The organism is Paenibacillus sp. FSL R7-0272 (assembly GCF_037969905.1).
Classification (GTDB): domain Bacteria; phylum Bacillota; class Bacilli; order Paenibacillales; family Paenibacillaceae; genus Paenibacillus; species Paenibacillus polysaccharolyticus.
The window spans coordinates 3,919,417-3,977,087 of the sequence record NZ_CP150221.1; the positions used below are offsets into that span (position 1 = coordinate 3,919,417).

At 46.3% G+C, this 57,671-nt stretch carries 59 protein-coding genes and 1 other annotated feature (2 of these 60 only partly in view); of the genes, 9 read left to right on the forward strand and 50 right to left on the reverse strand.

Annotated elements, in window-relative coordinates; genetic code table 11:
• A protein-coding gene (gene leuC / locus MKY23_RS17290; protein WP_339839516.1) for a 3-isopropylmalate dehydratase large subunit crosses the window boundary here: on the reverse strand, window positions 1-621 show its 5' end (the start). 801 nt of this gene lie to the left of the window's left edge; 621 of the gene's 1,422 nt are visible here — the first part of the coding sequence; it begins with the start codon at window positions 619-621; its stop codon lies off the left edge, out of view.
• Window positions 622-990: 369 nt separating this feature from the next.
• Here leuC and MKY23_RS17295 point away from each other — a divergent pair, with 369 nt between their 5' ends.
• The gene (locus MKY23_RS17295) at window positions 991-1,911 is read left to right on the forward strand and encodes a LysR family transcriptional regulator (RefSeq protein WP_339831098.1); all 921 of its coding nucleotides are present in this window, start codon (window positions 991-993) and stop codon (window positions 1,909-1,911) included.
• Between the two features lie 371 nt (window positions 1,912-2,282).
• Here MKY23_RS17295 and MKY23_RS17300 read toward each other — a convergent pair whose 3' ends face one another.
• From MKY23_RS17300 to MKY23_RS17315, 4 genes are all read right to left on the reverse strand, one after another.
• Window positions 2,283-2,465: a hypothetical protein gene (locus MKY23_RS17300; protein ID WP_090917106.1), complete on the reverse strand. Its 183-nt coding sequence runs from the start codon at window positions 2,463-2,465 to the stop codon at window positions 2,283-2,285.
• An 89-nt stretch (window positions 2,466-2,554) separates the two neighbouring features.
• A complete protein-coding gene (locus tag MKY23_RS17305; RefSeq protein WP_154890583.1) occupies window positions 2,555-3,370 on the reverse strand; it encodes a carbon-nitrogen family hydrolase in 816 nt (271 codons plus the stop codon).
• Window positions 3,371-3,438: 68 nt separating this feature from the next.
• The gene (locus MKY23_RS17310) at window positions 3,439-5,064 is read right to left on the reverse strand and encodes an ABC transporter substrate-binding protein (protein ID WP_339831101.1); all 1,626 of its coding nucleotides are present in this window, start codon (window positions 5,062-5,064) and stop codon (window positions 3,439-3,441) included.
• Window positions 5,065-5,316: 252 nt separating this feature from the next.
• Window positions 5,317-6,345 (reverse strand): ABC transporter substrate-binding protein, encoded by a 1,029-nt coding sequence (locus tag MKY23_RS17315; RefSeq protein ID WP_154983648.1) that lies wholly within the window; start codon window positions 6,343-6,345, stop codon window positions 5,317-5,319.
• Between the two features lie 241 nt (window positions 6,346-6,586).
• On the opposite strand from MKY23_RS17315, the gene MKY23_RS17320 reads away from it, so the two are divergent.
• The 7 genes from MKY23_RS17320 to MKY23_RS17350 all read left to right on the forward strand — a co-directional run bounded on the left by MKY23_RS17320 (window position 6,587) and on the right by MKY23_RS17350 (window position 13,999).
• Complete coding sequence (locus tag MKY23_RS17320) at window positions 6,587-7,795, forward strand: pyridoxal phosphate-dependent aminotransferase (RefSeq protein WP_154890586.1); 1,209 nt, start codon at window positions 6,587-6,589, stop codon at window positions 7,793-7,795.
• Between the two features lie 74 nt (window positions 7,796-7,869).
• Window positions 7,870-8,089, forward strand: a binding site (T-box leader).
• 82 nt (window positions 8,090-8,171) lie between these two features.
• Window positions 8,172-9,275, forward strand: a complete 1,104-nt coding sequence (gene proB, locus MKY23_RS17325) for a glutamate 5-kinase (protein ID WP_339831106.1) — start codon at window positions 8,172-8,174, stop codon at window positions 9,273-9,275.
• 26 nt (window positions 9,276-9,301) lie between these two features.
• Window positions 9,302-10,549 (forward strand): glutamate-5-semialdehyde dehydrogenase, encoded by a 1,248-nt coding sequence (locus MKY23_RS17330; protein ID WP_154957555.1) that lies wholly within the window; start codon window positions 9,302-9,304, stop codon window positions 10,547-10,549.
• Between the two features lie 37 nt (window positions 10,550-10,586).
• Window positions 10,587-11,453, forward strand: a complete 867-nt coding sequence (gene proC, locus MKY23_RS17335) for a pyrroline-5-carboxylate reductase (protein WP_186811616.1) — start codon at window positions 10,587-10,589, stop codon at window positions 11,451-11,453.
• The gene (locus tag MKY23_RS17340; protein ID WP_186811617.1) at window positions 11,446-12,669 is read left to right on the forward strand and encodes a 2,3-diketo-5-methylthiopentyl-1-phosphate enolase; all 1,224 of its coding nucleotides are present in this window, start codon (window positions 11,446-11,448) and stop codon (window positions 12,667-12,669) included. Before proC ends, MKY23_RS17340 begins: the two co-directional genes overlap by 8 nt.
• Complete coding sequence (locus MKY23_RS17345; RefSeq protein ID WP_154957556.1) at window positions 12,666-13,343, forward strand: 2-hydroxy-3-keto-5-methylthiopentenyl-1-phosphate phosphatase; 678 nt, start codon at window positions 12,666-12,668, stop codon at window positions 13,341-13,343. The genes MKY23_RS17340 and MKY23_RS17345 overlap by 4 nt, the downstream gene beginning before the upstream one ends.
• A 2-nt stretch (window positions 13,344-13,345) precedes the next feature.
• Window positions 13,346-13,999, forward strand: a complete 654-nt coding sequence (locus MKY23_RS17350) for a methylthioribulose 1-phosphate dehydratase (RefSeq protein ID WP_090917127.1) — start codon at window positions 13,346-13,348, stop codon at window positions 13,997-13,999.
• Window positions 14,000-14,077: 78 nt separating this feature from the next.
• Here the strand turns inward: MKY23_RS17350 and MKY23_RS17355 are convergent, their stop codons facing one another.
• The 25 genes from MKY23_RS17355 to MKY23_RS17475 form a co-directional block, all read right to left on the reverse strand.
• Window positions 14,078-15,412 (reverse strand): multi-tm2 domain protein, encoded by a 1,335-nt coding sequence (locus MKY23_RS17355; RefSeq protein ID WP_154957557.1) that lies wholly within the window; start codon window positions 15,410-15,412, stop codon window positions 14,078-14,080.
• A 28-nt stretch (window positions 15,413-15,440) separates the two neighbouring features.
• Window positions 15,441-15,893, reverse strand: coding sequence for a hypothetical protein (locus MKY23_RS17360; protein WP_090917131.1), 453 nt, complete (start codon window positions 15,891-15,893; stop codon window positions 15,441-15,443).
• Window positions 15,886-16,386, reverse strand: a complete 501-nt coding sequence (locus MKY23_RS17365) for a sigma-70 family RNA polymerase sigma factor (RefSeq protein ID WP_090917132.1) — start codon at window positions 16,384-16,386, stop codon at window positions 15,886-15,888. Before MKY23_RS17365 ends, MKY23_RS17360 begins: the two co-directional genes overlap by 8 nt.
• A 307-nt stretch (window positions 16,387-16,693) precedes the next feature.
• Window positions 16,694-17,419 (reverse strand): DnaD domain-containing protein, encoded by a 726-nt coding sequence (locus MKY23_RS17370; protein WP_260510800.1) that lies wholly within the window; start codon window positions 17,417-17,419, stop codon window positions 16,694-16,696.
• Window positions 17,419-18,714: an asparagine--tRNA ligase gene (asnS, locus tag MKY23_RS17375; RefSeq protein ID WP_339839520.1), complete on the reverse strand. Its 1,296-nt coding sequence runs from the start codon at window positions 18,712-18,714 to the stop codon at window positions 17,419-17,421. Before asnS ends, MKY23_RS17370 begins: the two co-directional genes overlap by 1 nt.
• A 102-nt stretch (window positions 18,715-18,816) precedes the next feature.
• Complete coding sequence (locus tag MKY23_RS17380; RefSeq protein WP_090917138.1) at window positions 18,817-20,022, reverse strand: acetate kinase; 1,206 nt, start codon at window positions 20,020-20,022, stop codon at window positions 18,817-18,819.
• Window positions 20,019-20,891 carry a 3-hydroxyacyl-CoA dehydrogenase NAD-binding domain-containing protein gene (locus MKY23_RS17385; RefSeq protein WP_090917140.1) on the reverse strand — a complete coding sequence of 291 codons (873 nt, stop codon included), beginning with the start codon at window positions 20,889-20,891 and terminating at the stop codon, window positions 20,019-20,021. Before MKY23_RS17385 ends, MKY23_RS17380 begins: the two co-directional genes overlap by 4 nt.
• Before the next feature lie 133 nt (window positions 20,892-21,024).
• Window positions 21,025-22,527, reverse strand: a complete 1,503-nt coding sequence (locus MKY23_RS17390) for an AAA family ATPase (RefSeq protein ID WP_221788206.1) — start codon at window positions 22,525-22,527, stop codon at window positions 21,025-21,027.
• Window positions 22,520-23,047: a hypothetical protein gene (locus MKY23_RS17395; RefSeq protein WP_090917144.1), complete on the reverse strand. Its 528-nt coding sequence runs from the start codon at window positions 23,045-23,047 to the stop codon at window positions 22,520-22,522. The genes MKY23_RS17390 and MKY23_RS17395 overlap by 8 nt, the downstream gene beginning before the upstream one ends.
• Window positions 23,048-23,380: 333 nt before the next feature.
• Entirely contained in the window at window positions 23,381-23,911 is a 531-nt protein-coding gene (locus MKY23_RS17400) for a hypothetical protein (protein ID WP_221788205.1), read from the reverse strand.
• A gap of 44 nt (window positions 23,912-23,955) precedes the next feature.
• Window positions 23,956-25,263, reverse strand: a complete 1,308-nt coding sequence (locus tag MKY23_RS17405; RefSeq protein ID WP_221788204.1) for an amidohydrolase — start codon at window positions 25,261-25,263, stop codon at window positions 23,956-23,958.
• A complete protein-coding gene (locus tag MKY23_RS17410; protein WP_221788203.1) occupies window positions 25,247-25,903 on the reverse strand; it encodes a redox-sensing transcriptional repressor Rex in 657 nt (218 codons plus the stop codon). The genes MKY23_RS17405 and MKY23_RS17410 overlap by 17 nt, the downstream gene beginning before the upstream one ends.
• Before the next feature lie 218 nt (window positions 25,904-26,121).
• Window positions 26,122-28,983 carry an ATP-dependent DNA helicase DinG gene (gene dinG / locus MKY23_RS17415; protein ID WP_221788202.1) on the reverse strand — a complete coding sequence of 954 codons (2,862 nt, stop codon included), beginning with the start codon at window positions 28,981-28,983 and terminating at the stop codon, window positions 26,122-26,124.
• Between the two features lie 200 nt (window positions 28,984-29,183).
• A complete protein-coding gene (locus MKY23_RS17420; RefSeq protein ID WP_312027597.1) occupies window positions 29,184-29,879 on the reverse strand; it encodes a tetratricopeptide repeat protein in 696 nt (231 codons plus the stop codon).
• A gap of 41 nt (window positions 29,880-29,920) precedes the next feature.
• Window positions 29,921-30,304: an aspartate 1-decarboxylase gene (gene panD / locus MKY23_RS17425; protein WP_090917154.1), complete on the reverse strand. Its 384-nt coding sequence runs from the start codon at window positions 30,302-30,304 to the stop codon at window positions 29,921-29,923.
• A complete protein-coding gene (panC, locus tag MKY23_RS17430) occupies window positions 30,297-31,199 on the reverse strand; it encodes a pantoate--beta-alanine ligase (protein WP_221788201.1) in 903 nt (300 codons plus the stop codon). The genes panD and panC overlap by 8 nt, the downstream gene beginning before the upstream one ends.
• Complete coding sequence (gene panB, locus MKY23_RS17435; protein ID WP_090917158.1) at window positions 31,199-32,071, reverse strand: 3-methyl-2-oxobutanoate hydroxymethyltransferase; 873 nt, start codon at window positions 32,069-32,071, stop codon at window positions 31,199-31,201. Before panB ends, panC begins: the two co-directional genes overlap by 1 nt.
• Window positions 32,072-32,424: 353 nt before the next feature.
• Complete coding sequence (locus MKY23_RS17440) at window positions 32,425-33,402, reverse strand: biotin--[acetyl-CoA-carboxylase] ligase (RefSeq protein WP_339831123.1); 978 nt, start codon at window positions 33,400-33,402, stop codon at window positions 32,425-32,427.
• Window positions 33,389-34,657, reverse strand: a complete 1,269-nt coding sequence (locus tag MKY23_RS17445) for a CCA tRNA nucleotidyltransferase (protein ID WP_339831125.1) — start codon at window positions 34,655-34,657, stop codon at window positions 33,389-33,391. Before MKY23_RS17445 ends, MKY23_RS17440 begins: the two co-directional genes overlap by 14 nt.
• Window positions 34,658-34,728: 71 nt before the next feature.
• Window positions 34,729-35,889: an N-acetyl-alpha-D-glucosaminyl L-malate synthase BshA gene (gene bshA / locus MKY23_RS17450; RefSeq protein ID WP_339831127.1), complete on the reverse strand. Its 1,161-nt coding sequence runs from the start codon at window positions 35,887-35,889 to the stop codon at window positions 34,729-34,731.
• Between the two features lie 125 nt (window positions 35,890-36,014).
• The gene (gene bshB1 / locus MKY23_RS17455) at window positions 36,015-36,704 is read right to left on the reverse strand and encodes a bacillithiol biosynthesis deacetylase BshB1 (protein ID WP_339831130.1); all 690 of its coding nucleotides are present in this window, start codon (window positions 36,702-36,704) and stop codon (window positions 36,015-36,017) included.
• Window positions 36,701-37,141: a methylglyoxal synthase gene (gene mgsA, locus MKY23_RS17460; RefSeq protein ID WP_090917168.1), complete on the reverse strand. Its 441-nt coding sequence runs from the start codon at window positions 37,139-37,141 to the stop codon at window positions 36,701-36,703. Before mgsA ends, bshB1 begins: the two co-directional genes overlap by 4 nt.
• Window positions 37,142-37,159: 18 nt before the next feature.
• On the reverse strand, window positions 37,160-37,963 hold the full coding sequence (gene dapB / locus MKY23_RS17465) for a 4-hydroxy-tetrahydrodipicolinate reductase (RefSeq protein ID WP_090917170.1): 804 nt from the start codon (window positions 37,961-37,963) through the stop codon (window positions 37,160-37,162).
• A gap of 100 nt (window positions 37,964-38,063) precedes the next feature.
• Complete coding sequence (locus MKY23_RS17470; protein WP_339831134.1) at window positions 38,064-38,588, reverse strand: tetratricopeptide repeat protein; 525 nt, start codon at window positions 38,586-38,588, stop codon at window positions 38,064-38,066.
• 50 nt (window positions 38,589-38,638) lie between these two features.
• Window positions 38,639-38,968, reverse strand: a complete 330-nt coding sequence (locus tag MKY23_RS17475) for a nucleotide pyrophosphohydrolase (RefSeq protein WP_090917174.1) — start codon at window positions 38,966-38,968, stop codon at window positions 38,639-38,641.
• A 195-nt stretch (window positions 38,969-39,163) separates the two neighbouring features.
• Between MKY23_RS17475 and MKY23_RS17480 the strand changes: the two genes are divergently transcribed.
• Window positions 39,164-40,033, forward strand: coding sequence for a YitT family protein (locus MKY23_RS17480; RefSeq protein WP_090917176.1), 870 nt, complete (start codon window positions 39,164-39,166; stop codon window positions 40,031-40,033).
• 141 nt (window positions 40,034-40,174) lie between these two features.
• Here the strand turns inward: MKY23_RS17480 and MKY23_RS17485 are convergent, their stop codons facing one another.
• The 20 genes from MKY23_RS17485 to trpE form a co-directional block, all read right to left on the reverse strand.
• A complete protein-coding gene (locus MKY23_RS17485; protein WP_186812258.1) occupies window positions 40,175-41,044 on the reverse strand; it encodes a sporulation protein YpjB in 870 nt (289 codons plus the stop codon).
• Window positions 41,045-41,110: 66 nt separating this feature from the next.
• Window positions 41,111-41,737 (reverse strand): DUF1405 domain-containing protein, encoded by a 627-nt coding sequence (locus MKY23_RS17490; protein WP_154890609.1) that lies wholly within the window; start codon window positions 41,735-41,737, stop codon window positions 41,111-41,113.
• A 128-nt stretch (window positions 41,738-41,865) separates the two neighbouring features.
• Window positions 41,866-42,753 (reverse strand): menaquinol-cytochrome c reductase cytochrome b/c subunit, encoded by an 888-nt coding sequence (locus tag MKY23_RS17495; RefSeq protein WP_154983664.1) that lies wholly within the window; start codon window positions 42,751-42,753, stop codon window positions 41,866-41,868.
• 22 nt (window positions 42,754-42,775) lie between these two features.
• Window positions 42,776-43,447, reverse strand: coding sequence for a cytochrome b6 (locus MKY23_RS17500; protein ID WP_017687726.1), 672 nt, complete (start codon window positions 43,445-43,447; stop codon window positions 42,776-42,778).
• A gap of 15 nt (window positions 43,448-43,462) precedes the next feature.
• The gene (locus MKY23_RS17505; protein ID WP_090917182.1) at window positions 43,463-44,005 is read right to left on the reverse strand and encodes a ubiquinol-cytochrome c reductase iron-sulfur subunit; all 543 of its coding nucleotides are present in this window, start codon (window positions 44,003-44,005) and stop codon (window positions 43,463-43,465) included.
• Between the two features lie 193 nt (window positions 44,006-44,198).
• Entirely contained in the window at window positions 44,199-44,606 is a 408-nt protein-coding gene (locus MKY23_RS17510) for a DUF2487 family protein (protein ID WP_253493393.1), read from the reverse strand.
• Window positions 44,607-44,795: 189 nt separating this feature from the next.
• Window positions 44,796-44,975, reverse strand: coding sequence for an IDEAL domain-containing protein (locus tag MKY23_RS17515; protein WP_090917186.1), 180 nt, complete (start codon window positions 44,973-44,975; stop codon window positions 44,796-44,798).
• A 23-nt stretch (window positions 44,976-44,998) separates the two neighbouring features.
• Window positions 44,999-45,505 (reverse strand): gamma carbonic anhydrase family protein, encoded by a 507-nt coding sequence (locus tag MKY23_RS17520; protein ID WP_090917188.1) that lies wholly within the window; start codon window positions 45,503-45,505, stop codon window positions 44,999-45,001.
• 44 nt (window positions 45,506-45,549) lie between these two features.
• Complete coding sequence (locus MKY23_RS17525; protein WP_154890612.1) at window positions 45,550-46,668, reverse strand: hypothetical protein; 1,119 nt, start codon at window positions 46,666-46,668, stop codon at window positions 45,550-45,552.
• A 234-nt stretch (window positions 46,669-46,902) separates the two neighbouring features.
• Window positions 46,903-47,505 carry a histidine phosphatase family protein gene (locus MKY23_RS17530; protein ID WP_090917335.1) on the reverse strand — a complete coding sequence of 201 codons (603 nt, stop codon included), beginning with the start codon at window positions 47,503-47,505 and terminating at the stop codon, window positions 46,903-46,905.
• 44 nt (window positions 47,506-47,549) lie between these two features.
• A complete protein-coding gene (locus MKY23_RS17535; RefSeq protein ID WP_090917192.1) occupies window positions 47,550-48,185 on the reverse strand; it encodes a zf-HC2 domain-containing protein in 636 nt (211 codons plus the stop codon).
• On the reverse strand, window positions 48,182-48,775 hold the full coding sequence (locus MKY23_RS17540) for a sigma-70 family RNA polymerase sigma factor (RefSeq protein ID WP_090917194.1): 594 nt from the start codon (window positions 48,773-48,775) through the stop codon (window positions 48,182-48,184). Before MKY23_RS17540 ends, MKY23_RS17535 begins: the two co-directional genes overlap by 4 nt.
• A 677-nt stretch (window positions 48,776-49,452) precedes the next feature.
• Entirely contained in the window at window positions 49,453-50,547 is a 1,095-nt protein-coding gene (locus MKY23_RS17545; protein WP_339831146.1) for a prephenate dehydrogenase, read from the reverse strand.
• Between the two features lie 26 nt (window positions 50,548-50,573).
• Window positions 50,574-51,674 (reverse strand): histidinol-phosphate transaminase, encoded by a 1,101-nt coding sequence (hisC, locus tag MKY23_RS17550; RefSeq protein WP_339831148.1) that lies wholly within the window; start codon window positions 51,672-51,674, stop codon window positions 50,574-50,576.
• Between the two features lie 63 nt (window positions 51,675-51,737).
• On the reverse strand, window positions 51,738-52,544 hold the full coding sequence (gene trpA / locus MKY23_RS17555) for a tryptophan synthase subunit alpha (RefSeq protein ID WP_154957576.1): 807 nt from the start codon (window positions 52,542-52,544) through the stop codon (window positions 51,738-51,740).
• Window positions 52,544-53,740, reverse strand: a complete 1,197-nt coding sequence (gene trpB, locus MKY23_RS17560; protein ID WP_145331732.1) for a tryptophan synthase subunit beta — start codon at window positions 53,738-53,740, stop codon at window positions 52,544-52,546. The genes trpA and trpB overlap by 1 nt, the downstream gene beginning before the upstream one ends.
• Complete coding sequence (locus MKY23_RS17565) at window positions 53,737-54,474, reverse strand: phosphoribosylanthranilate isomerase (RefSeq protein WP_339831154.1); 738 nt, start codon at window positions 54,472-54,474, stop codon at window positions 53,737-53,739. The genes trpB and MKY23_RS17565 overlap by 4 nt, the downstream gene beginning before the upstream one ends.
• The gene (gene trpC, locus MKY23_RS17570) at window positions 54,474-55,262 is read right to left on the reverse strand and encodes an indole-3-glycerol phosphate synthase TrpC (protein ID WP_154890616.1); all 789 of its coding nucleotides are present in this window, start codon (window positions 55,260-55,262) and stop codon (window positions 54,474-54,476) included. The genes MKY23_RS17565 and trpC overlap by 1 nt, the downstream gene beginning before the upstream one ends.
• Window positions 55,252-56,292 (reverse strand): anthranilate phosphoribosyltransferase, encoded by a 1,041-nt coding sequence (trpD, locus tag MKY23_RS17575; protein WP_154958041.1) that lies wholly within the window; start codon window positions 56,290-56,292, stop codon window positions 55,252-55,254. Before trpD ends, trpC begins: the two co-directional genes overlap by 11 nt.
• Window positions 56,293-56,360: 68 nt before the next feature.
• A protein-coding gene (trpE, locus tag MKY23_RS17580; RefSeq protein WP_090917209.1) for an anthranilate synthase component I crosses the window boundary here: on the reverse strand, window positions 56,361-57,671 show its 3' portion. Its footprint extends 258 nt past the window's final position; the window shows 1,311 of its 1,569 coding nt (coding positions 259-1,569); the start codon falls outside the window, past its right edge; its stop codon occupies window positions 56,361-56,363.

A 57,671-nucleotide genomic window follows, 5' to 3' on the forward strand; every position in this document is an offset into this window, starting at 1 on the left:
GGATTCCCCTGTATACTCGATAACATAACCTGTTGCAAAGTCTGTGCCGTACTTGGCAATGACCGCAAGGATCATGTCTTTCGCCGTAACACCCGGGTTACGTTTGCCGACAAAACGAACTTCCATCGTTTTTGCTTTTGCTTGCTGCAAACATTGTGTTGCCATAACGTGTTCCACTTCACTTGTTCCGATACCAAATGCAAGTGCACCAAATGCCCCGTGAGTAGATGTGTGGCTGTCGCCGCATACAATCGTTTTACCTGGATGAGTCAGGCCCAGCTCAGGTCCCATAACGTGTACTACACCTTGGTCAATCGTGTCCAGATCGTACAACTTCACGCCGAAATCACGGCAGTTCTGAGACAGTGTGTCAATTTGCTGTTTGGAGATCGGATCTGTAATGTTGAAACGATCCTTCGTTGGCACGTTGTGATCCATCGTTGCAAATGTCAGTTCTGGACGGCGAACTTTTCGACCGCTCAGGCGAAGTCCTTCAAATGCTTGCGGAGATGTTACTTCGTGTACCAGGTGCAGGTCAATATACAGAATGCTTGGTTTTCCTTCTTCCTGATGAATTACGTGGTTTTCCCAAATTTTCTCAAACATCGTTTTTTTACTCATCATTTTCACCTCATCATAAGTTCGGTCCTTGGAAGAGCTTCGTGCATCTTTGTCTAAAAGTGAAGCTCTTGAATGACCTAAATATATCACCCCGTCCTTCATTGTTCCAAGATATAATATCTATAGATGTGATAGGTTTAACCTATAATAAGACAAACAGTAATAAACCACTGTAGAATACAGAGGTTTTAATTGATAACAATTATCATTATCATGTATAACTTATACTACGTGCATGTCTCGGCCCTGTCAATGCTTTAATTTCTCTTTTTGAATTCTTGTTCGGGCCATGCTTCCCTGATAAGAATAACGAACCCGTGCTCATTAATGTTATAATAACGACATCGATGAAAGGAATGACGTATCATTATGGAATTCAGACAACTTCAATATACACTACAGATTGCTGCTGAACGGAACTTCTCACGAGCCGCAGAAAAATTACATATTGCCCAGCCTTCACTCAGTCAGCAACTGTCCAAACTTGAGAAGGAACTTGGCGTATTGCTTTTTCAACGGAATACCAGCACTGTTGAGCTGACACACGCGGGAGTTACTTTTGTTGAACAGGCCCAAAAGATTGTGGATGCCATGGAGCTGTTGCGTCAGGAAATGTCGGATATCTCGCAGCTTCGCAAAGGAAAGGTTGTTGTAGGCAGTATGCCGATTACCGGTTCTCATCTGCTTCCGCATGTGCTCCCAGCCTTTCAACAAGCGTACCCCGACATCGAAGTAACTTTGTTAGAAGATTCCGGGATTACACTCGAAAAGTTAACAGCCAGCGGCAAAGCTGACCTCAGCCTGCTCTCTCTACCTTTGCAGGAGTCCAGTTTGTCTTATGTCAAGATTGGCGAGGAACGTATAGATTTGGCTGTACCGCCGAACCACCCTTTGGCTCATCGAGGAACCCCGGGCCATCTGCAGCCTGTGCGGATTGATGAGCTTCGGGATGAACCCTTTGTTGTATTAAAAAAAGGACAGGGCTTCCGCAAGCTGACGTTTGATCTCTGCGAACAGGCCGGTTTTGACCCTCAGGTGGTTTTTGAGAGCACCAACATTGAAACATTGCAATCTCTGGTGGCAACAGGCATGGGCATCACTCTGGTTCCCCGTTTTATCGCCCGTGCACCCCGCAGTGAGTTCGTGCCTGTATATGTCCCACTTGTCGATCCAACGCCAAGTCGTACGCTTGTCGTCGCTTATCGTCAAGGGCGCGTCCTATCCAAGGCAGCCGAAGCTTTTATACAGACTTTTCGACAAACCGTTGCCGATCTTTCCAAAACAGATTAAACCGATGCTGTAACAAGTTCGTGGATTTATGATTTGCATTGTGTGATCACAAGTTGACGAGAACAATTATAAGCTCTTACCAAAAAAGCCGTCCACAAAGTCTAATGACTACGGGACAGCTTTTTTCGTTTACAGACCAGCTGAACAACTGATCCACAAAAAATGTAGCATGTTTTGTTACAGCACAATGTTGCTTGTTAATACATAAAATTAAGGCAATTCACGCATCAACCTTCATTTCACTGTCACTGTCATACCACTTAACTTGTCTTGTCTCAAATAATTGCATATATATCATAGCTTATCTAGCATGTCTCACATCATCTTGATACGTAACCTTCAGTCATTCTGCGCAAGCATGATTCTATCCTTTACCTTCGCAGATTACGATCACTTGTCAGCCTGTTCTGTTGATCCATGGCACGGCCTTCTTCCTGCGAATTCTCAGGGGGTGACAAGCCTCCTGTCCCATTCTCTAAGAATGCTCTTAAGTGATCTACCCTTCTGTTGCCTTGTTCCAGTCTCCTGAGCGTATCTTTCACATGGTTGTCCATTGATTGATCATCCTCCTTGGTGACGGGATAGTTATTATTACCCGCCTCCTGGAGCGATAAACAGCATATGCCATTTTTTTAGAGAAAAACTATTTCCCGCTAAAATAAATGCTTGGTCTGCGATCCTCAAACACCGGGATACGTCCGCGAACTTCGTCAACCAAACCAGGACGGATGACTCCAGATACAATCTCTTCGCCTTCACCGCCTTCAGCTACGATCTCTCCCCAAGGGTCGATGATCAAGGAGTGTCCAAAAAATTCAGTGTCTCCCCCTTTGCCGACGCGGTTACACGCAATAACATACATCTGGTTCTCGATAGCCCGAGCAGTCAATAATGTGCGCCAGTGATGCAGACGAGGATTAGGCCATTCAGCAGGCACAATTAATGCACGTGCACCATTCAGAGCGAGGGTTCGAGCTAATTCTGGAAACCGAATATCATAACAGATCGATGCCCCCGCCGTCAGACCGTTGCCGAGTTCAAACATTTCAGGCCGTGCACCCGGCTCCAAGTATTTTTCTTCATCCATCAGACGAAACAAATGAAGTTTATCATAACGTGATACTTCTGTTCCTTCCTCACTATAGGCATACATCGTATTGTAGATCTGTCCGTCACGCTTCTCGGCTATAGAACCGCCCACGATGGAGATTTGATGTTTTTTCGCAAAAGCAGAAAGCCATTCTCTTGACGTCTTCCCTTCCGGGTCAGCAAGCTCATGAATTTGCGGCAAAGCATATCCGGTGTTCCACATTTCGGGAAGCACGGCCAGCTTTGCATCTGGATATTGCTCCACTGCGCGTTCAAGCAACCTCTGCATATGTTGATGGTTAGCTTCCGGATCTCCCAGTTTAATATCCCCTTGAATCAAAACAACCCGCATTTCCCCTTGTTCAGTCATGACCCAACACTCCTCCGAACTGTAATACTTGATATCATAGCTTGATCCCTAGAAAATTCGCAACCGTATTAACTCAGATGACTACCTAACAGTTCAGGTAACCTCTCCAGCAACTGGTCACATATCTGTGCATCACCTGAATTCCAGGCCAATTCCTCCAAAGGATACACACGCCCTTGTCTTACAGCCGTAAGAGCTCTCCACTCTGGACTCTGTATCAGTTTCTCTGTCGCCTGCCGTGCATCTGGCTCCTGAGGTAGCATGAGGAACAGATAATCTCCAGCATATTCTTGAACCGCATCAGCCGAAATCTCTTTGTATGCTCTGCCTGCTGCAAGAGCTTCCTGAACCTTATGAACAGGCCTGAAACCAAATGGGTGATATAATAATGGCGCAAGTCCGATATTTCCCATCACAAACAAGCGAGCTCCCCGGTGGTATGTGAGTACTGAGGCTGTTTCTCCCAGATGAATTATTTTGCTAATCTTCTCCCACATCTGCAATGTACGTTCTTCATACGAACTTAGCCATCGCTTGGCTTGTTTCTGCCTGCCAAACCAGTCCCCTACTCTCGTCAAACGTTCATGAAGAGGCGCATGCGAATTGTAAGCCAGCGTAGGCGCAATACGCGTTAATTGCTCATACTGATGCTCATCTTCACTATCTATAATGATCAGATCCGGCTTCAAACGAATCGTCTTTTCAACATTGATCGGAGTGCCTGCATTATACTCCTCATCCTCAATTAAATGGATACCTAATACTCGCAAATCCCCCGCAGTATCTCCATAATAGATCACTCGCTCTGGATTAGCGGGAATTCGTACATCGTGTCCTAACCAATCCTGAACCAAGGTCTGTTGTTGAATAGATCTGTCATACTGACGAGGAGATAGTCCGGTAATCTGGCGAAAACGTCTGTTAAAATAATATTCATCTTTGAATCCGACACGGCTCGCGATATCACGTAAAGGCTCATCTGTCTTGCGTAACCAATCTTTGGCATGCTGAATTCGAACATGATTGATGTAATCAAGCGGTTTCTGACCAGTACGTTGCTTGAACATTGTCGTGTATAGTTTAGGACGAACACCAGCCATATTCGCAAGCTTATGGACCGTGATCTCATCTCTGTAACACTCATCAATATACTGAATAGTCCGGGTTAACCTGGACTCCGAATTTGTATCAGTACCTTTTGTGGTATAACGAGTTATGATCCGTTCCATCCATCGCTGAAACCCCACATTTAGATTGCAATACTCCGCATCATTTTTATAATTTCGGGATGCAAACAATTCGACTAACACTCTACTCACAGACTCATATGTAGCATCGTTGAACTGAGCGCGTTGCTTAAATAAAGGCGGTGAATACAACTTGAGAAGGCCGGACAAAACCTGAAAAGCATCATATGCCATAACCGTATAAGTCAAATGGTTTGAATTCCTGTGTTCCAGCTGGTATGCCTCGCCCGGAGAAATCGGATAGATACAACCCGCAGTAAAAGGCCAGTATTCCTGGCCGATGTACAAGTGCCCTTCTCCTTCTTCACAGATTAAAAATGTATGTTTATCACACTGCACCTCCAGCATGATTTGATTAGATCGTTCAATTCGTCGCTCCAGATTCTCCAGCCGAAACATGAATGTCGAAAAAAATAACTTATCTTGATTCACATCCAACGTTTTCATGTTCATTTATCTCCTAGCATTACTGAGAATTATTATCATTAAAAACTCTATGGAGTCATTATAGTCTAGTACTATTCTTATATCTAGATCATTTTGTAATGAGCTCCTTACAGATAATTCGTATCAAAAAAGCGCTCAACCAAAGTTGATCGCTTTTGGGAATTTTATTTTATTTGAAATCTACAATGGAGTTCCTGAAATTTTAAGATTTCATTTGGTGGTGATTCGATTGTCGGATTCCCTTGAACTTTATCATTGAATCATCTGCTCGGGCAGCTCCTTCAATAACCATTCTCTGGACATCGCATCACCCGAAGCTTTGACAATATCAAAATGATACACCTTGCCAGCTTTAACGGCGGGCAGGTTTTTCCATACTGCGCTGTCCATCAATTCCTTGGTGGACTGCTTGGCATCTTCCGTTACTGGTTCGAGGATAAATATCCGATCACCAGCAATTTCTGTCATTTTTTCCGTAGAAATCTCCGCAAATCCCATTCCCTCATTCAATAACTTCTGGATTTCAGGTGTTGGTTCCATCCCATTCTTGCCATATAACAACTGAGGTAACCCGGCTCCAGCCATCACAAAAAGACGATTCCCCGGATACATCGTAAACACCGATGCTGTCTCTCCTTCTTTTAGGCCATGATCATGAAGCTTTTTCCACATTTGCTCTGTTGCGGTTTGATGCGCTGTAATCCAGTCCTCTGCCTCCTTTTTTTTGTTTAACAGGTCGCCTAACGTTCGCATGCGCTCCTCCAATGTTGCGAATGAATCAAAGGTTACTGTAGGTGCGACTTTTGAAATCTGATCATACTGTGCCTCATCACTATTCGAAAAAATAATCAGATCCGGGTTCAGTCCAACGGCCCTCTCTACACTAAACGGAAATCCTACATCTTCCGAATCCGCGACCTGCTCGTCAAACACCATGCCTTCCTGCCGAAGTATGCCCACCGGGATAACGCCCAGTGCGACCAGATCCCCTGTAACTTCGCCATGATAGATTACACGTTGAGGAGTAACAGGCACAGTCACGGTATGACCTGTCCAATCCTTGAACTGTCTTGTCTGTCCGACGTTATCCTCATCTGCAGAAGTTTGTTTTTCGGTTTCCGTGTCTTTACTTGCCTGATTAACCGATATATTACCTGGATTCTCTGAAGCTGGTGCAGATGTCGATGCCTCGTTTGAACATGCGAATAAAAGTACAGACAACGCCGTGACTGTCAATAAAAGGGCCGTATTTCGGAACTTGTTATGGAACTTGCTTTGCATCTCTATTTTCCCCCTGTTAGATGTGCTCTCAAATTTTTTCAAATGATATTGATTATCATTATCGTAAAATATCTTAACTCATGGATTTTCTGATCTCAATGGATAAACTTGAATTTTGCATTTCCCTTTTGTACAAAAATGTTCTTCCTCACTTCTATCTCCCTCTATACAGCTCGGGATTGACGTGATAAATTAATGAGAACGTTTTGCCATAAATGAACATCATGGAGTGATATATACGATGACGAATTCAGAACATAGATCTTCTCTTTCAGCCTTTCCAATCCCATCTGCAAATGTCATGTCACAGTTGCCAACGCAATTTTTTGCAACCCTTGTTCACAATGTGAACCGCGAGATTGCGAGCGGTCATGATGTCATTAATCTGGGGCAAGGTAATCCTGACACCCCTACTCCACCACATATTGTTCAATCTTTACAGCAATCGGCTGAAAATCCGCTTTATCATAAATATTCTCCGTTCCGCGGGTATGCCTTCCTGAAGGAGGCCGTTGCCAAACGTTACAAAGAAGATTACAACGTTGATCTTGATCCCGAGACCGAGGTCGCTATTCTATTTGGTGGCAAAACCGGACTGGTTCAATTACCTCAAGTCTTATTGAATCCCGGGGATGTATGTCTCGTTCCCGATCCAGGGTATCCTGACTATTGGTCAGGCGTTGCTCTCGCGCAGGCGCGTATGAGCTTCATGCCTCTATTGAAATCCAATGCATTTCTACCCGATTATGAAGCAATCTCCGCTGATGATCGGCAGAAGGCCAAGCTTATGTTCCTGAACTATCCCAACAACCCAACCTCGGCCACCGCTCCGCTATCCTTTTACGAGGACACTGTTGAATTTGCGATTCAGAATCAGATTGTCGTTGCCAGTGATTTTGCTTATGGTGCAATTGGATATGACGGGCGTCGTCCTGTCAGTTTCTTGCAAGCTCCAGGAGCCAAAGAGGTAGGCATCGAGTTCTACACCCTCTCCAAAACATATAATATGGCGGGATGGCGCGTCGGATTCGCGCTGGGCAATGCGGAGATCATCTCTAAAATCAATCTGCTACAGGATCATATCTATGTCAGCCTGTTTGGCGGTATCCAAGCTGCCGCTGCGGAAGCTCTGACAGGCCCGCAGGACTGTGTCACTTCACTGGTCGCACGATATGAATCTCGTCGTGATGCATTTTACGAGGCGCTTTCCGCGATCGGTTGGCAAGCGTCCAAGCCGGAAGGTTCATTCTTTGGATGGTTGCCTGTGCCGGAAGGATATACCTCCTCTGGTTTGGCTGAAATTCTGCTACGAGAAGCAAAGGTTGCTGTCGCGCCTGGTATCGGTTTTGGCTCCCACGGAGAAGGTTATGTACGCATAGGTCTTCTGAGTGATGAGCAACGACTGCGTGAAGCGGCGGAGCGAATTGGGAAGCTTCATCTTTTCAAATAAGTGAAAGCTGAACACATGGCTACAATCTCTTTGCATATGCCAACTTTCCATGGTATGTTATAAGAAATAGTAAACGAAACGTGATGACGGGACCAGTAAGAGAGAATCAGTTGCGCACAGAGAGTAAATTCCATCTGGCTGCAAGAATTTACCGCGGCTTCTCTCCGAAACCTACCCCTGAGCGGCCTGTTGTGTACAGGACAGTGCCTTCTGTTACAGGGCATGAGCCGGATGATCTGATTATGATCATCAATAAAGGTGGTACCGCGGAAGTAACGAACTTTCGTCCTTTTTTAACCAAAGGACGGGAGTTTTTTTTGTACCTAAGCAGACTGCTTCGCAATCACTGATTAATTATGTTTAAGGAAGTGAAATCATGACTTCACGTATTGTCGTTAAAATCGGAAGCAGCTCATTAACCACCGAAGAAGGCGGCTTGGATCGCCAGGCGATATCCTTTTTCGCAGATGAAATGGCCTCGCTTGTTACTCAAGGCCACGAAGTTCTGCTCGTTACTTCTGGTGCCGTTGCTGCCGGATTCCGGGAGATCGGGTACCCTCAGCGTCCCAAACAACTACATGAGAAACAAGCGGCTGCGGCGGTTGGGCAGGCTTTGCTGATGCAGGCATATCAACAGGCTTTTGCGGCGCACCGCGTTACTACAGCGCAAATATTACTGACCCGTACCGACTTCCACAGCCGTAAACGCATGGGAAATGCGGGTATGACCGTAGAGGAACTGCTCAAGCAAGGGGTCATTCCGATTTTTAACGAAAATGATACCGTATCTGTCGACGAATTGAAATTCGGTGATAACGATCTGTTATCTGCGCTGGTTGCCAATCTGGTCAAGGCACAGCATCTGATCATCGTCACAGATACGAATGGGTTGTACACCGCTGATCCACGTAAAGATCCTACTGCGAAGCGATACGACCGTATACCTGAAATTACAGCCGAGATATATGCATATGCCGGCGGTTCGGGATCAGCTGTAGGCACAGGCGGTATGCGCTCCAAGGTGGATGCGGCCAAAGTCGCCACACGCGGAGGTGTTCCTGTTTTTGTAGGCAGTGTGAAAGAACCTGGGGACATGCAACTCGCTTTGGATGGAATCGGAAAAGGAACTTATTTTGAGACCAAGCTGGCCTCACTCTCTCGCAAAAAACAATGGCTTGGCTTCATGTCCACTCCCCTTGGGACAGTTGTTGTTGATCATGGTGCTGAGGAAGCGCTCGTTCACGGTGGGCACAGTCTGCTTCCCGTAGGCGTAAAGCGAGTTCTGGGCACATTCCATGCGGGCGATGTGGTCGAAGTACTTGGCCCCGATGAGTCGCTACTCGGACGTGGCATCGTCAATTACGATGATGATCAGCTTCGTCAGATCGCGGGACTGCCAAGCGGCGAGGTCATGAAACAGCTGAACAGTATCCATAGACTTGAAGTGATTCATCGCGATGAATGGATTACCTTGAAATAATAGCTGAACTAGAGGAGGAATTTAAGATGAGTGAAGTTAGAGAAAAAGCAAGTAAAGCCAAAGCTGTCGTCACCGAATTAAATCGGCTGAGTACGGAACAGAAGAACGCCGCACTGCGCACTATGGCTGACGCCTTGATTGCTTCGGCGGATGCCATCATTACTGCAAATGTGGAAGATCTGGATCGCGGCAGAGAACAAGGCACTCCTGAATCCATGCTGGATCGTCTGGCACTGAATAAAGAGCGCATCACAGGCATCGCTGAAGGTTTACGTCAGATCGCGGAATTACCCGATCCTGTGGGCGAAGTGCTGGAAACTTTTACACGTCCGAATGGCCTGCATATCGAAAAATCAAGAGTTCCGATTGGCCTGATTGGCATTATTTATGAAGCTCGTCCTAACGTGACGGTTGACGCTGCAGGCCTTTGTCTCAAAACAGGCAATGCTGTACTTCTGCGCGGTGGCTCTTCTGCTCTCTCCTCCAATCGAAAAATTGTTGAGGTGCTACATCAAGCGCTGGCGACTACGGCAATGCCTGCAGATGCACTTCAGTTGGTAGAAGACGCAGACCGTGCTTCCGTTGACGAAATGCTCAAGCTGAACGGACTGCTGGACGTTATCATCCCACGTGGTGGTGCTTCACTAATTCGCACTGTCGTAGCGAACGCAACCGTACCGGTCATTGAGACGGGTGCTGGCATCTGTCATACCTATGTGGATGAATCAGCGGACGAAGCCATGGCGACCGATATTGCTATCAATGCCAAAGCACAGCGCCCTTCGGTATGTAACTCTATGGAAACCTTGCTACTACATGCGAACTATGCAGAAAAGCATCTGCCAACTCTGGCTGAGCGCTTCCGTGAAGCAAGTGTCGTTCTAAAAGGTTGTGAAACGGTGCGTCGCCTTGTTCCGACAGCGGCCCAGGCCACAGAGGAAGATTACGCAACAGAGTATAACGATTATATTTTGAACATCCGAGTTGTTGAAAATCTGGATGAAGCTTTGCAGCATATTGCACACTATGGAACGAAGCATTCCGAATGCATTGTGACCCGTGATGCCGCGCATGCAGAACGGTTTATGCAAGAAGTCGATGCGGCGGCTGTCTATCATAATGCTTCCACTCGTTTCACCGACGGATTCGAATTCGGATACGGTGCCGAGATTGGAATCAGTACACAGAAGTTGCATGCACGGGGCCCAATGGGGCTACCTGCACTGACGTCAAGTAAATACCGGATTACAGGCAATGGTCAGATTCGTCAATAATTTTTGAGCAACCAGTTATATAGGAGGAACGATATACATGAGCCAAGAGCAACAGACACTACTACAACAAAAGATTACTTTCCACGGAGCAGGTGCGATGGCTGAAGCCATCGTGCGTGGGCTCATTTCCCGCCTTGTCGTTCGTCCTCAGGATATTACGATGCTGAATCGCAGCAACTTGAAACGTCAGGAGGAACTGAGCACCCGTTATGCCGTGCATACCGGAACAGCCTCAAAATCAATGGATATCCTTTCCTCTTCCCCTGTGATTGTGCTGTGTATGAAGCCCAAAGATGCCGCTGCGGCGCTTCGTGAACTGGGACCCCTGTTGTCCCCAAACCAGCTAATCGTATCCGTTATAGCTGGACTATCGATCCGTACGATGCAGAGCCTGCTTGGCCGCAAACAGCCGATTGCAAGAACGATGCCTAACACCTCCAGCACCATTGGACTTGGTGCCACTGGACTTGCTTTCTCTGCGGAGATTACCGATGAACAGCGTAGTACAGTCATGTCCCTTTTCGAAGCTGTAGGCATCGTAACGATTGTGCCAGAAGACAAACTCGAAGTGCTTACGGGTATTTCCGGCAGCGGACCTGCTTATGTATACTACCTAATGGAAGCCATGATTGCAGCCGGAATCCGCGGCGGATTGTCTGGTCAACAGTCTCGTGATCTAACCGTTCAGACGGTGCTTGGTGCAGCGCGCATGGTGCAACAGACGGGCATGGAACCGATGAAACTGCGCAGTGATGTAACCTCGCCTGGAGGTGCAACACAGGCAGCTCTGAAAACGTTGGATGAAGGGGACTTCTTTGAAAATGTCATTGCGGCCGTGAGCCGCTGTGCAGAACGTTCTCGCGAGATGGGAGCTGCGTTGGAAGGAGATTTAAAACATGAATAACATGTGCACTGCCACATATCGTCTGCATGATGATCATGCCGATTTTCACAAAAAAGCTCAATCGATTGCCATAGGTATGACCGTGGGCAGTTGGACGGAGCTACCTCAGGCGCAGCGGGAAGCCATGCAAAAACATCTTGGTGAAGTGATCAAGGTCGAGGTACACGAAGCGGAAGGATTAGCACCTGGAGAACGTTATGCAGATATCACCATTGGATACCCGGATATTAACTTTAGTCAAGATATCCCGGCTTTGCTTGTCACCGTTTTTGGCAAAATCTCGATGGACGGACGCATCAAGCTGAATCATCTCGGATTTTCAGATAACTTCTTGCGCGCTTTCCCGGGACCGAAGTTTGGGCTGAGCGGTGTGCGGGATCTGCTTGGAGTTCATGATCGTCCTTTGCTGATGAGTATTTTCAAATCGGTTATTGGACTGAATGCAGAAGAACTGCGGGAGCAGTTTATCCGTCAGGCTCTTGGGGGCGTTGATCTGATCAAAGACGATGAAATCCTGTTTGAGAACAAGCTTACACCGATTGAAAAAAGAGTTGAGGTCTGCATGAAGGCTGCCGAACAGGCTCGCCAAGAAACAGGCAAAAAACTTCTGTACGCCACCAATTTGACGGGACCTACCTCCCGTTTGAAACAACAAGCTGAACGTGCGATCAGTGCAGGTGCGAATGCGTTACTCTTCAACGTGCTCTCCTATGGTTATGATGTGTTGCATGAACTAAGCAGTGATCCTGACATTAACGTGCCAATCATGGCTCACCCGGCACTTGCCGGTGCTTTGTATCCATCACCGCATTACGGTATTTCTGCGTCTGTTGTATTGGGACAGTTGATGCGTCTCGCCGGTGCTGATCTCGTGCTCTTCCCTTCACCTTACGGTTCGGTTACGATGCCGAAGGAAGAAAATATGGCGATCACTGAGCAATTGCTCACATCTGATCTACCTGTAAGAACAAGTATGCCCGTGCCTTCAGCAGGAATTCATCCAGGACTTGTTCCGATGATTCTGAGAGACTTCGGCAAGGATGTGATCGTCAATGCCGGGGGCGGAATTCATGGACATCCGATGGGAACCGAAGCTGGTGGACGTGCGTTCCTGCAAGCCATTGAAGCCGCTGGGCGCTCCATTCCACTAGCCGAATATGCTACCGATCACCCAGAGCTGAAAAGCGCACTTGATCTGTGGGGTGGAGAACGATGAGATCAGATAAGAAAACAGCAATTTTCTGTGATTTTGATGGAACCATTACGCTCTCAGACAACATTGTCGCCATTATGAAACACTTCAAACCAGCAGGCATCGATGCCATCATGAAAGACACGATTGAACAAAAAATATCTCTTCGCGAAGGGGTGGGAGCCATGTTTGCTCTCTTGCCTTCCTCGCAAAAAGATGAAATTGTTGAATTTGTTCTTGGACAAGCAGGCATTCGTGAAGGATTCCAAGCATTTCTGGAGTATGTTCGCAGTGAGGACATCGAATTTAATGTGACCAGCGGTGGCATGGACTTCTTCATTGAGCCCTTACTCGCCCCCTTCGACATTCCGCAGGATCATGTATACTGTAACGGTGCAGATTTCTCCGGTGAACACATTCGCATTGAATGGCCGCATCCCTGTCAGCCCCCTTGCAACAACGGCTGCGGGATGTGTAAAACGACCGTAATTCGTACGTTTCCGGAAGAACAGTATAACCGGATTCTGATCGGAGACAGTCTAACAGACTTCGAAGGAGCTAAAATCGCTGATCTGGTCTACTCCCGCTCCATTCTGACGGACAAATGTGTAGAACTTGGTGTAGATCATGTGCCATTTACGACCTTTTATGACATCATCGAAGATATGAAGCAGAAGCAATTACAAGGAGTGCTGTAAAGATGGGTTTTGAAAAGATTACACTGGAACATAAACGTCAGGTTCTGGAAGAACTGGCGGATGTCAAAGCATTGTTCGCAAGCCGAAACTGGTTTCCAGGCACAAGTGGCAACCTTTCAATGCGGGTAGGTGAATTCGACCCGGAACAATTTTATTTTGCGGTGACCGCCTCAGGCAAAGACAAGTCCCTGCGTACGCCGGAAGATTTCCTTTTTGTTGATAAGGAAGGCAAAGCGATCGAAGCGACTACGTTGAAGCCGAGCGCCGAAACGTTGATTCACTGTGAAATCTATCGTTTAACCGGTTGTGGCGCGGTATTCCATGTGCATACGGTGTTTAACAACCTTATCAGCGAATTTTTCGGTGAAGATGGTCATGTGCCGATTCAAGGTATTGAATTGATCAAAGCCTTTAACATTTGGGAAGAAAATGCAGCCATTCGTGTTCCTGTTCTGCCCAACTTCGCACATATTCCTTCCATCGCTGAATTGGTACCGGGTGCACTAGACGCTAATGTTCCTGGAATTCTGCTGCGTAACCACGGGATTTATGCGTGGGGTAAGGATGCTTTTGAGGCGAAACGTCATCTGGAAGCTTTTGAATTTTTGTTCGAAGTGATGTACCGTCAGCTTTTGCTGAAAGGCGCACAAAAATAGATTATTAAAAAAAACACACCAGCGGCTTGAGATCAGCCCTGGTGTGTTTTGCTTTTTATACTGTTTCTTGTAAACGAATCATCGTTTATCTCGATCCTTGAATAAAAAGAGACTTTCCAATTCATCATCCTTCGTATGGTTTGCATTGGCCATCGATGCCTCAGCAGTAGACTCACGCTGTTTTCCAAATAACAACTTTAACCCACCAAAGATGAGCAAAAAGGAAACGATAACTGTGTTCAAATACGAACGAATCTCATACGTCAGGAACACATTCGGAAACATCTCGTTTAATTGCGGAATAATCAGACGGATCGTTAAATAGTACAAACCGAGAGCCGCGATTCCCATTCCGATAAAACGCTGATGTCGAACCCAGTCTTTGAAGACCGGCTGATCATTAAGCGGTTCTCGTCCATACCGACTTGAGCATTGAAGTCCGTCAAAGAAGCTATAGAACCAGATCAGTGGAATCATAAACAGGAACACAGATAAACGAAGCAGGTCCAGAATGTAGATGCTACCAAGGAACAAAAACATAAGTTGCAGACCTCTTTTTTGCAATCCGAGATACATATGCCCCGCACCCGGAAAAGCGGAGAGCAGTGTGGCCAGCACTTTGCTGCGCTTGCCCATAATTCTGCCTGTCTCGAGCTCTTCAAATAACGTTCGATCCTGTAACACTTCACCAGCCTGCTTGCGATGTACATGCTGGACCGCATCAAACATGCAGTACACCCAGATTACAGGCAGAATGAGCAAAAACATCAAAAATATAGATTCGTTTGTAATGGCGGATACGAACACCATCATGGCGAATGAACCAAAAAACGCGATCAAAAAGGATAAGCCCCGGTGAAGCAATCCAAGATGTAAATGTCCAAGACCAGGCACAAATGAAAGCAAAATGGTGAAAAAACGCTCCCCTTCACTTCCCTTACGATACATGGGGTGAGGTCCCGTAAAGGTTGCCTCATCAGGAAATCCACCATATTCATGCTCACCCTCAGCACCCTGGCGATGCATGTCATTCTGATTTATAGCCCCCATTGGTCCTTGTTCTCTAACATAACCCTCTGGATAGGTTGAACCTTGATGATTTTCAGGATGACCATAATGCATACCTTGTCCGTTGTAATACATTTCTCGGACGGAAGGTGCAGAGAGCAACACAATAATCATGTCTAGCATACTGAGACACCAGATAAAGATCACACCTAATAATCCAAAGACTAGTAGATCCTTATCACCGACCAAATAGGTCAGCATGACAAAACCAATGCCCGTTCCAAAAAATAATAACGGGTAAACTACAGCTCGGGCCGTTCGCCGCCAATAGAGGAACCCAAGCCCAGGGAACAGATTTAATAAAAATGCAAGTAATTTATTACGATCTGAATGCACAGTCGTCATCCTTTCTATTCAGGCCATGTGAAACCAATCAAGGTTTGGGTTTGAAATTATCCAGCCATGAGGTAGCTGCCTCAGTCCATTTCTCGGTAAATGAGCCTGAAGTGTCACCTTCTTGGAATTTATGATAAGGGGCCACCTTGTCAAACAGTCCGGAAGAGAGAAAAATCAATGTTAAACAGGCTGCTACAGCGTAGTGAAATACTCTATGTTCAAACCATCGGCGGTTTCGTTCACCTCTAGAATGTCGTGTCTTGCCATCGGGCGCCATACTCTCAATTCGCTTCATGACGGAGTCGGTAAAATCCACTGAATTCGGTAATGCAGGGTAGTTTCGCTCCATATCTAAAGCTTCAAGATAATCTTGCATTGCGTCTGGTTCATTCAGAAGAAACTGCTCCATCAGAATCGCCTGTTTGCCGCTGATTCGGCCTTCGATATAATCCGTCCATTGCTGGATGGTATACATTTCTTTTTTACTCACGCCACTCTTCCTCCTTCCAATGATTTCGAATCCACTGTCTAGCTCGGTATAACCTTGATTCAACCGTTTTTACAGCAACCTGAGCCTCATGGGCAATTTGCTCATAATTTTTCTCGCTCAGATAATAAGCGGTAATAATATCCCGGTGCTGGGCAGGCAGCTGATTAATCCGCTCACGAAGTTTCTCCTGCCGTTCTTCACGAATGACACGGGCTAGAACGTCTTCATCCCGTCCAGGCAGATTAACTACCATTTCATCTCCGCCCAGATCTTCAGCACTCCGTCTGCCCAGCTTGCGTTTGGCATCAATAGCCTTGTGAAAAGCAATCCGTGTGATCCACGTCTTGAACCCTTCGGATCGGTAGTCGGGGAGAGATTTATAAATCTGAATGAACGCCTCCTGAGCGGCATCCTGTGCATCCTGATCGTTACGTAAGACAGAATACGCCACATGATAGACATGCTGACTGTATTTGTCGATCAGAACACGCATTTGGGATGCATCCCCTTGACGGATTTGTTCAATTACGAGCGCTTCGTCAATAACTCTCCCCTCCTCTCCAATTCTATAGACGACGACTGGTCAACTGACCCCTGCAATTTTTATTAACTTTTTATAATTAGTATTCCTTGGGGTATTGAAGTTATATTTCTTGCTCCGACTGAAAGACCAGTTAAACTATTAAAATCCCCTCGAAAAAACGTGATATAGATTTAGATATAGCTAATAAGAAGTATATTATGGAGCAAAATAATATAAAAAAACAGGCACAGAATGAATTCTGGCCTGTTTATTTAATTTAACGTCCGCCATTGCGGAAACGTTGCGTATACGCTTTGGCATCCTGTACATTTTTAACACGATTCCTGCTCCACTCCAGCAAAATTCGGTCGATGTACCTGAAATGCACTTTTCCTGCAAATACCGCTTCCTTCAAAGCCATCAGAATAAGCTCTTCCTGATAGCGATCCTGATCCAGCCAGCTGGATATCGTTTCACACTCCATTGGCGAGAGAGGACGACCAAATTCTTTTTCAAAAATAGAGAACATATTTCGCTCTTCCTCTTCTTTTTGAACACTGTTCGAATCTGGACGTGAAGTATTGGCTTTTTGTTGTTCTGACCGGGCATGAGCTGCATCTTCCGCTGTACACATCGCAAGCTTGGCATACAAGCCGTGCAGGTCATAACGTTCATACTGAATATCCCGTTCTTCGTCCCGATGCTCATCTATCGTAATGTATCCATCCCTCATCAGACGCTGCAACATTCTGGCAATGCCTTCAGGAGCAAGTCCCATTCGTGTAGCAAGCTCTTCAAGGGTTGGAAATTCATTGAATTCCGCCTGACGGAAGCCCAGTAATTGAATGAGAAGCAGAACCTCAGTATCGGACAATCCAAGCTGATGATAAAAACGTAGTAAGGCATACGGTAGTTGAGCAGTACCTGAAGCCATACCGTAAGCTGCACCGCTTAACCAGGCTTTGGAGGACGCGTCTTCCATATACTCTTTTCCGTTAAGCATTAAGGGTACAGACGATAGAGCATACGAGGGAATGCAATAGTCTCACGAACATGGTCAAGTCCACAGATCCAAGCTACCGTGCGCTCCAATCCCAGACCGAAACCGGAGTGAGGAACCGATCCGTATTTACGCAGATCCAGGTACCATTGGTACGCTTCATCCGAAAGGTTGTGCTCTTCAAAACGCTGTTGCATCAGTTCTGGATCATCGATACGCTGTGATCCACCAATGATCTCACCATAACCTTCCGGCGCAATCATGTCCGCACAGAGAACTACTTCAGGGCGATTTGGATCTGGTTTCATGTAAAATGCTTTGATTCCAGCTGGGTAATGCGTAATAAATACAGGAGTATTGTATTTTTCCGCAATCGCTGTTTCATGTGGTGCACCGAAATCTTCGCCCCAAGGAATGTCAAAGCCTTGTCCATTCAGGAACTCAATCGCTTCGTCATACGTAATACGGGGAAACGGAGCTGTAATGCCTTCCAGTTTGGAGACGTCACGTCCGATAGACTCGAGCTCAGCTCGGCAATTTTTCACCACGGATTGAACAACATGTGCGATGAATTTCTCTTGTACGCGCAGGCTTTCCTCGTGATCGACAAATGCCATCTCCGGCTCAATCATCCAGAACTCAATCAGGTGACGGCGAGTTTTGGATTTCTCTGCACGGAAGGTCGGACCGAAGGAATATACTTTACCAAGAGCCATCGCTGCGGCTTCCATGTACAATTGTCCACTTTGTGTCAGATACGCATCTTCATCAAAATATTTAATATGGAACAGGTTGGTTGTTCCTTCAGCAGATGAAGGTGTCAAGATCGGCGGGTCCACCTGTGTGAATCCGTTACCATCAAAAAACTGCTGAACAGCACGAATAATCTCCGCACGGATCACCATTACCGCACGTTGTTTAGTGGAACGAAGCCACAGATGGCGATGATCCATCAAGAAATCCACACCGTGCTCTTTCGGTGTGATCGGATAGTTTTCCGTGAGGTGAATGATTTGCACGTCAGTAACGGTCATCTCATACCCGGACGTACTGCGTGGCTCTTCACGGATAATACCTGTCACGTAGACAGAGCTTTCCTGGGTCAGGCTTTTGGCATCATTCCAGATGTCTTCACTAACTTCACTCTTAACCACTACACCTTGAATATATCCAGTTCCATCACGAAGTTGCAAAAACTGAATTTTACCGCTGGAGCGTTTGTTATTAATCCAAGCGCCGATGGTAACTGTCTCACCCACGTGCTCTTTCACATTACGAATTACACAATTCGTATCCATGCCCATATCTCCCCTTGGTTCCATAAATTTGAAAATGCAGCGGACAGGTTCGCACCTGCCCTCTGCACTTCATTGTCATCCTGTATTTACTTTACAGTTAGATTACTTAGAATTCAATACGATTCGGTGTGTATCTCGTGCGATGACCAATTCTTCGTTCGTAGGTACGACAAGAACGTCCACTTTTGAATTTTCAGTTGTAATACGGCGTGGCTCGCCGGAACGGATCGCATTTAATGCTTCATCCAGTTCAACGCCGAGGTATGTCAATTGCTCACATACTTTCTGACGAAGAACAACGGAGTTTTCACCCACACCAGCTGTAAATACGATCACGTCTACACCGTTCATCGCCGCAGCATAAGAACCGATATATTTACGCAAACGATATTCATACATTTCAAATGCCAGCGTCGAATTAGGCTCGCCTTTTTCCATGCCTTCTGTAATTTCACGCATATCACTGCTGATTCCGGAAATCGCCAGAAGTCCACTGTGTTTGTTCAACATGGAGCTAACTTCGCTTACGCTAAGTTCTTCCTTGTTCATAACATAAGGCACAATCGCTGGATCAAGGTCACCACTACGCGTTCCCATCATCAGACCTTCAAGTGGAGTCATACCCATCGATGTATCCACTGATACGCCGCCTTTAACAGCAGTTACACTACCACCGTTACCTACGTGACAAGTGATGATTTTCAAGTCTTCCACCGGACGACCGAGATACTCGGCTGCCGCTTTGCTTACGTAATCATGGGAGGTACCATGGGCGCCGTAACGACGTACTTTGTATTTTTTGTAAAGTACACGTGGAATAGCATATAGATAAGCATGTTCAGGCATCGTTTGGTGGAACGCTGTATCAAACACCATTACCTGAGGCACACCTGGCATATTCAATTCCGCCGCACGAATACCCATCATTGCAGCCGGGTTATGCAGTGGAGCTAAGTCAAACAAACGACGGATTTCCGCTTTTGCAGCGTCGTCTACCAGTGAAGATTCTTTAAACGCTTCACCGCCGTGTACTACACGGTGACCTACAGCCTGAATTTCACTAACAGAAGCAACCACGCCGTGTTCCTTGTGTGTCAACAAATCAATGACTTTACGAATCGCAGTCGTATGTTCCAGAATCTCACTAACTTCCGTAACTTCCTCACGGCCAGTCGGTTTATGTGTCAGAATGGAAGAATCCATCCCGATCCGCTCTACCAGACCTTTTGCAAGTACCGATTCATCTTCCATGTTGTACAATTGATATTTGAGCGAGGAACTCCCCGCGTTAATTACGAGTATATTCACAGACGGTCACCATCCTTGTCGTACTTGAAGAATCCTTCTCCTGATTTTACGCCCAGATGACCTGCGCGTACCATTTTTTTCAGGACAATCGAAGGACGATATTTCAGTTCTCCGAATTCACGGAACATTCTTTCGAGGGCTGCTTCAACGGAATCCAGTCCGAAGCGGTCAGCCATTTCAAGCGGTCCATGTTGGAAATTATAACCGATACGCATTGCATCATCGATGTCCTCAGCAGAAGCTACACCTTCTTGCAGGACATGAAGCGCTTCGTTGATCAGCAAGCAGATCAGACGGGAGGTTACAAATCCAGGGGATTCATAGATCATAACGCCTTTTTTGTCTACGACTTCTTCAACAAAGCGGCGAGTTTCTTCAAATGTAGTATCGGATGTTTTCAGACCACGAATAATCTCAACAAGATCAACCCGGGATACCGGGTGAATAAAGTGCATACCAATAACACGCTCCGGGTACTTGGTCGAGCTTGCAAGCTCGGTCAAACTCAGCGTGGACGTGTTACTTGCCAAAATCACATTGCTTGGACATACCTGATCCAATTGATTAAAGACTGCTTTTTTAGCTTCCAGATCTTCCGAGATCGTTTCAATAACCATATCGCAAGAGCCCAGTTCAGCCAAGTGCGCTACTTTCGTAATACGGGAGAGAATCAATTTCTTCTCCGCTTTGGTAATCGCCCATTTCTCGAGCTGTTTATCCAAATTGGTTTCAATCATGTCATATGCATGATCAAGCTTCTTAGTCGTATGCTCCACTAGAAGCACATCAAGTCCTTTGGCTGCGAGCATCTGGGAAATTCCTTGCCCCATCGTACCGCCGCCGACAACTCCTATTTTTTTGAAAAACATGGTTCTGCTCCATCCTTTCGGTTCTCTATTTCTCTATTGTACCCTGTTCGCCGAAAATTACAAATTTCGACCCAACAACTAATAATATCTTAGCACGACTGAAATGTAAAAAAAAATAACCAGCATAAAGAAATTATGCTGGTAAACGTGCACTGTCACGAAATTGACAACGAAATTGTTCTCCTGACAAAACTTCCTCACGCATCAGAATGTCGAGTGAATTGTCGAAAATTGACCGTTGCTCTTCAAGCCGGCGTTTCGTCTGCTCCATCAGTTCCTGAAGAATAACTTTATTTTCTCTCATCAGTTCTTCGGTAGTGACCATATCCATATTTACAATCCCGAGTGACGTCAAACCGGAAGCCATCATCGTCTGTACAACATTCGTCGCTTGTTCAAAGTCATTGCGTGAACCTGTAGAACGACCACCATAGTACATTTCTTCGGCGGCTGCACCACCCAGTGCAATCATGATCTGCTCCTCCAGAAAACGTTTCGTATACAGAAACTGCTCCTGTTGCGGGTTATGACGCACGTACCCAAGTGCCTGTCCACGCGGACTAAGGGCTACCTGGCTTACGCTCCCTGGACGCACAAGCTCAGCCATAATGGCATGTCCGAGTTCATGAATGGCCACTCTCTTCTTTTCCTCAACGCTCGACTCACGATCGGTTTTCTCACCCATCATCACTTTGTCAATCGCAAGAGATAAATGACGCTGTTCGATGGTCATTAAGCCCTCACGCATCGCGTAGATCGCTGCTTCATTCATGACACTTTCGAGCTGTGCGCCTGAGAAACCGTAAGACTCTTCCGCTGTTTTTTCCAGGCTCACGCCTTGTGTAAGTGGTTTGTTCACTGCATGTAGCTCCAAGATGTGTTTTCTACCTTTTTTATCTGGTAAATCCACCTGAATATGACGGTCAAAGCGCCCTGGACGTGTCAGTGCACTATCGAGCATCTCTTTACGGTTGGTAGCTGCAATCAGCAATATTCTAGGCGTATCGGATGTGTAGATACCATCCATCTCCGTCAGCAATTGATTTAAGGTCTGATCATACTCACGTTGCTGTCCGCCTTCACGTTTACCACCGATCACATCAATCTCATCAATAAAAATGATCGCATTTTCCTTGTTTTCCTTCGCTGCCCGTGTTCTGGCATCCTTAAACAAATCCCGAATTCTGCTGGCACCTACACCGACATACATTTCAACAAACTCACTGCCTGATGCCGCTACGAATACCGAATCCGTGTAGTGAGCCGCGGCTTTAGCCATCAACGTTTTCCCTGTTCCCGGAGGACCAGTCAGCAAAATACCTTTCATTGGCCTTATCCCAAACTTCTGTATTTCTTCATGACGGATCAGAAAGTCAAGCGCCTCTCTTAATTCCTGCTTGGCACTGTCCTGACCTCCAATTTCTTCGAACGTCAGTTTTGAAGGTCCTTTTTTCTTCCGTTTACGCTCTTGTCCAGCACCTACCGTAATCCCGCCGCGCATCTGCATCATGAATAACAACCCACCAACCAACAATGCTGCGATCAGAATCGGAACAATATTTACACCGATAAAAGCAAGAAAAATGATAACAACGGGGACAATTCCTATGGCTGCTTCTTTTGTCCATTTAGGCATTAGGCCACACTCCTATCTGACCGGGTACACGCGGCAGTATAATAAACTTGCTGGCTTCTCCGTCTCGCAGACTTACATAAACATTGTTGTCATCCATCGCCGTATTGACTTGAATTCCTCCTGTAGCCATCTTGGACAACGTCGGAGTAATCTCGGCGTATTGTTTGTTCTCCATCGCTTGGGCTACGGTAAACATGGCATCTCCCCACCAGTTTTCAAGCGCCTCATTGGAGTGGTCTACGACATCCAGTTTGAGCGCTCGGGAGCCGATCAGGTTCTGTCCTTCTCTATGAATATATTGCACCAGTCTACCTAAATCTACATTTGGCTTTAAATCAAGTTTCATTTGTACATCATTGCGGTTAATAGTTAACTGAACGCTATTAACACCTTCGTACTGAGTAACCATCTTTTCAATCGGACTCTGTACGGCTACTTGACGGTATATGAACCAACCTCCAAACAACAGGACGGCAGAAACTACGGCGGTCAGAACAATAGGCAATACTTTCAGCTTCAAATGAATTACCCCTCCCAAAATGAGCCCGTCCTTAATCTACAGGCTTGTATATTTAGCTGTACATCATGTCTGCAACGTTTATTGCAGATTTATTTGCGTTGTTCGTTAACTCCAGTACATATCTGAGTATATCACATCGTATATACAATTTCGAAGGCGAAAATATGAATAAATTAATAATTTTAACTATTTCATTTGATGTTCAATGGTTGGAATGCCAAAAAACCGGTTCAGTCGGTATCCCGTCTGCCGGTTTTTTGGCTTATTGTTATGTGCAACTATCTATGAATTGACCGTTCTATTCATCATCATAGTAGAAGAAGAAGTATGAAGTTAGCTGTTCGGTAAAGTATATACCAGATCGACTTGTTCTCCGTTGCTAAATCGGTAAAAGCGATAATAGTTATGCGTATCATCGTTATAGTACACTTGCCACACATAGATATTGTTCACAACACCTGGCATGATCCGTTTGATCTCACCGCCTGGAACATCTGAGCTGAAACGGTTGCGAATCTGCGTTTCGGACATCCCGTTCTGCAATAACTCACTGTGCACACCTGCCGCGCCTTGTACAGGCTGATTATTATTATCAAACTTGACCCAGACCATAATGTCCTGATTATCTTTGTTTTTAGCTGTCATCGTCCAGTATATGTTGTCAGCGCCACTCTTTTCGCCCCACACGTACTTCCGCAGTTCATCAGGTGCTGTAATGCCCAGCTGGTTCTGTGCCGATTCAATCGCCAATGCTTCTTCCTGCCGCTGATCCTGCGTGACATAGACGTAATATCGCTGAAGCCCAATCAAGATCAGAACGAGAATGAGCAGCGATATCCATATCCACTTCTTTTTTTTCTTCAAGAGTTGAACTTCCTTTCCCTAAAAGTGCGCATTGAAGTTGCCTCTTAACGCGCAAGCAATTGATCAAAGGCCAACTGGGATTCCCGCAAAATGCGCTCTTCATCCAGTGTTAAACATTCACCATGTTTTACGACTTGTTTGCCATCTACCCATACATGTTCCACATCTTTCGCCGAAGCCGAGTAAATTGCATGTGAAATCAAATCCGTGTGTGGATAGAAGTGAGCCTGTTCAATGTTGAGTGCAATAAAATCAGCCTTTTTACCAACTTTCAAAACTCCAGTATCGTTCAGGAAGATGGACTTCGCACCGTAAGCTGTTCCAAGAAGCAACGCTTCCCCGGCAGGTACGGCGGTAGGATCACCGGATACTCCTTTATGAATTAAAGCTGCAAGTCTCATTTCCTCAAACATATCGAGATTGTTGTTGCTTGCCGGTCCGTCTGTTCCTAAAGATACAGTAACTCCTGCTTTCAACAAAGCGGGAACACGAGCTACACCCGATGCAAGCTTCAAATTACTACCCGGATTATGGGATACAGCGACATCATGACGTGCCAAGATCTCGATCTCTTCATCGTTGAGATGCACAGCATGCGCTACGAGTGAAGGACGTGAGAAAAAGCCATGCTTCTCCAAATGTGCCACTGGACGCATGCCATAATCTGATACATTCTGCTCCACTTCACGAAGCGTCTCTGACATGTGCGTATGGAGAGGCAGGTTTAGATCATGCGCAACTTGAACAAGCTTCTCTATGTAATCTGGAGGGCATGTGTAAGGCGCGTGCGGAGAGATTACGGTTGTGATGCGTCCATCCGCCTGTCCATTCCATTCACGCGCAAACGCAGCGGACTCTTCGAGCTTTCGCATCTGCTCTTCTTCGGAGCACAGTCCAATGACACCGCGAGCCAGCGCAGCTCTTGCTCCTGACTGTTCAACCACTTTTGCTACCTGATCCATGTGGTCATACATGTCCAGGAAAGCTGTTGTTCCGCCTTTTAACATCTCAAGCACCGAAAGGGATGCTCCCCAATACACGTCCTCAGAAGTCATTTTGGCTTCCATTGGCCACATTTTTTCTTGTAACCACACTTGCAATGCCAGGTCATCACCATGACCTCGAAGCAGAGACATTGCCGCATGACCATGCGTATTGATCAGACCCGGCAGGAAGAGCAGTCCTTTTCCATCCACTTTAGGCAGGTTCTCGTCACCATCCGGAAGCGTCTCACCAATATGCACAATCTTGTCATTTTCAACGACCATATACCCTTGAATCACAGTCCAATTGGCACCTTCATTTACAGCAAATTTACCATTTTGGATTACCCATTTATTCGTTGTTGTCATCAAGCTCATCTTCCTTCCCGTTCTCCAAATAATAAGCCAAACTGAGCAAATCCGTTGTAAAGTCCGCATGATGAATCCGCACATGTGAAGGCGTCTTTAGAATCGTCGGCGCAAAATTCAGAATCGCCTCAATACCCGATTCAATCAGTTGATCGGCAACATTCTGAGCTTCCGTGTCCGGCACCGTGATGATCCCGATACGGATGTTATCTTTCTGAACCGCTTCTGTAAGTTCTTCCATAGGTTTGACCGTCAGGCTATTAATATTACTGCCAATCTTAGGCCCAAACGCATCAAAAATAGCGACAATTTTCATATTGTCCTTCAAATAAGCATTATAATTCGATAAGGCATGTCCGAGATTACCGGCCCCTACCAGAGCCACATTAATTTGCTGATCAATTTTCAAAATGTGACGAATCTTCTCGATCAGGTAAGACACATCATACCCGATTCCTTTACGACCAAAATCACCGAAATAAGCTAAATCTTTACGGATTTGAGCTGGATTCAAATCCAGTCGCTGTCCTAGCTCCTGCGAGGAAACCGTTGTCACCTCACGCTGAACCAACTCGTTTAAATAACGCAAATATACAGGCAGACGCCGTACTACCGCTTCTGATATTTTATCCGATTTCATCCTTGCTCCCCCTTACCATCGCCACGATTAAATAAATATTGAAAAGATGAGCATTCTGTATACATGCAATATCCATGCATGATGTCCTCATACAGAATGCCCGAATTATTAGGAATATAAGTTCATTAAAGCGCTGCCCTGTTCGAACTTTGTGAAGTCTTCTTCAAAGTTTAACGCCATGGTGAAGTCCAATGCAATGTTATAGCTTTACATCGTAATTATTTTTGAGTTTCTGCAGGTCGATCTAACCATTCAGCAATACGGGGAACCATCTGTTCTGTCAGCATATGCTCCATCTTTGGTCCAGGTAGCGAATACAGGAAGTACTTGCCGTAATAAGCTTCAATTACACGCGTATCATACACAATGACGATTCCGCGATCTTTGCCTGTCCGAACAAGCCTGCCGAACCCCTGCTTGAAGCGAATGACTGCCTGTGGCACAGAAAGCTTCATAAATGGATTTTTCTTCTGCTCTTGTAACAGTTCACTCTTCGCTTCCAGAAGCGGATGGTTAGGCGGCTGGAAAGGCAGTCTCACAATCGCAAGACAGGTCAGCGCTTCACCCGGAATATCGACGCCCTCCCAGAAGCTACTCGTACCCAGCAGGACTGCTGCTTTGGCATCCTGGAAGCGTCGGGTCAACTTCGAACGATTCCCGCTGTCAACACCTTGCCCCAGTAGCGAGATGTCATTCCCGGACAAAGCCTCTTTCAGTGGTTCATAGACTTGTCGAAGCATTTTATAAGAGGTAAACAGCACCATCATACGTCCTTGAGTTGCAATCGCCGTCTCAGCAAGAGAGTGCACCAGCATCTGTACAAAGTGCGCGTCCCCTACGCTCCCCTTCAAACTCGGGAAATCCCGCGGGATTACTAACAAAGCTTGTTCCCGATAATTGAATGGGGAAGGTAGCATCGAGGTCAGAAGCCGATTATTGTCGGCAGCTTCCTGCAAACCCAGTTGCTCAATCATGAACTGGAATGACTTATCCACCGACAGCGTAGCCGATGTAAGCACAACGCTTTTCTTTTTATCGAAAAACATCTCTTTCAATTGCGCGCTAACATCCACCGGAACAGCGTATAGCTGGAGTGACTTGCTACGGAACTGTCCGCTGGCCTCCATCCAGTACACGGTCTTGGCATCATCCATACGCATGAAGAATCTTAAATTCTCCTTCATCGTCGTCAGATCTTTCAAGAGCCCGGTGATATCAGTGATCAGACTGTCGGACTGATAATCATCCTGATCTTCTTTTACTTCGAGCAACAGTTTGTCACCCTTACGAACCAAATCACCCAATGTCACATAGATCTGGTTCTCCAAATCCTGCAACTCCTGCCACTTGGCAGGCTTCTGAGACGCTTTAAGCCGCAGCGAGAACTGTCCGGTCTCCCCTGGAGAAGCATCACTCCGTTCAGGCAGAAGACCAAACAGAGCATCGCTCAGACGATCCCACATTTCCTTCACTTCAACGGCAAGGGGAAACATCTGATCCACCATTGAACCCCATTGTACACCGTTCTCGTGCCCTGACAACTGGGAGCGGAGCATTGGGAGCTGACCGTTACGACTATCTTTAAACAAACGGGTCAGTGTGTGTACGAGCGTAAAATACTTCATGTGAAGCCCAAGGTGTTTACCCGCTACATCTTCAAGATGGTGCGCTTCATCAATGACCAGACTTTCATAAGCTGGCAACAGCTGATGAGCAGCCTTCACGTCTGTAAACAGTTTGGAGTGATTGGTAATCACAATATCAGAAAGTCCTGCCTCATGTTTCGCACGATGATAGAAGCACTTGCGGAACCACGGACAGGATCTACCGAGACAAGACTCGGACTCGCTCTGCACCGTTTCCCAGAAATCTCCTCCGCGTGCACTAAGGTTCAATTCTTCATCGTCACCCGTTTCGGTTTGTGTGAGCCACACAATCATCTGTGCTGCCGTGAAGTAGTCCTCTTTCGGCGTAGCAAATTCACGTTTGTTGATTTTGTGTTCGAATTTGCGTAGACAGAGATAATGGCCTCTCCCCTTGAACACGGAAGCTTTGAACGGAAAAGGAACTACCTGCGTCAGCATCGGAATATCTCGTTCGCGCAGTTGTTCTTGCAAGTTAATGGTGTGAGTGCTTACCATCACCTTCTGTTCTTGTTTTACACTTTCATAAATAGCAGGTAACAAATATCCCAAGGATTTCCCTGTTCCCGTTCCGGCTTCCAGCAAAAGATGTTTCTCTTCATCCAGTGCCTGCCGTACACTGCCAAACATCTGTGTCTGTGCTTCACGCTCTTCATAATGATCCAGTGTCTCTTTGAGGTTGGCGCGCACCTGATCCATAAACTGATCAAAGGTCACACCGTCCAGCGGATTCGCTTCTCTTTCATCCCGAGGAGCTCCAATTTCCGTCCAGTCACTAACGTTAAGCGCCAGCTGACGATAATAGGTATGCCCATCCAGGTCCTGAATCGGTTCTGCTTCCTTTTCTGCACGTAGTCCGTCGAAAAACCATCCCAGATCACTGTCTTCTGGTGCAAACAGGTCGCTTAGCCGCTGAATTGTAATTAACGGCAGCTCTCTTAGTTCATCGAGACATTTGAGCAAAACATGAGCTGTTGCCAGTGCATCACTGTCAGCCTGATGGGGCCGGTCATGTTCAAATCCAAATTCGGCTGATACATAACCAAGCTGGTATGAACCCAACGAAGGAAAAGTTATTTTCAAGAAATCAATCGTATCCAGAATACGACCTGTAAACGGTAAATATCCACATCGATCAAGTGCATTCTGTAAAAAATGAAAATCGAATGCTACGTTATGGCCCACCAGAACCACATCGTCAAGAAGCGGTACCATCTCCATCATCATCTCTTCAAGAGATGGAGCATCCGCGACATCTTCTTCTGTAATTCCGGTCAACCCAGTGATGAATGGCGGAATTGGAACACCCGGATTTACATAAGAACTATATATTTGAGTTATGCTGAAGTCATGGTCTATGATGGCAAGTCCGGCTTGTATGATCTCACCGTCGGACTGCGTGCCGGTTGTTTCGAAATCCAAAACGGCAAATTTCATTGCAATATACGATCCCTTCCATTCCAGTCTATGTTACAGCATAGCAAAAAAAAGGACATTTGAAAATTAACTGACAAAAAAGCGGTGTTTCCGCCGCTATGTCAAAGGAGGAAACACCGTTCTTTTGTTGCCAAATGTCTTTTTCAATTCAGGGCAATTTGGGCATGTCTTGAAACAGACTGAAGTGCAAGTGCAGATTTTCAGACACACCCTAGCTGGTTTGCGTATTGCAGTTTACCTCTGTTCAGCCTGCAAACTTCCATGTTGTACAGAGGTTCGGTCAACGTCGGGTCATACTGAAGGGCCTGTGCGAACAGGGAGCATGCTGCTTCTGGATTGGAGAGCTTCGCTTGGATACAGCCCAGAGCATTACATACAAGGCCTTTGAGTCTTGCTGATCCCTTAAGTAGCATAATCTGCTGTAAATGGGTTTCAGACTCATAAATCTGCTCCAGACTTAAGTGTGCGAGTGCCAGATAAAAACGGGCTAAGGCACTATCCGGGTAATCGTTCACAACCCGTAAGAATTGATCAATAGCCTGCGGATACATTTGTAGCTTGAAATATCCTTGGCCGCGGCTGAAGCATTCAAGATGAAGTTCAGGCAAAGCTGTCACTGCTTCCTGCTCCGGCTCAAGTGAAGCCGGTTTGTCCAGCTCCCTTTCCCGAATCTGACTCATCTTTTCTTCAAACATTAGCCATTCATCCAGCATCCCGTCACTCATTCGTTTGAGCAAATTCCATTTTTGTTGCAGCTCCTGTTTGTTCAGACCTTCAGCGGAAGGATAGCTCTTGATAATTTCATCTAACATGTCGTTCATTTCGGCGAAAACATGCTGGAACATCGATGCATCCCCACCCTTGGAAAATGAATTAGTGCAGTGACCTGTACTCATTTTTTGCTGGATAGGCCGATTTCATTCCCCTTCCCAGTCGATTACAAGATCGTGGCGTGAACTTCTTTCTTCATCGTCTGAACCGGTTTGTTCTGACTGTCCACAAACACCACGGTAGGTTTATGCGTATTCGCTTCTTCCTGTGACATCATGGCATAAGAAATGATAATGACTGTATCTCCAGGCTGTACAAGACGAGCGGCAGCACCGTTCAGACAGATGACGCCACTGCCGCGAGGTCCTGGAATGACATAAGTCTCCAGCCTTGCTCCGTTGTTATTGTTCACAATTTGCACTTTTTCATTTTCCATTAAATCCGAAGTTTCCATAAGGTCTTCATCAATGGTAATGCTACCCACATAGTTCAAGTTGGCTTCCGTTACCGTAGCACGGTGAATCTTGGATTTCATTAGAGTTCTAAACATGGGACAGCACCTCCATTTTTTGAATACGTATATTATCAATCAATCTTGTTTTCCCAAATTTCACGGCTAGTGCAATCAGCAGATCATCATATGCATTCAATTCCTCTTGGTCTGCAAGAGGCTCCAGACTTGGAAAAGCCTGAATCTCGGCATAATCAATGACAGCATGCGCAGATTTGCCAATATGTTCATGAAGCAGACGACGAATGTCTTTCGCTGTAACGGCTGTTCTAATCTCCACCGACTCCTGTGCGGCGCGCAGTGCCTGAGACAAGACCAAAGCTTCCTGACGTAGCTCTGCGCTCAAATAGACATTACGAGAGCTGAGCGCCAAACCGTCCTGCTCACGAACGATAGGACAAGGGATAATGTCCACTGGCATATTCAGATCATGTACCATTTGCTCAATAACGGCCACTTGCTGCGCATCCTTCATCCCAAAAAAGGCTTTCTGCGGTTGCACGATGTTAAACAGCTTCGATACTACGGTAGTCACCCCGTTAAAATGCCCTGGCCGGGATGCGCCACATAAGTGCTCTGTAATCCCGGATACTGCAATCGTCGTTTGCGTCGACTGGGGATACATCTCTTCCACCGAGGGAATAAATACGATATCTACCCCTTCAGCACGAGCCGTTTCAAGATCGCGCTGTTCATCCCGCGGATAACTTTCAAAGTCTTCATTCGGGCCAAACTGTATCGGATTAACAAAGATGCTTAGAACAACGATGTGGCTCTGTTCTCTCGCTGCTTTCATCAGACTGGCATGGCCTTGATGAAGATATCCCATGGTGGGCACCAGTCCAACGATCGTTTCTTCGGAATGGATCGCTTGCTTTTTTCGCATCAAGCTTAGTTCCTGTCTTAACTCTGTGATCGTGCGTATGACTTTCATCAGCGAATTTCCACCTTTTCTTTACGTTGTCCATACAATCCATCCAGCACGCCATCCGCTGCACTGAAAACATGCTCTTCGGCCGGGAAGGAGCGATCCTTCACTTCTTTTACATACGTTTCAATACTGCTGCGAATCACGCTTCCTACATCACCATAAGTTTTGACAAATCGTTTAGGCGTGTATGGTGAAGCATATTGAACCACATCATGAAAAACGAGCACTTGACCGTCACATCCCCGCCCTGCACCAATGCCAATGGTCGGGATCGACAATTCCTTCGAGATTGCCTCGGCCACTTCTTCCGTCACGAGCTCGAGCACGATGCCGAAAGCCCCTGCGGCTTCAAGCGCTTTGGCTTCATCCATCAGACGTTTGGCATCTGCTGCATCCTTGCCCTGAATCCGGTAACCACCGATCTGATTCACCGATTGTGGTGTTAATCCAATATGTCCGAGCACAGGCACACCTGCTTGCACAACAGCCTTGACTGTCTCTGCAATCTCAACGCCGCCTTCCATTTTGACCGCATGAGCATGACCTTCCTGCATCAACCGGCGAACACCTTTCAATGTTTCATCAACGCTACCGTGATACGTCATAAAAGGCATATCTGCAACGATAAACGTGTGTTCCGCTCCACGCACAACCGACCGAGTGTGGTAGACCATATCATCAATCGTGACTGGCAAAGTTGAGTTATAACCAAGGACAACATTACCTAAAGAGTCGCCCACCAAAATCATGTCAATGCCGGCTTCTTCGGCGAGCAGAGCAGTTGGATAGTCATAAGCTGTAATCATGCTAAGCGGGATGCCATCTTGCTTGTATTTTTTCATCTTCACAATGTTTAATGCTTGTTTGTTTGCCATTTGTCTTGTACCCCTCTCACCTTTTCAATTAAACGCAACAAAAAAACCTTTTAGTTTTCCACTAAAAAGTCCCGAAAAGTCAAAAAAGAGTCACTTGCGATCGTCCCTTCTGTCTCGGTCCTCTTCGGCTCAGAGCAGAATCCAACAACACATTTGTTCTTATTCCATTTTTTCCTTGCTATTGCTGTCCTACTTGTCTACGTAAAACGCATCAAGCAGAACTAAGGTTACTGCTCATCGGAGTGCAGCTCGGTCATTACAGCCCGATACCGCCTCACGAAAACAGTATACCAAAGTTCTGCTCAAAGTTCACGTCTTATGTTCGAGATCATACAAGAGTTTTCGACAAAATATCAGCTTTTCCAAGTCACTTCGCCAGATATGATCAGTTCGCGTACCCCATCCTGCTTCTCAACTACCAGTGCTCCCGAAGAGTCCAGCCCTACAGCTGTTCCCTCAATCACACCGTGAGGATTGGTAACAGTCACCTTTCGATTTAACGAAACGGACAACGCTTCCCATAGTGAAGATATAACTCCAAATCCCTCTTTTTGATATAAAAAATAAAGATGTTCCATTTCCGTTAAAATAGCGGCTGCCAGCCCCGTCCGATCAATCGCTTGCCCTGTTTCAATCTGAATCGATGTGGCAATCTGTTGCAATTCTTCCGGATAATCCTGAGAATCGAAATTTACATCTACGCCAATGCCCGCAATGCAATATCGAACCTGATGATCTTCCACCGCAGATTCAAGTAAAATGCCACATATCTTACGGTCATTAATCAACAAGTCATTCGGCCATTTGATGCCAGCCTCTGCACCAGTATAAGCTCGAATCGCTCGACATACAGCTACACCAGTCATAAGGGTAAGCTGGGGCGTATGTTGCAACGGTAATTCGGGGCGTAGCAGCACGCTCATCCAGATCCCTTTTCCAGGAGGGGAGAACCACTTGCGGCCGAAACGCCCCCTGCCGCCAGTCTGTTCTTCAGCGAAAACCACCGCGCCCTCACTCTCGCCCTCTTCTGCCAGCTTAAGAACATCAGCCTGTGTAGATGACGTTGAGGACAGCATGATCGCTTTACGGCCAAATGTCGTCGTCTTCAGAGCAAGTTGGAGAGCTGTCTCATCAATGCTTTCGGGTCTCGTGACCAGACGGTACCCTTTACGGGAAACGGCTTCAAACTCATAACCCATCTCCCGTAATTTATTGACATGTTTCCATACGGCGGTTCGGCTGATGGACAGATGCCGGCTAATCTCCTCGCCCGACACAAACTGTCCGTCAGCATGAAGTAACATATGTAATAAGTCCTCATGCTTGGTCATTCGCAGCCACCCGTTTCACTTCAGCACTTAGTGTTTCATACTGATTCTTTATATTTCCAATCGCCGTTTCCCTGAGCAGATGTTTCATGAGTTGTCCGAGCCAAGGTCCACCTTTGCGCTCCACTAATTGCAACACCTGTTCACCGGTGATTTCGAGTTCTTTTATTGCGTGGACTGGCATGGATCGGCTCCAGTCTGCCGCGAGAGTTTGAACTTTAACAAGTCGATCATGTGTCTGTTCAGAACCTTCACGCCACTGTTTCGGCAATTGCTCTTGCAAGAGCAGCCAGTCGTTAGCCGCCTGAGCACCACAATGGAGTACGGACACAATCCAGTTTTCCCGCAGCCCTTGATCATCTTCGCACTGCTCCACAAAATCAGTCACCAGTTGCTCCATCTGAAGGACACCCGTAATTCGAACACGTTGTTCATTGGAAAATGTCCACAGCCGCAATAACTTGTCTGCTTCTTCCCGGTTGTATCCACCAGCCAGCAACACACATGACCATCGAAGCAACACATGTTCTCCTGCCAAATGTTGCAAGCCAGTTAACAAATCTTTATTGAACCTGGAAGAATCCACTGGTGCTTTGACATACTCTAGCGCTCTGCTGCGAAATAACAATTCCAATCCCTTGAGCGGATGAGGACCTGCCATCATTTTTACCATCTCGGTACGAACCCGTTCCATCGCTATATGCCGGAGCAGTTCGCGTTGATCAACGAGTCCCTTCCATGTATTGTACGCAATCCTGAAATTAAAGACGGAAGCGAACCGAACGCAGCGCAACATACGCAGAGCATCCTCACCAAAACGCTCAACCGCCAGGCCTACACAACGCACAATCTCTTGTTTAATATCAACTTGTCCGCCAAAAGGGTCAACTATAGCTCCCTTCACGTCCATTGCAAGAGCATTCATGGTGAAATCACGCCGCTCTAAATCTTCCTTGATGTCTTGAACAAACTGCACTGCTGCAGGCCTACGATTATCCTGATATTCCGACTCTGTCCGAAAGGTCGTCACTTCAAAGTAATAGCCGCCAGAGCGGACCGTCACAGTCCCATGCTGTAATCCCGTAGGAATACAATCATCAAAGAGAGCCATAACCTGCTCGGGAGAAGCAGAGGTCGTAATGTCCATGTCGTCCACGGCACGCCCCAGTATTTCATCCCGAACACAGCCGCCAACCCAATAAGCCTCGAAGCCATGTTCATTTAATCGAGTAAGGACATTCTCACTTTGTTTTGCCATTTCATCATCTGCTTGTGTCCATTGAACCACCACATATCACCTCTTCTCTTGCCAGTTGTGGTTCCCCACACTTAACCGCAAACGGGATTGAGACTGGGGATTTCTCTTCCAAGCACACGATAATATATCTTTTCATATTCCTGCCGAATGGAGTCATTGCAGAAATCATGATGTGCACGATGAAGGCAAGCCTCCCGGATATCGGCAGCCAAACGCTCATTCGTCAGAAGACGAATCGCATTCTCAGCCATAGATTGGGTATCCCCGATCGGAGAGAGGAATCCTGTCTTCCCATGCAATACTAGTTCCGGAATACCGCCAGCCTGCGAACCAATCGTAGGTACACCACATGCCATCGCTTCAAGTGCTACTAGACCAAAGCTCTCTTTCTCGGATGGAAGCATTAAAATGTCGGCCATTGATATCACCTGAGCCACATCATCCTGTCTACCCAGGAAATGAACCTTTTCACTCAAGCCCAGTTCTTTAATTTTACACTGAATTTTGGGCAAGTCGGGGCCTTCACCCACAAACAACAACTTCGCGGGAACCTGCTCCTGAACTTGACGGAATACTTCCACTACGTCTTGTGTTCGCTTGACTGGACGAAAGTTCGAGATGTGCATCAGTATTTTTTCATGAGGGGCAGCATAATCACGTCGCAGACTCGCTGCATCTCTTGGATAATAAACACGTTTATCAATAAAATTATAGGTCAGGTCAATCGAACGCTGAATATCCAGTAGTTCAACCGTCTCCCGAATCAAATCCTGAGAAACAGCTGTTACCGCATCACTTTCATTGATCGCAAGACGGATCAGATCTTTCAACGATTCATCCTGAGCAAGTACCGTAATATCCGTCCCATGCAGGGTTGTAACCACTTTCAGATTGTCTCCGACCATCTGTTTGGCTAGAAATGCACATACCGCATGCGGTACAGCATAATGCACATGTAGCAAGTCTAGCTGTTGAGCCTTTGCCACCTGAGCCATCTTGGTTGCTAAAGACAGGTCATACGGAGGATACCGAAACACGTAATAATCGTTAACCTCTACTTCATGATAAAAGATATTCTTCTGAAACTTTCCTAATCTGAACGGAATGCTGTTCGCAATAAAATGAACCTGATGTCCCTGTTCGGCCAGCAATTTGCCGAGTTCCGTTGCGACAACCCCGGATCCTCCGAGGGACGGATAACAGGTGATTCCGATTTTTAGCTTTTGATCCATCCGGTTGGACGCTCCTTTGATCTCCCGCATATTGCAGGTTGATATCATGCAACGGAAATTGATTGATGTCATGATTTGTTCAAGTGTGAATATATGGTTCTATCTATATACAGAGGTAGCGCCGTTTAGACGCCAAACTGTTTCACTAAATAAGGCGTTATCGTTGCAAATCCTTCTGCAAACGGGATTAAACTACGTTGTCCAAGTAAGGAATCACGTGCCCTCACTCGTTCGATATAACCTTGATTCAGCGGTGTAGATACGATGCCTGCACCCTGCTCGAACTGAGATCGATAACAGCGAAGCGAGGCTTCCTTTTGTTCATAGTGTTCCGTAATATCCACAATCAAATCCGTAGGACCGATATCGTTGATAAAGTAAAAATAAGTTTCCTTCACTTGTACAGCTGGCATGTCCGGCATATAATTTCGAAGCTTCGCGTTAAATACCGCTTCTTGCACGAGTTTGCTACACATAATATGATCGGGATGCCGATCCTCCCAGTAAGGTGCAAAAACAATTCGAGGTGCATGTCTGCGAATCTCAGCGGTAACCGCTTCTACATGTTCTGGTGTAACATACAGCCCCCGGTCAGGTAATTCGAGATTTGTTCGACACGAAAGACCGAGGACGCGTGAGGCTTGCTCCGCTTCCTCGGTTCTACGCTCCACGGTGCCATTGGAGGACATCTCGGCACGAGTCAGGTCACATACGCCTACCTTTAACCCGGCAGCCGTATGTTTCGCAATCGTTCCAGCCATGCCAATCTCGGCATCGTCCGCATGCGCACCGAAGATAAGAATATCTAGACTCATTGAGAGTCACCTGTATTCAATCCAGCGTCCGGCTTATACTTATGTACGAGTTCCCTCCAGGCAAAATCGCCGCGGTCAAGAGCTTTAACAAGGATCTCGGCTGTTGCAATATTGGTAGCCAGTGGAATGCCCTGAACATCGCACAGGCGAAGCAGTGCATTAATGTCCGGCTCATGGGGTTGTGCCATTAACGGATCACGAAGGAAAATGATCAGATCCATCTCGTTTTGTGCAACCAACGCTCCAATCTGTTGGTCTCCCCCAAGTGGCCCTGATTCAAAACGATGAATCTGCAGGGATGTACCTTCCATAATACGAAGACCTGTCGTACCTGTTGAATATAATTGATGGTCTGTAAACACAGGCTCATAGGCCGTAACGAAGTTTACCATTTCTTCTTTTTTACGATCGTGGGCAATAAATGCGATTTTCAACATGACAATCTTCAATCTCCTTTAGTCGATAAAGTGGTCAAAGCCGTAAACGAGTCCTGTATATTCCATCACCTTTTGTACGCCGATCTTGACTCCTGGCATATAACCAGCACGCTCATATGAATCATGACGAATTTTCAGCGACTGTCCGTAATCGCCAAATACAACTTCCTGCTGTGCGAATACACCTGGCAAACGCACGCTGTGAATGCGGAATCCGTTATAATATCCACCACGTGCACCCTCAATCGTTTCTTCTTCGTTCGGATTGCCTTGACGAATTTCTTCACGATTGGCTGCAATCAATTCAGCTGTTTTGATCGCTGTTCCTGAAGGTGCATCCAGCTTCTGATCGCCATGGTATTCAATGATCTCTACGTTAGGCATATGTTTGGCTGCCTGTGCTGCAAAACGCATCATAAGGATGGCTCCAATCGAGAAGTTAGGCGCGATCAGTCCGCCAATACCTTTCTCCTGGCATTGCTTGTCCAACTGTTCAATCTGCTCCGGCGTAAAGCCGGTAACACCCATGACGGGTCTTACGCCATGGCGGATAGCAATCTCTGTATGAGCAAAAGCAAATTGAGGCACTGTAAAGTCAACCATGACCTGTGGTTTGGTTTCAGCAAAAGCCATCTCGATATCATCGGTTACCAATACGCCACACTCTGGCAGTCCTACCAGCGTTCCTGCATCCGTGCCTGCTCCGGAGCGGTTGACAGCGGCAGCAAGCTCCAAATCCGGGTCTTGCAGTACCAGTTTCACAACTTCACGGCCCATTCGTCCAGCCGCTCCGATCACGGCAACTCTTATCACTTCACTCATCTTAGCTGCATCTCCTTCACTATGTTAGTTCATCTAGTCGTGTTAACCCATGCATCTCATCCAGTCTGTATTTATTATAACACTCGACTGTGAATATCAATTACTGCATCGATTTCAACCGTTGCTTCGTTTGTTGTAACATCTGATACAACTGCCCGTTCTGCGGATCAAGCACAATTGCATCATGTAACACCTGAAGGGCACTTTCGTATTCGTTCAGATCGCTGTGAGCAAGAGCCAGCATCACATGTGCCTCCACAGATAGTGGATCCAGCCTAATGGCTTCTTTAAGAAGCTGGGAAGCCTCGACATATGGCTTGCTTGATTCTGTTCCAGCCTGCTCAAGCAGTAATTTGGCTCTAACTGTAAGTTGCTTCGCTTCAAGTGTCTGCAGATGAAGCACATATTCTTCGGCACCTTCGGATAGTTCCACCGCCTTGCGGGCATATTCGAGTGCAGGAAGCAAATGTTTGCTTCGGGCGTGCGTTATGGAACAGCGATAATATAACTCGGCATGTTCCGGGTGAGCATGAATAGCCGCTTCGAACCAGCGAATGGCTTGCTCAAAATCATTTTGCAATATACAGCGGTAAGCCTGCTGCATATAATCTTCCGGTTTCATCATCAAGCTGACCCTCCCCGTGCGGGTGATGGTACAGCATATGTAATCTACGCCTAATCGGTGTTTTTTGGAGTCCACCGATTTGCGTCGCGGGTATTAAATTTATGCATAACTTTGTCATGCGCTTCAGCCAGATCAATACCGAGCGAGTTTGCAAAGCAGATAGTGATAAATAAAATATCACCAAGCTCAAGTTCAATTGAATTGGCAGCTTCGGAAGCTTTCTTCGGTTTCTCTCCGAACTCGTGATTCACTTCACGGGCAAGCTCTCCAACCTCTTCAGACATCCGGGCCAGCATGGCCAGAGGACTGAAATATCCCTCTTTAAATTGAGAAATATAGAGGTCAACCTCACGCTGCATTTCCGCCATACTTTTCTCCATGAGAGCAGGTTCTCCTTCTATTCTGATGTCGTGTTTGTTCCTAATAATATCAGTTATTGATGTTTACTTCCACCATCATACGGTACAAATCATGATTAATGTCCGGCATAATCATTTTTAAAGACTATAGAAACAGGTATACTAAGATGGGAATGATGACTTCCTCATTCTAATTCAAGTACAGAGAGGGATCTTATGAGCACTACCAAAACGTGGATTCAACTAAAACTTGTACTCCCAATACTGTTGGGTACAGCTTTATACGCCTTTGGGCTTCTTTATTTTATTATCCCCAATCAGTTGATGGAGGGCGGACTTACCGGGGTTACCGTGCTGATTAACTATGCCTTCGGGGTTTCCCCATCCCTTACCACTCTTATTTTAAATGTTCCGTTATTTCTGATTGGGCTTAAAGTGCTCGGTAGCAGACAGATGATTTATACCGGAGTTGGGATTGGGGCGTTGACCTTATTTCTGTGGCTGTTTGAGAAAATGATTCATCAAGGCTGGATTGAACCGTTACATACCGAGAATGATCTTCTCTTGGCCGCATTATATGCAGGGGTTACCTTGGGAGCCGGGCTTGGCATCGTGTTCCGCTGGGGCGGTACGACAGGTGGTTCCGACATTATCGCGCGTATCCTGAATCGAAAATATGGGTGGAGTATGGGACGAGTGCTGTTAGGTATCGACTTTGTGATCATTGGCCTTTCCCTCATTTACATTCCCAAGGAAAAAATTCTGTATACACTCGTCGCTGTGTTTATTGCATCGAAAGTGATCGATTTCATTCAGGAAGGTGCCTATTCAGCCCGTGCATTTATGATCATCAGCGATCATGCTCCCGAGATTGCCGATCAGATCACCAAAGATATGGATCGCGGCGTTACGCTCATTCCAGCCATCGGCGCTTACTCGAAACAAGCAAAGCATATGGCATACTGTGTTATTTCCAGGCAAGAATTTCGCAGGTTACAAACGATTGTACGTTCCATTGATCCCAGGGCATTTGTCATTATCAGTGATGTACACGATGTGCATGGGGAAGGTTTTAAAGAAAGCTGAGACTTTATTTTTACGATAGTAAATATGCAAAAAAGAAACCTCTTCCCACAGCAAGACGTCAGTCTAACGGCTGTCTTTGTGGTAAGAGGTTTTCGTTGTTCATTTAATGATACATCTTTCATGATAAATAGGGAAAAATGACTAGCGGCGATATGTAAAAATATCCTGTTGCTCGGCACGATACTTACGGTACCCCGCATAACTCAGCGTAGCAACAATGACAGAACTAATTATTAGCCCTGCTGCCCGGCGGTCTGGCCCTTGTACATAGGGCACAAAGGCACTCTCATCCTTTTCACGTCCAAACAGTTGATTGACTAACTCCTCTCCATGTTCGGTCATGCTACGGAGCTGTGATCGATCAGACTGCTTTGCATGTGTCAGTCCTTTGAGATGGGATAACCAAGCATCCATTTGAGCGATCTGATACGGCTCAAGCCGAATGATCGCCGCTGGACGGATCGTTTCATAGTGCTCTTCAAGAACACTAAAGCGATTAGTCAGAATCGCTGCACTGTTGTTCTGATTAACTGCCAGTGATAACGCATCCAGATCATTCTTCACAATTTTATAATATTGGAGCCAGAGCGGTTTAGCCGGATTGGCCAGACTGTCCGTAGCAAGTCTGAGTTTGGCTGAAGCTTGCTGAAGGAGATGTCTATCTCCTTTGAATTTAGCTGTAGCCTCCTTGACTTCTACCACCGTTTCGGACAACGCATGAATTCCCTCAGCAGAGGTTTGACCCTCAAACGAGACATGCGCCAGACTATTCCCGATAAGCGTAACGCTGGCACGTACTTCCTCCATGTTATTTTCAAGCACCCTGCGATATAGTACAGTAGCCTCTTCATTCAATTGTGCAATGGTATAAGTTGAGGAAACTTCCTGATTCACATTTGGTTTGAATTCACCACTTTGCGCGGATACCCTGTACGAAGCATTGGTCCAAAGCAGCAGAGCCATGAGTGATACCGTCAACCATCCCGCTAGACTCCTGAATGTTCTCTTCATGGACATCCCTCCCATCATCAATGTATGGCGAGGGATGGCTGGTTAGAACAAGCTAAGCTGGTATACTCAGGCTCTTTTGGCCTGCTTTAACGCAAGCCAAGCCGCAAGAATGCTCGCGATGGTCAACGTGACTGTAAAATTACGAACAGCCTGTACATGTTGGTACAGCGTTGCAGGCAACCACGGGTAAATATCGTATGTATAATCCATCGTATCATTCAACAATGTCCAGAGACCTGCCACAATCAATGACAACCAGCGGAAGCCGAAGAAGCGTACATATATCAGTGCTTCAATTGCCATGGCACTATGGGAAGCAATCAGCATCCAGTCCTGCCAGTGCTGTGCTCCTCCTTGAGACCAGCCAGCAAAAATGATAGATACAGCCCATACGCCATATTTAACAGAGGTAACTACAGCGAGTGCCTGGATAATATGTCCAATCCGTTGCAGGACTGCCGACTTTACAGGATACAGTACCCACAACAGCGCTAATGTAAAAAACAAGCTTGCTGTTGGGCTATCTGGCACAAATACGATCTGCCATACTGGCTGGTGGGCAAGAGTCCATTTCATTTGTTCACCATACCAGATATACCCGTAAACCGTACCAAGCGCATTACACCAGAACAAAAGCCACAGGAAATACCGATTGGTTAAAAACTCCCTGCTCCAAAAAAACGATAAAGCCACGACCACTGCACCTTCTTCCTTTACTCATTCTTAACTCTTCATCTCGATTACTGAATTTCAGATATTATCAAAATAGACTTCAAAAAAACCTGACCGCATAACGATCAGGTTTTTTCATTAATTCGATTTTACTGTTCTGCCTTCTGTTTCGCAAGCCATTCGGCTAGATGAGTGATTTCGTCATCGGTAACACCCTCAGCTATAGCTTTGTCATACATTGCAGGCATTCCATTGTAACCTTCTTTAATAATCGTCACAATCTCTTCTTGACTGTGCTTGTCACCGACGCCACGAAGAGAAGGTGCGTTGCCTTGGCCTTTCATATCGGTTGCGTGACAGCCAATACATCCAGCCTTTTTGTACGTTTCCATCGCAGAATCGTTCTTGTCAACAATCGCGACTTCCTCCTGCTGCTGTCCCGGTGCATTAGAAGTAGGCAAGCCCTGTTCATGTTTCTCCAGAGCCTCTTCCTCCCGCTGAATATGCTCCGGCTTCTGTCCTGACGCTTCAAGCTCGTGCTTGTAGTGTGTCCACGCTACATTTGTCAGATAGAATACCGAGATAACGGACAGTAACATTAAAGCTGAGGCAATTGGACGTTTGTAGAAACGACGCTCTTTCCCCGTATCCAGGAAAGGAGCCAGCAGCAGAGCTCCGAATGCGACACCGCTGACACCCAGTACACCCAGCAGGACATAATCTCCAGATGCATAAGGATATTTCAAATACTGATACAGGAAAAGAAAGTACCAGTCTGGCATCGGGATAACCGATGCACTTGGATTAGCCGGATAACCGAGAGGTGCAGGTTCCGAGATGGTCAACACGAGAATGCCGACCAGAACAACAACCCCGACCATCCACTCTTTGAGCAAGAAGTTAGGAATAAATGCTTCCGATTTGCCGGGATATGCCGTGTAATCAGGTGGAGTAATGAACCCCGACCCTTTGCGGACGCGTGAATCACCGACAAAGATAACTTTTTCCTCATCATTGCCCTTGTGCCCGTGAGCCATTACGTTTCCTCCCTTCTTTGGTTTATAGTGGTCCCGAAATGCCCTGTCTGCGGATCATGATAAAGTGTCCGACCAGAAGCACCAGAAGCACCGCAGGGAGGAAGAAAACGTGCAATGCGAAGAATCGTGTCAATGTCTGTGCACCAACGATGGTTCCTCCTTGCAGGAATTCTTTGATAATTGGTCCAAGCCAAGGTACGGTGTTGGCAATCTCCAGCGTTACTTTTGTTGCAAAATACGCTTTGTTATCCCAAGGCAACAAATATCCTGTCAGACCGAGACCGAGCATGACGAAGAAAATCAACATGCCGACAACCCAGTTCATTTCACGCGGAGCCTTGTATGAGCCTGTAAAGAATACACGCATCGTATGTAGGAACATCATGACGATAACCAAACTGGCCCCCCAATGGTGCATACCGCGTACAATCTGACCAAAAGCTACTTTCGTCTGCAAATACTCAACACTTGCATACGCGTTAATAATATCTGGAACGTAGTACATCGTCAGGAACATACCTGACAGAATCTGAATAACTGTAATAAAGAACGTTAATCCGCCAAAACAGTATACGAATGCGGAAAAGTGATGCGCCGGGTTTACATGCTCTGGCACTTCATGATCCGCAACGTCCCGCCATATTGGCGTGATGTCAAGACGCTCGTCAATCCAGTCATAGACATTTTTAAACATCTGCGTTCACGCCTCCTATTTCACTCGGGTGTTCGGAACAATCTCGCCCAGATAAACCCAGCCTTGTTCCTCCTTAACCACATATTCATCCAATGGTTTCGGGGCTACGGCAAGATTCTTCCCTTCCTTGTCATAGTGCGCGCCGTGACATGGGCAATGGTACTCATTCGGGTAATTTTTGTCACTGTTCCATCCTACTGTACATCCTAAATGTTTACAGATAGGTGAAAGAGCGTAAATTTTCCCTTGTTCGTCCTTGCGAATCCAGGCCACCAACGAAGCATTACTCAAATACCAGCCATCCTGTTGTTTCAGTTCGAACGTAAATTCTTGAGGTTCATTTGTAATTTTGCTGATCTCAGCCACTTTGACAGAGGTTCCTTCTCCCTTGTGTTGCAAAATCGGGTCCACCGCAAAACGGACCATAGGAAGAATTGCACCGGCGGCCATGTAGGCTGTAGCTCCACCAAGCGTATACGTCAAAAACTGCCTGCGCGACATTTCCAATTTGCTTGGCGGTTTCATCGAGGCTTCGTGCTGGTCATGCTCACTGCTCATACTGTCTCCAACCCCCTTTTTCAGCCAACTCTCTCAATCGTTTTCATTATCATAAATTCCACGACTTACTAGAACATACATAATCATATAGTAGCCCTAGAACACCGTCAAGAATTTGTCACACATTTTTAAGGTTCAATTGTAAGCGTTGTTAAAAAACTGTTGGAAATTTGTCACATTTGTCATCAAGATGTCACCTTTTCCATAGGTCTCGAATGCATTCCCCGACATGTCGGGCAATTGTCCCTTCTTCGAGTTGCCCTGCTAGATCCTTTTGACTCAAAAGTAAATCCGCGGCTGGAATGTCCATCTCCACAAATGATCCATCTGCTGACATAATTACCACATACTTAAATCCAGAAGCTTTGAGTTCAGTCGACAAAGTATTTAATGTCATTGACATTTGCGAACTTGCGTAATGATAGGCTGGGTACGTCATAATTCTTCCTTTAAAAGGAATCTCCACCGTATCCAGAAAATCTCTCAGCCGTTCCAGCGCTTCAGTCGCTTCAACCGGTGACTGTTTGCCGCTCATAGCCGTGAACGGAACAAGGCAGGTATCCAGATAGAGTTGCAGTTCAGCCCAGCTGTCTTGATTCATCTCACTGAATTTCAATTCCCTATATCCCCTTCCTATCCATTTTATTCCCATATTATATATGAGCATATGTTATAAAGCCAGATATTCATTCAATTTTTAGGTTTATATAAAAAAATATTAAAAAAAGGAATGCGCGGTCGCGCATTCCTTTTTATCCACTATTCATTTAAATGGTTCTATATTGATCCGTTAATTGATCGTCCTCAGTTCATCCGTCAGACTCCGGAAAGCTACTTCGTCTCCGGTAGCTAACGCTTTGTCGATTTCCAAATAAAGCTTTTCACTCTTCTGTTTGCGAAGCGCCTCGTCCCAAACCATCTCAGCCGCCAGCCCCAACATGACTTCATACGTAACTTTCATTTTATCCAATAGGATGCACCTCCAAAACGGATTTAAGAGCTCCTATATTCTCTTCCTTTGATTACATAACCCAGTGAAGTTCTCGACATCCGCTGCAGATCAGCTTCAGTCAATTCACGAATCACTTTGGCAGGTGTCCCCAAAGCGAGAGTATAGGGCGGAATTTTACTATTTTCAGTTACTACAGAACCGGCTCCAATCAGTGAGTACTCACCGATTTCGCCACCATTGAGTACAATGGCTCCCATACCGATCAATGCCCCTGTTCCGATGGTACAACCATGAATGATTGCAGCATGTCCTACGGAGACATCATCTCCCAGAATAAGAGGTTGGTCGGTGTTTACATGTCCTACAGCATTATCTTGAATATTGCATCGCTTTCCAATAATAATAGGTGCCAAATCGGCCCGCAGAACTGCATTGAACCAAACGGTAGAATCTTCGTCCATTTGCAGATCACCTATTAATTTTGAACCCTCCGCCATATATATGGAAGGGTGTAGCACTGGCTTTATACCTTTGTATGGAATTATCATTCGTATCACTCCTTAATTTGGGAGTGATTGTAGCAACTTGTCCTTCACTTGTCAAACACAATAGGTGCAACATCAGCAGAGATGGAGCGGCAAGATGATGCGAGCTTTAATCCCCAAGCCGTCATCTGCACAACTCTTCCTTGTTCGTGCTCACCTGCACGAATCAAGCCTAGATGCATCATCATTTTAATGATCCGCTTATCATAGATATCTTCAGCGGTGTCATAGTAAAACGGCTGGATAAACGGGCCAATTTGCTGAAAAAGAGATTCCCTTGTAGACCAATTCTCGGCACATTCGCCTGTCCAGTACACAATCGAGGACAGATTTGGAACAGCACCTTTATAAAGTCTTAACCAAAACCGAAACAGCTGTATCATTTCGGCTGTTTTCTCGGCCCCCAGCTTCTCTTCACCAGACCCTGTCAGCCTAAGACACCCCTGCTCTTCACGAATCAATCGATGATGAAACGCATAATCATACACCAATGCGAATCGATCCGGATAATCCTTGAACGAACGACCATATCCGAAGCGCCAACCGGCTTTGCCTACCAGTTCCTCAGAGATGTGCAGATGCTCCATAAGTTGCTGCTGTGAGCGTCGATACATCATGCCTTCGGCATTCACAGCGATCTCATGTCGTTGCACAAATTTCAGGAACAACTTCAGATCTTCTGCCATCAGATGATATTCTTCTCGATACATGGCCGGTTCTGTTGTTTTGACTATACCTGCTCGTAAATGGGTAGATAATACATCTCTGAACCTCAGTTTCAAGTCTTTAGGCACTTGATAGAGATATCTGGTCTGTTGTGTAGTCCCATTGAACAGCCAGCCGCTTTTGGTAAAGCGAACAATGAGATCACGCGGACTCGAGCCTGCCTCACTCTCCTTTTTGTCCATCGATTGACGGGCTATGGCGATGAGCTCCTCCATACCATAAAATTGGCGGGGGTCAAATAACAGGTTGTTCAGAAACCGTTGATCGGCCTGGTTCAATTGACGTATCTGTTGCTCAAAGAAAGGTTTACTACCCAATGTTGTGAGGATGCTCTGGATGAGTTCATGTTTGGAATTAGGCTTGCATTCACATTGATAGTAGTCTGCTATTCGATTAAGCTGGCCAATATCAGCAAAAGTCAGCATATCTGCTAGATTCATGGATCCATCGCCTCACCCGTTCACTGCTTTAGGTTGCTGATCTGGCCTTCAACAGTGTGGTTTTGTAAACATGGTTGACGGATTCTCCACAATCTAAACCTCTTCTTGCCATTTTTTTTGTTTTATCTCATCTTATGCCTCAAAACAATCAATCAGAAGAGAAACAGTAGAGTTTATCCGCAGTCCTGTTTAATCTCTTAAATGTAGATGGTATAAAAAAACAACCTGAGCTTATCACTCAGATTGTTTGGCGGTATCCATAGACAGATGTTGTGTGCAATTATATAAGAGTGGAGTCCAGTCATCTTCATGTTCTTTCTCCAGAATGGTCAGCGACAGATTGCCAATGCGTTCGGTGTATTTATCCTGATATAACGCCGTTAACAGGTTAGCAAGAAAAGCACCATGCGTTACAATCAGTACATTTTCTTTCGAGTGAGCAGACCATAAATCGTCCAAAAAAGCCAGCGCACGTACTTGAATATCCTCGATGTGCTCTTGTCCCAGATCAAGTGTATCCCAGGATTTCCCCCAACGCGCAACCCGTTCATCCGAAGTAAGGCCCTCAACCTGACCAAATGCTCGTTCTTTCAATCGTGCGTCCGGTTCAAGCATAGGTACATCCAGCATCCGTGAAAGAATCTTTCCCGTTTCCTGTGCCCTTGATAAACCACTCGTCACAATAAAATCCCACTGGTAGTCCTCAGACTGCAGACGTCTACCAAGGCATTCTGCCTGCTTACGTCCTTCCTCATTCAAAGGAATATCCGTCTGCCCCTGTATGCGGCCAGCCGCATTCCAATCTGTCAAACCATGACGAACAAGTCCGATCCGCACATTCATCCCTCATTTCTCCACACAGCGAACGCCAGGTTGGAAACCTACGCACCCACACCTTGTTTACGTTTAGTTGTTGATCGATGCATACGTCCAAGTGAAAACAAAGCCATTCCTATGGCAAGCAGAGACAATGCCATCCAGTATTGAGGATATGCAGGTCCCATACTTACAACAAAAGGTTCAATGATACTCCCTTTATTCGCTCCAGGGATGTCATACTTATATAATCCCGAAGATGAAGATGTACTTCCAGCAACCCCAGTCTCAAGGATGCCTGTTGTAATTACATTGGACTTCTCAGCTTCTGAAACCTCTGGCTTGAACATCGCCATGTACAGAAAGCTGCATAAAAAAATAGCCAGGAACGCCGCAATCCACAAAGACATATGTTTACGGATTGCCGCAGAGAATCGATTAACCTTTGCCTCTTCTGGTAATAGCCATGGAGACTCCGCGTAAATCCGGTCCATTACGTTTCGGTTGACCCTCTCTGCCTGTTGCTCTGTCACTGGAACCGGGATGCTGTGCAGCAACATCTGGGCTTCCTCCCAGACTTCAAACTGCTCCGAACAATCTTCACAACCAGCGAGATGTGCTTGAAAAGCAATTCGCTGAGGATGAGATTCCGGTAAGTCCCAGACCAATGCAAACAGTTCCTGGGCTTCATTGCAATTCATCGGTTCTTCATCCCTTCATATGGCTCGTACATCGGCTCGAAGAAATAAGGCTCCAATTGTGTTTTTACGCTTGATCTTGCCCTGAATAACAGCGATTTAACAGAACTAACGCTCTGCCCCAAAATACCTGCAATTTCCTGATAGTCGAGCTGATCATACTCACGGAGTATAATCGCAGAACGTTGCTTCTCTGGCAGATTGTTAATCGCATCTCTAACCAGCATCACCCGCTCGCTACGCAGAACAGCATGCTCAGGAGCATTCTCCATAGGAGCAACAGGAACTACGCCGCTCTCTTCAAGCGGAACATTCCCACTACGCTGTTTACGAAGCTCACTCAATACCGTATTTCTAGCGATGGTATACAGCCAAGTAGAGAAAGATGCATCCACCTCACGGAAAGAGTGTAAACTGCGGAACGCCTTGTAGAATGTCTCAGAACAGAGATCTTCCGCAAGCAGCTCCATATTGGAACTTTTCAACATATGATATACGAAAGCCAGTATTTTACGCTGATAACGACTCATCAGCTCGGAATATAACTCAACGTTACCTTCCTTGATCTCTCGAATCAACTGGGAATCCGTCATTTGAGTGCGACCCCTCCTCGCCCATCCATGTGCTTCTCCCCGTTCGACTCTATCCATGTATTACCGAACAGGCGTAAAAAAGTTGCGGTTCAACCGCATAAAAAAAGCGTCCAGCACCGTTTTCGGCCCTTCCGCCAAATTCCCCTATGTAATGGCAATTTCCCCAACGTTTCTACATAACAGTAACATTGTACAACGGTCTGCATCATCCTGGCAAATCCATTGCTATCCACTTTTGTCCGACTTAACATTTATATGCCATTAATTTCGTTGTCATGACTTCCTAATACAGCATTTTGGAAAGCCTTGCATATATAGACGTGACCATTTCTAAAAAGGTTACAAAAATGAGATATTTTTTTCGGAATTTTTTTTGGCGCATTCTATCAACATTCTTTTTCGTACCTCACGAATGGTTTTGCTAAGATTAAAAGCCTTGATTGTACTGTTTTTCCTCGAAATCTAAGTTTATACAAATAAATTTGTCCAAAGTGTTGACAAAATGAAAACGTATACATATAATAAAAGTACAGTATGGTTTCTCTCCACTCCTATCCAATAACTGTATTGCTCCACGTGAGCAATGGCCGCTTATGTAAGCGGTCTTTTTTTTGTCTAAAAACATAATTCTCCCACTGGTTACAAAAAAAAGAGAGCTCTCGCCCTCTTTTGTCAACCTAAATCCACACCTGATAACCTAGTGATGCCAGCAGAGTCTTCGCTCGTTCCATATCTTCTTCCTGACGGAATGACAAACGCATAATCCCCGGCACGTCCACCCGGTTTTCAATAATCTCAAGGTTACTCAAGTTGATATCATTTGTCCCGAGCTCTGTTGCTATTTTACCGATCATACCCGGAGCATCCTGCACATCTGTATACAGATCGAATAAAGGCGAGATCATGCCCTTGCGTCGCTCAGGCAATACACTGCGGAATTCCCGCGCCTGACGAAATGCATCCTCAATGCCTTCCCCGTTCTTTTGCTCTAACATCGTTGTAAAAGACGACATTTGACTATTCCAGTCCTTAAGCAACTCCAGCAGCACGTCACGGTTACTCAGCAGAATATCCCTCCAGACAATCGCATCACTGGACGCAATCCTCGTAATATCCCGAAAACCACCTGCTGCCAGCATTTTATACAGCGGATTAGATTCGTTATATTCACGTACCTGATTCACCAAAGCAACAGCAATAACATGGGGCAGGTGACTGATCGCACCTACAATATCATCATGCAACAGAGGCTCTACCCGAACAATCTGAGCACGAGTATACGCTAAAAGCTCGGATAAGCGGCAATACGCCTCCTCAGGCACGTGAACGGACGGGGTCAGAACATAATAGGCGTTCTCAAATAATACAGCTGACGCTGCGTCTACACCCGCCCGTTCCGATCCTGCCATCGGGTGCCCTCCTATAAAGTAAGCCTCTTTTAACCGAATCTGTTCCGCACAAGCTGCAATGGAAGCTTTCGTACTCCCAACATCGGTAATGATGCAACCTTTTTTCAGCGGCAGTCTGGACAGTTGTTCAAAATACGATTCAAGCAAACCAACAGGCACACACAAAAAAATGAAGTCGGCATCCTGCACCGCTTCTTCCAGAGAGAGCGTCGCAGCATCCACTACTCCGCTCGCTATGTACTTGTCTTTTAATTCTTCCAGATGTGCGTAACCCATCACAGTTAATCCCGGCTTGCCTTTAAAGCAAAGCGCAAGTGAACCGCCGATGAGTCCGACACCAATCATTGCAATTTTTATGGTCATGGGTCCTCACTCTTTCATCGCCAGTATTAAGGGCGTGCTGCCACATTCTCCGCCAGTGTGTTCTCCAGCGCCGCTATAAAAGCACGATTTTGCTCCGCTGTTCCCACAGACACACGAATGTAAGTTGGATAGACGTGAAAGCCCGAGCGAACGATAATACCTTGTTTCAACAAAGACTGAAATGCTTCGACGGATGGCATGTTGACGTCAACCAAAATAAAATTACCTTGACTTGGGAAATAAGGCAAACCCAGTCGTGAAAATTCATTTTGCAGCCATTCCCGATCTTCAGCATTCCGTTTGGAACACTCCTGAACAAAAGCCTGATCCTGAAGTCCAGCCATTGCAGCAACCTGCCCAAAACGAGAGGTGTTAAACGGTTCCCGGACACGGTTAATCAGGTCAATAATCTCTGGACGTGCAATTCCGTAGCCTATGCGGAGTGATGCCAAGCCATAAATTTTGGAGAAGGTCCGCAGAACAACCAGGTTGGGGTAACGATCGATCAATGAAATGCTTTGCGGATAAGCTTCATCCGTTACAAATTCATAATAAGCCTCGTCCAGCACAACCATTACATTCGACGGTACCCGGTCCATAAAGCCAATCAGCTCTTGCTCGGAAATGATCGTACCTGTAGGGTTATTCGGATTGCACACCCAGACAGCTTTGGTCTTATCGTTGATTTGCGCCAGCATTGCTGGCAAGTCGTGAGTTCCATTTTTTAAAGGGACCTCTATCGTTACTGCACCTTCGATGTCCGCATTGCTTTTATACACGGAGAAGGTCTGGTCCGCCATAATGGTCTCATCTCCGGGAAGAAAGAACGCCCGTGTGATCAGCGCAATAATCTCATCCGATCCACAGCCAAAAATCAAATTGTCTCGCTCTACACCCAAATGCTTGGCAAGCACTGCTGTCAGTTCTGCAGCACTTCCGTCGGGATAAATACTTACATTAGCCAATTCTCTCGTCATTGCCTCAAGTACAGCGGGAGAACTGCCATAGGGGTTCTCGTTGGAGGCCAGCTTGATGACGTGCTCCAGCCCCAGCTCACGTTTTACTTCTTCAATCGGTTTGCCCGGTTTATACACAGGCAGATTGACAATCTGGGATTTCGGTTTCAACTCGACCGCCTCCTGTTGTTCAAAAATTGAGTAAAGTGGAAATAAAAAGTTCAACTTATGTGATTATCCTTTTAATTGTGCCACAAAGTTGCGAATTTGCAACAGTCCTGCCTCACGAGTATCCGGATTTTCAAGTAGCGGGATTGCCTCTTCCACTTGACGCACAATAGCACTCCCTACAACGACACCATCACAGATGCGGGAGAAATGGGCTACTTGCTCATGACTCGAGATGCCGAAGCCTACGGCAACAGGAAGATCTGTCAGACCTTTTACCGTTTCAATAAAACTTTCTACACCGTTAAAAAAGGATGCACGCTCTCCGGTTACACCAAGAGATGAGACACAATAGATAAATCCGCGCGCTCCAGTGACAATCCGCTCAATACGAGCATTGGACGTAGGGGCTACAAGCGGGACTAGATGAACACCGGCCTGATCAGCACGGCGACGCATATCCTCAGCCTCTTCGATCGGTAAATCCGGAATAATCATGCCGCTGATATCATGTTTGATCAACTCGTCAAAGAAAATATCCAGACCCGTTTGCAGCACCGGATTGTAATACGTAAACAGAACAAAGGGTAATTTCACACCGGCTTCACGAGCTTTAGCCGCCGTCTCCATCACCGTACGAATCGTGATTTGGCTTTTCAATGCACGCTCGGAAGCACGCTGGATAACAGGACCGTCTGCGAGTGGATCGGAATACGGAACACCAAGCTCCAAAATGTCTGCTCCTGCTTGTTCAAGCTCCTTGATAATATCAATGGTGGTGTTCACATCCGGATCACCAACGGTAAGAAACGGAATAAGTGCTGTGCGATTTTGTTCTTTTAATTGCTGGAAGGTTTGGTCCATCAGATTCATTACAAGTTACCTCCCGTATACTTCATAATGGATTCTACGTCCTTATCCCCGCGTCCAGACAGACAGATTACAATAATATCATCAGCTGTCAGCTCCGGCGCTAGCTTCACGACCTGAGCAACCGCATGGGCCGACTCCAGTGCAGGAATAATGCCTTCCGTACGACTTAACAATTGCAAAGCATCCAAGGCTTCCTGATCCGTAATCGGAACATATTTAGCCCGTTCGATATCTTTAAGATAGGAGTGTTCTGGCCCAACCCCTGGATAATCCAGACCTGCTGAGATGGAGTGTGCGGGTTGCACTTGCCCATATTCATCTTGTAACAGATAACTCATCGATCCCTGGAAAACACCATGTGTGCCTTTGCTCATCGTTGCCGCATGGTACTCGGTATCCACGCCTTTTCCTGCTGCTTCAACACCAACCAATTTCACATCCTGATCTCCGATAAAAGGGTAGAACATACCGATGGCGTTACTTCCGCCGCCAACAGCAGCTACAATGACATCAGGCAGTCGTCCTTCGATCTCCTGAATTTGACGACGTGTCTCATCCCCGATCACGCGCTGGAAATTACGCACCATCATTGGATACGGGTGAGGTCCAACAACAGATCCCAGTACATAGAAGGTATCCTCTACATTACTGACCCAATAACGAAGCGCTTCGTTACCAGCATCTTTCAATGTACGTGTGCCGGACGTTACCGGAATGACTTCTGCTCCGAGCAATTTCATGCGGAATACATTGAGCTGTTGACGCTGGGTATCTTCCTCACCCATGAATACTTTGCACTCCAGTCCGAGCAATGCCGCAACGGTTGCCGTTGCAACCCCGTGCTGACCTGCGCCGGTTTCCGCAATGACTTTCTTTTTACCCATCCGTTTAGCAAGAAGCCCTTGTCCGATCGCATTGTTGATTTTATGTGCACCTGTGTGATTCAGATCTTCGCGTTTCAAATAAATTTTAGGCCCACCCAGATGACGTGATAATTGCTCCGCATGATACAGAGGTGTTTCTCGTCCGGAATATTCACTGAGCAAATAATTCAATTCCTTGTTAAACTCTTCGTCCTCAGAGAAGCGGCTGTATGCTTCTTCTAGTTCAATCAGAGCGTTCATTAGTGTCTCGGGTACAAAACGGCCTCCGAAAAGACCGAAACGCCCATGTTCATCCGGCAATTGGTGTGTCATGCCTGCTTCACCCTTTCTACAAATGCTGTAATTTTGGATATATCTTTCAGACCTTCCGTCTCCACGCCACTTGATACGTCTACGCCATAAGGTCTGTACGTTTGAATTAAATGTTGTACATTGTCCGTCTGAAGTCCGCCTGCAACAAACATGGCAATACCGCGTTCAGTAGCCCATTCTGCGTATACAGGTATACGTTCCCAAGCAAATGTTTTGCCAGAACCGCCACCATACAATGGATCAAAGGTATCGAGCAAGATCGCGTCAACGAATCCCACGTAATCATTTAACCGTTGCAGAGCAGCATGATCCGCATCCAGTTCTGTTTCGTCTTTTGGAAAAGAAACGACCTTGAACACATCTGCATCCCAGAGCTCTTTCACTTGTTGACAGAATTCCGCACTTTCCTGCCCATGCAATTGAATCACATCCAAAGACACTGTCTCCATCACATGTTTCAGTTCTTGCATCGTTGGATTCACAAAAACACCAGCAAGTTTCGGCCGTTCATGTAGAGACCATTCAAACAATACCGATCTCAACTCCGCTGCCTTCTCAGGAGTAATTTGTCGTCGGGACTTGGCGAATACGACACCAATATAGTCCACAGGCAAGTTTATCATCGATTTTAGCACTTCAACGTCCTGAAGTCCACATATTTTTACGGCCGCCGGCAACAAGTTCCCTTGTATACGGGAACCTGCACCTGTATCGTCATATATCGGGTTATTCATTATTTCGGTCCCATCAGATCGTAAACAGCAGCTTCCACATCATCTTTACGCATCAGATGCTCTCCAACGAGAATACCGTGCACGCCAGCTTCAATCAGAGGTTTCGTCGATTCCGCACCGTCAATCCCGCTTTCGCTAATGAGCGTCACACCTGGTGGAATCAGTTCCATCAGATCGAGCGTGGTATTCAGACTGGTTTCGAACGTTTTCAAATTTCGGTTATTGATACCAACAAGTGTCGCTTCAGGAATCTCTAATACCGTTTCCAGTTCTGCCCGATCATGAACTTCAATCAAAGCATCCAGTCCAAGACTTTTCGCAAACGTTAGAAATTGACGAATCTGCCCCGGCGTGAGAATGCTGGCAATCAGCAAGATCGCGTCTGCTCCCAAAAGTCTAGCTTCTGCAATCTGTGACTCATCGATCATAAAGTCCTTGCGCAAGAGCGGAATATTCACAGCCTGATGAATAGCCTGCAAATACTCGTTACTACCCTGAAAATAGGAAACATCCGTTAGCACAGAGATACAATCAGCACCCGCACGTTCATAGGCAGAAGCAATCTCTACCGGATGAAAATCCGGGCGAATTAACCCTTTGGATGGCGAGGCCTTCTTCACTTCGGCAATAAGCCCCAGCTTACGATTGCGTCTACTTGACAGTGCCTGTTCAAACCCGCGTGCAGCCGGTAATTGTTCAATCTTTTTCATAGCTTCATCCATGTTAAACGTCTGTGCAAGAGCCTGCACTTCTTTATGTTTTGTCGCAACGATTCGATCAAGATACATGATTGTACGCCTCCGTTGTATGAATTAACTGTCCAAGCTTACTGGCCGCTTTACCCGAGTCCACTGCCTCTGCAGCGATTTTAACGCCATCTGCAATGCTGTCCGCAAGGCCGGATACATAAATACATGCCCCTGCATTCAGCAACACAACATCCCGGTAAGCACTGCGTTCACCCTGGAAGATCCGATGTATAATTTCGGCATTCTGCGCCGCATCTCCTCCAAGCACTGCTTCGAGCGGATGCAAAGACAGCCCCATATCGCGTGGGTCAATGTCATACGTGTGCACTACCCCGTTCCGCAACTCCGATACCTGTGTAGGTGCAGAGATACTGATTTCGTCCAGACCATCATGGCTGGCAACAACTAGCGCTCTTTTCAAACCGAGGCGGTTAAGCACTTCTGCAATCATCGGCGTCCGGGAGCGATCATACAATCCGAGCAATTGGCGGTCTGCACCGGCTGGATTGGTTAATGGTCCAAGCATATTGAAAATCGTGCGCACACCCAGCTCTTTTCTCGGAGCCGCCGCATGACGCATGGATGGATGGTATACCTGAGCAAAACAGAAACAGATTCCGATCTCATCTAGACATTGTCTGGCCTGCTCTCCATTCAGATGAATATTAACGCCGAGCGCTTCCAACACATCCGCACTGCCTGCTTTGCCAGAAGCTGAACGATTGCCGTGTTTGGCTACTCGAACTGAAACTGCCGAAGCAATAATGGCCGATGCTGTAGAGATATTGAATTTATGAATACCCGATCCGCCTGTACCGCATGTATCCAGCAGCCCTCTACCATCAGTCAGTATACGTCCACCTTGTCCACGCATCGCCTGAGCAAAACCAGTGATTTCATCCACCGTTTCCCCCTTCATACGAAGAGCCATCAGCAACCCTCCGATTTGAGCCGGAGTAGCTTCACCTCGCATGATCGAATACATCAGTTCACGTGCCTCGTCCTGCTCCAGGTGACGGCCTTCGAGAATTTTAGCGAGTCCTTGTTTCATTCCTTCTTCCCGCGAAATCACTGCTTCAGGTAGCACCTGACTGTCATTCATGATTGGATTCAAGTTCATTTCCAGTCTCTCCTCTCTCAGTTTGTTGCCGAAGTTGGTGTAACAAAATAATCAGCGTTAGCCAGACTTAATTTGGGATCTGCAGCTTTTGCCGGAAACATCGCTTCAGCCGTACGAATGGCCTTTAACAATGCTTTGGCTTTGTTTACAGTCTCTTCATATTCCTTCTCAGGCACAGAGTCCCATACAATTCCGGCTCCGGCCTGTACATATGCTTTTCCTTTTTTGAAAATAATCGTACGAATGGTAATACATGCATCCATATTTCCGGAGAATCCAAGGTAACCAATCGCTCCTGCGTAGGCACCCCGTGCCTCCTTTTCCAGCTCCGCAATAATCTCCATCGCACGCAGCTTCGGCGCACCAGATACGGTCCCGGCTGGCAGACAGGAGAGGAAAGCATCGAAGAAATCCTTGTCTTCTCTTAACTCACCTGTAACGTTCGATACCATATGCATAACGTGAGAGTAACGCTCGATCTCCATGAACATGTCACACTTCACACTGCCAAAAGTGGATACACGCCCCAGATCATTTCTTCCCAGATCCACCAGCATCAGATGCTCTGCGCGCTCCTTCTCATCTTGTAGCAAATCTGCCGCAAGTGCGCGATCTTCTGCCTCTGTCGCTCCTCGTGGACGTGTGCCTGCGATAGGACGTGTTTCTACGCGATTGCCGTCAACCTTGACCAGCGCCTCAGGTGAGGTACCTACGATAATCTCATCGTCCATTTTCAAATAATACATATAAGGTGATGGGTTCAGCGTCCGCAGTACGCGATATACATGTAACGGGGAAATTTCCGTATCAATATGAAAACGTTGAGACAGCACCACCTGGAAAATGTCTCCTGCACGGATATACTCTTTGGCTTGCTCCACATTGCCGATAAATTGTTCTTTTGTCAGATTGGAACGAATGTCCCCAAGCTCCACATCTCCTGGAATCGAACGCGGGTTCAGGTTTTCACCTGGTCCTTGCTGCTGCAAACGCTCTGCCGCTTGTTCAAGCTTCTCGGAAGTGGCTGCATACGCCTGACGAATCTCTTCGTCCGTTGCCCCATCCTTGACATGTACATTGCCAACGAGCAACATGTGCTGCTTCACATGGTCAAACACAACAATTTGATCACAAAACATAAAGCGTATGTCATCCATATTCAGATCATCCAGCGCATGAGCTGGAAGCTTCTCATAATATTGCAACAGGTCATATCCAAAAAATCCAATGGCTCCACCAGTAAAAGGAGGAAGATCATCCATCTTCGGACTCCGATATTTGCGTAGCAAAGCTTTCAGTTCTTCGATCGGTTTGCCCGGCAGTTCACG

Excerpts from the sequence above, each read along its gene's own strand:
- MKY23_RS17295 (WP_339831098.1), top strand. The coding sequence starts at position 991 with ATGGAATTCAGACAACTTCAATATACACTACAGATTGCTGCTGAACGG.
- MKY23_RS17300 (WP_090917106.1), bottom strand. The coding sequence starts at position 2,465 with ATGGACAACCATGTGAAAGATACGCTCAGGAGACTGGAACAAGGCAAC.
- MKY23_RS17305 (WP_154890583.1), bottom strand. The coding sequence starts at position 3,370 with ATGACTGAACAAGGGGAAATGCGGGTTGTTTTGATTCAAGGGGATATT.
- MKY23_RS17310 (WP_339831101.1), bottom strand. The coding sequence starts at position 5,064 with ATGAAAACGTTGGATGTGAATCAAGATAAGTTATTTTTTTCGACATTC.
- MKY23_RS17315 (WP_154983648.1), bottom strand. The coding sequence starts at position 6,345 with ATGCAAAGCAAGTTCCATAACAAGTTCCGAAATACGGCCCTTTTATTG.
- MKY23_RS17320 (WP_154890586.1), top strand. The coding sequence starts at position 6,587 with ATGACGAATTCAGAACATAGATCTTCTCTTTCAGCCTTTCCAATCCCA.
- proB (WP_339831106.1), top strand. The coding sequence starts at position 8,172 with ATGACTTCACGTATTGTCGTTAAAATCGGAAGCAGCTCATTAACCACC.
- MKY23_RS17330 (WP_154957555.1), top strand. The coding sequence starts at position 9,302 with ATGAGTGAAGTTAGAGAAAAAGCAAGTAAAGCCAAAGCTGTCGTCACC.
- proC (WP_186811616.1), top strand. The coding sequence starts at position 10,587 with ATGAGCCAAGAGCAACAGACACTACTACAACAAAAGATTACTTTCCAC.
- MKY23_RS17340 (WP_186811617.1), top strand. The coding sequence starts at position 11,446 with ATGAATAACATGTGCACTGCCACATATCGTCTGCATGATGATCATGCC.
- MKY23_RS17345 (WP_154957556.1), top strand. The coding sequence starts at position 12,666 with ATGAGATCAGATAAGAAAACAGCAATTTTCTGTGATTTTGATGGAACC.
- MKY23_RS17350 (WP_090917127.1), top strand. The coding sequence starts at position 13,346 with ATGGGTTTTGAAAAGATTACACTGGAACATAAACGTCAGGTTCTGGAA.
- MKY23_RS17355 (WP_154957557.1), bottom strand. The coding sequence starts at position 15,412 with ATGACGACTGTGCATTCAGATCGTAATAAATTACTTGCATTTTTATTA.
- MKY23_RS17365 (WP_090917132.1), bottom strand. The coding sequence starts at position 16,386 with ATGCGTGTTCTGATCGACAAATACAGTCAGCATGTCTATCATGTGGCG.
- MKY23_RS17370 (WP_260510800.1), bottom strand. The coding sequence starts at position 17,419 with ATGCTTAACGGAAAAGAGTATATGGAAGACGCGTCCTCCAAAGCCTGG.
- asnS (WP_339839520.1), bottom strand. The coding sequence starts at position 18,714 with ATGGATACGAATTGTGTAATTCGTAATGTGAAAGAGCACGTGGGTGAG.
- MKY23_RS17385 (WP_090917140.1), bottom strand. The coding sequence starts at position 20,891 with ATGTTTTTCAAAAAAATAGGAGTTGTCGGCGGCGGTACGATGGGGCAA.
- MKY23_RS17390 (WP_221788206.1), bottom strand. The coding sequence starts at position 22,527 with ATGCCTAAATGGACAAAAGAAGCAGCCATAGGAATTGTCCCCGTTGTT.
- MKY23_RS17405 (WP_221788204.1), bottom strand. The coding sequence starts at position 25,263 with ATGACAACAACGAATAAATGGGTAATCCAAAATGGTAAATTTGCTGTA.
- MKY23_RS17410 (WP_221788203.1), bottom strand. The coding sequence starts at position 25,903 with ATGAAATCGGATAAAATATCAGAAGCGGTAGTACGGCGTCTGCCTGTA.
- dinG (WP_221788202.1), bottom strand. The coding sequence starts at position 28,983 with ATGAAATTTGCCGTTTTGGATTTCGAAACAACCGGCACGCAGTCCGAC.
- MKY23_RS17420 (WP_312027597.1), bottom strand. The coding sequence starts at position 29,879 with ATGAGTACAGGTCACTGCACTAATTCATTTTCCAAGGGTGGGGATGCA.
- panD (WP_090917154.1), bottom strand. The coding sequence starts at position 30,304 with ATGTTTAGAACTCTAATGAAATCCAAGATTCACCGTGCTACGGTAACG.
- panC (WP_221788201.1), bottom strand. The coding sequence starts at position 31,199 with ATGAAAGTCATACGCACGATCACAGAGTTAAGACAGGAACTAAGCTTG.
- panB (WP_090917158.1), bottom strand. The coding sequence starts at position 32,071 with ATGGCAAACAAACAAGCATTAAACATTGTGAAGATGAAAAAATACAAG.
- MKY23_RS17440 (WP_339831123.1), bottom strand. The coding sequence starts at position 33,402 with ATGACCAAGCATGAGGACTTATTACATATGTTACTTCATGCTGACGGA.
- MKY23_RS17445 (WP_339831125.1), bottom strand. The coding sequence starts at position 34,657 with ATGGCAAAACAAAGTGAGAATGTCCTTACTCGATTAAATGAACATGGC.
- bshA (WP_339831127.1), bottom strand. The coding sequence starts at position 35,889 with ATGGATCAAAAGCTAAAAATCGGAATCACCTGTTATCCGTCCCTCGGA.
- bshB1 (WP_339831130.1), bottom strand. The coding sequence starts at position 36,704 with ATGAGTCTAGATATTCTTATCTTCGGTGCGCATGCGGACGATGCCGAG.
- mgsA (WP_090917168.1), bottom strand. The coding sequence starts at position 37,141 with ATGTTGAAAATCGCATTTATTGCCCACGATCGTAAAAAAGAAGAAATG.
- dapB (WP_090917170.1), bottom strand. The coding sequence starts at position 37,963 with ATGAGTGAAGTGATAAGAGTTGCCGTGATCGGAGCGGCTGGACGAATG.
- MKY23_RS17470 (WP_339831134.1), bottom strand. The coding sequence starts at position 38,588 with ATGATGAAACCGGAAGATTATATGCAGCAGGCTTACCGCTGTATATTG.
- MKY23_RS17475 (WP_090917174.1), bottom strand. The coding sequence starts at position 38,968 with ATGGAGAAAAGTATGGCGGAAATGCAGCGTGAGGTTGACCTCTATATT.
- MKY23_RS17480 (WP_090917176.1), top strand. The coding sequence starts at position 39,164 with ATGAGCACTACCAAAACGTGGATTCAACTAAAACTTGTACTCCCAATA.
- MKY23_RS17485 (WP_186812258.1), bottom strand. The coding sequence starts at position 41,044 with ATGAAGAGAACATTCAGGAGTCTAGCGGGATGGTTGACGGTATCACTC.
- MKY23_RS17495 (WP_154983664.1), bottom strand. The coding sequence starts at position 42,753 with ATGGCTCACGGGCACAAGGGCAATGATGAGGAAAAAGTTATCTTTGTC.
- MKY23_RS17500 (WP_017687726.1), bottom strand. The coding sequence starts at position 43,447 with ATGTTTAAAAATGTCTATGACTGGATTGACGAGCGTCTTGACATCACG.
- MKY23_RS17505 (WP_090917182.1), bottom strand. The coding sequence starts at position 44,005 with ATGAGCAGTGAGCATGACCAGCACGAAGCCTCGATGAAACCGCCAAGC.
- MKY23_RS17510 (WP_253493393.1), bottom strand. The coding sequence starts at position 44,606 with ATGAATCAAGACAGCTGGGCTGAACTGCAACTCTATCTGGATACCTGC.
- MKY23_RS17520 (WP_090917188.1), bottom strand. The coding sequence starts at position 45,505 with ATGATAATTCCATACAAAGGTATAAAGCCAGTGCTACACCCTTCCATA.
- MKY23_RS17525 (WP_154890612.1), bottom strand. The coding sequence starts at position 46,668 with ATGAATCTAGCAGATATGCTGACTTTTGCTGATATTGGCCAGCTTAAT.
- MKY23_RS17535 (WP_090917192.1), bottom strand. The coding sequence starts at position 48,185 with ATGAATTGCAATGAAGCCCAGGAACTGTTTGCATTGGTCTGGGACTTA.
- MKY23_RS17540 (WP_090917194.1), bottom strand. The coding sequence starts at position 48,775 with ATGACGGATTCCCAGTTGATTCGAGAGATCAAGGAAGGTAACGTTGAG.
- MKY23_RS17545 (WP_339831146.1), bottom strand. The coding sequence starts at position 50,547 with ATGACCATAAAAATTGCAATGATTGGTGTCGGACTCATCGGCGGTTCA.
- trpA (WP_154957576.1), bottom strand. The coding sequence starts at position 52,544 with ATGAATCTGATGGACCAAACCTTCCAGCAATTAAAAGAACAAAATCGC.
- trpB (WP_145331732.1), bottom strand. The coding sequence starts at position 53,740 with ATGACACACCAATTGCCGGATGAACATGGGCGTTTCGGTCTTTTCGGA.
- MKY23_RS17565 (WP_339831154.1), bottom strand. The coding sequence starts at position 54,474 with ATGAATAACCCGATATATGACGATACAGGTGCAGGTTCCCGTATACAA.
- trpC (WP_154890616.1), bottom strand. The coding sequence starts at position 55,262 with ATGTATCTTGATCGAATCGTTGCGACAAAACATAAAGAAGTGCAGGCT.